The organism is Stenotrophomonas sp. (genome assembly GCF_032061965.1).
Taxonomy (GTDB): domain Bacteria; phylum Pseudomonadota; class Gammaproteobacteria; order Xanthomonadales; family Xanthomonadaceae; genus Stenotrophomonas.
Map to the genome: position 1 here is coordinate 1 of NZ_DAMBEF010000023.1, position 57,671 is coordinate 57,671.

Consider the following 57,671-nt stretch of genomic DNA (forward strand, 5'->3'; position numbering starts at 1 on the left):
GCAAGGTTGCGCTCTACCAACTGAGCTATTCCCGCTTGGGAGGCGAAATTCTACATGCATTCGCCACAGTGTCAACAGCCTTTCAGCTCTTTCCAGCCCCACTGCGCGCTGCTTTTTCGTCTTCGCGCAGGCTGGGCCAGGCGGCCCGCAGATACTGCAACGCAGAGACAAGCGTCAGCAACGCGGCAATGGCCAGCATCCAGTCACCAATATGAAAAACCGGTTCACCCATCCAGATCGCGGTAAACGGGGTATTGGGCGAAACCGAATACAGCAGGCACAACAGTGCCACCATCTGCGCGGTTGTTTTCACTTTGCCGATCATGGCCACCCGCACCTTCGCGCGCTGTCCGATTTCAGCCATCCATTCGCGCAACGCCGACACCGCGATTTCACGGCCGACAATCACTGCCGCCCAGAACGCCATCCACGGCGTCGGGTGCCCCTGCACGATCAGGAACAGCGCCACCGCCACCATCAGCTTGTCCGCCACCGGGTCCAGGAATGCGCCGAACGCCGAATGCTGTTGGTAGCGCCGCGCCACCCAGCCGTCGAGCCAGTCGGTGATCGCCGCCAGCCCGAAGATCGCCGCCGAGGCGAAGTTGGTCCAGGCATAGGGCAGATAGAACACCAGCACCAGCACCGGGATCATCAGGATCCGCAGCAAGGTCAGCCAGGTGGGGATGGTCAATTTCATTACAACATTACTCCGCTGCCGGATCGGGTACCGACAGACCATGAAGGTTAGCGTAGATACGCGCGGCCAGGGCGTCATTGATGCCTTCCACCCGGGCGATCTCGGCCTCTCCAGCAGCCTTGAGCCCCGCCATCCCACCGAAATGCTTGAGCAGGCTGGCGCGGCGGCGCGGGCCGATGCCGGCGATATCTTCCAGCTTGCTGGTCATCCGCGCCTTCTGGCGGCGGCCGCGGTGGCCGGTGATGGCAAAACGGTGGGCCTCGTCGCGCACCTGCTGAATGAACTGCAGCGCTGGCGAGGCCGCACCGGGACGGATTTCCCGTCCATCGGGCATCACCAGCGCCTCATGGCCGGCGCGGCGCTCCACGCCCTTGGCGACGCCGACCAGCATCACCCCTTCCACCCCGAGGTCGGCCAACGCGGCCTGCGCCTGCGCCAACTGGCCGGCACCACCGTCGATCAACAGCACGTCGGGCAGTACTCCGCCCTCCTCGACGGCACGGCGGAAACGGCGATCGATGGCCTGGTGCATGGCGGCGTAGTCATCGCCCGGCTCGATCCCGCTGATGTTGTAACGCCGGTACTGCGCCCGTACCGGGCCAGCGGCATCGAAGACTACGCAGGAGGCAACCGTCGCTTCGCCCATGGTGTGGCTGATGTCAAAACACTCCACGCGCTTGACCGGCTCGGCCAGGCCCAGCATCTCGCGCAAGGCCTCGCTGCGTGCCTGCTGCGCGCCACGACTGTCCATCTCGGCCACCAGGGTGACCTGCGCATTGCGGCTGGCCAATTCCACATAGCCGGCACGTTCGCCGCGCACGTTCCACTTCAGCGCGACCTTGCGCTCTGCGGACGCGCTCAACGCCGCCTCGATCATCGCCGCATCCGGGATCTCGCGATCAAGCAGGATTTCCGCCGGCGGCCCATGCTCGACGTAATACTGAGAGACGAACGCGGCCAACACCTCTTCCGCGCTGTCTTCGCCATTGGTCCGCGGGAAGAATGCGCGGGTGCCCAGGTTGCGGCCGTCGCGAAAGGCCAGCAGCAGCACGCAGGCGCTGGCGCCTTGCATGGCGCAGGCCAGCACATCCAGGTCCGCAGCGCGTCCGTCCACGTACTGCCGGTTCTGCATGCTGCGCAGCGACGCCACCAGATCACGCAGGCGCGCGGCACGCTCAAACTCCAAGGCATCGCTGGCCTGCTGCATGCCGTGCATCAGCTCATCGGCCAACTGGTCGCTCTTGCCTTCCAGGAACAGGGTTGCCTGGCGCACGGCCTCGTCGTAATCGCTCTGCGCCACCAGCTCCACGCAGGGCGCACTGCAACGCCCGATCTGGTACTGCAGGCACGGCCGCGAACGGTTGCGGAACACGCTGTCTTCGCAGCTGCGCAGCTTGAACAGCTTGTGCATCAGGTTGAGCGTTTCGCGCACCGCACCGACACCCGGGTAGGGGCCGTAATAGCGCCCGGGCACCGAGCGCGGACCACGATGCAGGGCGATGCGCGGCCACTGTTCGCGCGTCATCAATACCTGCGGATAGGTCTTGTCGTCGCGCAGAGAGACGTTGTAACGCGGCGTCAGCGACTTGATCAGCTGGTTTTCCAGCAGCAGCGCTTCGGCCTCGGTGCGGGTGATGGTGACGTCCATCCGCGCCACCTGCGACAGCATCATCATGATGCGCCGGCTTTTTGGTGACCCGTTGAAGTAACTGCCGACGCGCTTGCGCAGCGCACCGGCCTTGCCCACGTACAGCAGCGTGTCATCGGCCGCGTACATCCGGTAGACGCCGGGCGCGGTACTCAGTGCAGCAGCGAAGGCCTTGCCATCAAACGCGTTGGTAGCTGCGTCGGTCATCCGTCTATCGGCACTTCGCTCAAGTCGCCGCTGAGCGGATCAAACCGAAGCACGGCATGTGCATCGGCCTCGGCGATCCAGATGGCGCCAGCTGCCACGGCCAAGGCGGCCGGGCCGTGCAGTCGCCGCGGCAGGTTGACGGTGGACAGGTCGCCGCCACCCAGGCGCAGCGTACGCAGTGCGCCATTGCCGGCATCGGCGATCCACAGCAGCGGGGAGTCCGGGCCCATTGCCAGGGCCTGCGGATACTGCAACCGTGCGCGCAGGCGCGGACCATCAACATTGCCCGACTCCCAGGGCCCCTGCCCGACCAGCGTCTGCACAAGATCATTGCGCAGCTGCACCGAGCGGATCGCCGACCCAAGCGCGTCGCTGACGTACAAGGTGTGCTGGACCGCCACGACGCTGGACGGCTGGGCAAAAGCGGCCAGGTGGCCACTGCCATCACGCACCTCGACCACACCGGAGCCCGCGCGCCAACGCAGTTCCTTGGCGCCCAGGTCATAGCTCCAGATATGGTTGTCGCCTGCCATGGCGATGTAGATCTGGTTGTCAGCCACGGCGACCGCCAGCGGGTGGTTGAGCGCGCTATCCCAGGGCTGGGCCAATACGCCGGCACTGGGCGTAGCCGCTCGTCCATTGCCTGCCAGGGTGTCGACCTGGCCACTGGTCAGATTGATACGACGCAACGCATGGTTGCCGGTATCGGCCACGTACAGCACATCGCGGACCAGGGCCAGGCCCTGCGGACGATTGAACGCTGCCTCGCCGGTACCACCGTTGATCAAGTCCGCCGACCCCAGGCCGAACTGGCGCAGGATGCGGCCGGCATGGTTGCATTCCAGGATGCGGTGATGGCCGGTGTCGGCCACATACAGGCGCTCGGCGGTCGCCACCAGACCCGCTGGAAACTGCAGGGGCAGGCGCGGCTCGGCATTGATCTCGCGGGGCTCATCATCTTCCAACGGCCGCGGCACGCCCTCGCAGAGGCTGTTCAAGGCGCGGTCAAGATCGCCGGTGGCACCTACCAGACGCTCGCGCTCGGCGCCGTAGGCATCCAGCAATACCAAGGTCGGCCACGACTGCACGTCGAACTGCCGCCAGGCATCCCACTGCGCATCCAGCACGATGGGCGCTTTGACGCCGTGCCGGCGCAACAACTTGAGCGACTGCTGCGGCTCGCGCTCGAACTCGAAGCGTGGCACCTGCACCACCAGCAGCTGCAGGCGACTGGGATTGCGTGCCTGCCAGCGCGCAACTTCGGCCACGCGTTGCATGGACCAGATCGAGGCACCATTGACGAAAGCCAGCACCACCGGCCTGCCACGCATGTCCTGCAAGCTGGAAGGTGCGGCGTTGAGCCAGATACCGGACTTGGGCAGATCCACTATGCGCTTTTCATTCATGGCTGGATTATGCAGGACTGGCCGTTACGCGAAAGACGTTGCACGGTACCGCGAGCGGCCGCGTCCACCAATGCCCAACTCTGTTCAAAGTCACGGTCTTGGCCATAGTAGGGGTCAGGGATGGCCGTTTCCCCTGTCACGCCGGCCCAGGGCAGCCACAATACCGCTCGCTCCTGCAGGCCATCGGGCGCCAGCGCGCGCGCGTTGTCCAGGTTGGAGGCATCGGCGCAAAGGATATGGTCGAAGTCATGAAAATCCGCCGGGGTCAGCTGACGCCCGCGCAGACCGCTGATGTCCACGCCATGCCGACGCGCGCAGGCCACGGCCCGGCTGTCGGGCGGATCGCCGGCATGCCAGCCGGAGGTTCCCGCCGAATCGACCGTGATCCAGCTGTCCAGGCCCGCCTGCGCGACATGGGCACGCAAGGCCCCTTCGCCCATTGGCGAGCGGCAGATGTTGCCCAGGCAGACCACCAGCAATTTCATTGCTGCGCCCGCATCAGCGCGTCGGCCCGCTGCAGGTCTTCAGGGGTATCGATACCCGGCGGGAATATGGCTGGCGACAAGGCCACGGCAATGCGATGGCCCGCCTCCAGCACACGCAGTTGCTCCAGCGCCTCAACCTGCTCCAGGTTGCCTGGCGGCATTGCCGCGAACTGCTGCAGGAATCCGGCACGGTAGCCATAGATACCGATGTGCCGCAGCCATTGCCCGGGCGGCAGGCTGTCACGGCTGCGGGCGAACGCATCGCGGTGCCAGGCAATCGGCGCGCGGCTGAAGTACATCGCGTCACCGTGCACATTGCGCACCAGCTTGACGACGTTGGGGTCGAACAAGCTGGGGGCATCCTCCACCGGCGTGGCCAGGGTCGACATCGGCGCGCCGCTGGCAGCCAGCGTCGCTGCCACCGTCTGGATGCCCACCGCGGGGGCAAAGGGCTCATCGCCCTGCAGATTGACCACGATCACATCATCCGCCCACCCCGCCTGGCGTGCGCATTCGGCCAGCCGATCCGTACCGGAGGCATGCGCAGGATCGGTCATCGCCACGCGGATGCCTTCAAGGCCTGCCACCGCCGCGGCAATCCGCGCATCGTCGGTCGCCACCCATACCTCGCTTGCGCCGGCCTGCAGGGCCCGTCGGGCCACATGCAGCACCATCGGCTCGCCGGCAATCAAGGCCAGCGGCTTGCCCGGCAACCGGGTTGATGCGTAACGGGCCGGAATGGCCACCACGAAATCCGGGATGTCTGTCATGTCTACTCCTTGCGGCCGAATGCCCGGCCCATAAGCCCGTGACCCAACTGCACGCAGGTCTTCTTACGCGCGTCCCAGCTTGCCAAGACGATCCAGCAACGCGACCCAGAAGGCCGCCGGCAACTCGGCCTGCAATGGCACCGCGTAATGCCAGTCGGTGGCAAAAGCCTGGCATTTCACCGCGTCCTTTTCGGTCATCAGTACCGGCAACTGGCTGCCAAAGGACAGGTCGTCAGGCTGATAGCGGTGATGGTCGGCAAAAGCGTGTGGAACCACGCCGATATCGCGCGCGCGCAGCATCTGGAAGAACCGCTGCGGGTTGGCGATGCCTGCCACCGCATGCACACGCTGCCCGGCAAATGCCTGCAAAGGTCTGGCCCGCCCTCCCTTGAGCGGCGTGGCGCTATCGATCCGCAGCCGCATGGCCCATTCGCCGAAGCCGGTGGCGGGGGAATCGGGAGGTGCATCGCTGGCCTGGCCGAGATTGACCACGCGGAAGTCGCAGAGCCTGGCGCGCGCTATGGGCTCGCGCAATGGCCCGGCCGGCAGCAGACGTCCGTTGCCATAGCGGCGCGCGGCATCCACCACTTCTATCTCGATATCGCGCGCAAGGCGGTAGTGCTGCAGCCCGTCATCGCAGATGACGATGTCGCAGCCTGCTTCCAGCAGGGCCTTGGCGGCAGCCACGCGGTCCTTGTCCACCCGCACCGGGGCGCCGGTTTTCCAGGCAATCAGCACGGGCTCATCGCCGCCCAGTCCGGGCGCGAGATCAGCGGTTACCCAACGCGGCTTGTCGGCCTCGTCGCGGCCGTAGCCGCGACTGGCCACGCCCGGCTTCCAGCCCGCTTCGCGCAGCCGGTTGACCAGTTCGATCGTCAGCGGCGTCTTGCCGGTACCGCCAGCAGTGATGTTGCCCACCACGATGACCGGCACAGGCACCTGCCGCGCACGTAGCCAACCACGTCGGTACAGGCCGCGACGCAGGCCTGATACCAGACCATAGATCGGCGCCAACACGCGTGCGAACACCGGCACGGCGGCATCGCCGTACCAGTGGGCCGGCGTTTGCGGACCCTGCTTGCTCATCCGTCCTGCCTTTCGCGGAACTGCATGCTGTGGAGGTGTTCGTAGACGCCTCCCAATGCGAGCAACTCGTGATGGGTGCCACGCTCGACGATGCGGCCCTGGTCCATGACCAGCACCTGGTCGGCATGCTCAATGGTAGACAGGCGGTGCGCGATCACCAAGGTGGTGCGGTCAGGCATCAACTTCTGCAGGGCGTCCTGCACCAGCCGCTCGGATTCGTTGTCCAGCGCGGCCGTGGCCTCGTCAAGAATCAGGATCGGTGCATCCTTCAGCATCGCGCGGGCAATCGCCAAACGCTGGCGTTGACCGCCGGACAGGCGCCCACCCTTGGCCCCGACGGACTCATCGATGCCACGTTCCATCTGCTCGACAAACTCCGCCGCGTTGGCACCGGCAATGGCGCGCTGCAGTTCTTCCGGGCTGCGCCCCTGCAGTTCACCATAGGCCACATTCTGGGCAACGCTGCCATTGAACAGGGTCACCTGTTGCCCGACCAACGCAATCTGGCGGCGCAGGTCGGCCAGCGAATACTCCTGCAATGGATGACCATCCAACAGGATCAGGCCTGACTCCACTTCGTAGAAACGAGGGATCAGCTTGATCAAGGTGGATTTGCCACTACCCGACCGACCGACGATGGCCGTAACCGTGCCCGGCTTGGCCACGAAGCTGACATCCTGCAGTGCAGGCTTGGCTTGGCCCGCATAACGCGCCGTGACATTGCGGAACTCGAGCAAGCCAGTGGCGCGCTGCAAAGGCCGGGTGCCGTTGTCCGGCTCGTCTTCTGCATCGAGCACGGTGAACAGGCGCTGTGCCGAGGCGATGCCGCGCTGGGTCATGTTCTGCACATTGGTCAGCTGCTTCAGTGCCGGGATGATGGCCAGCATTGCCATCAGCAACGCCACGAAATCACCAACGGTCAAACGGCCAGCCGCCGCCTCATGACCCGCGATCAGCAACAAGGCTGCCAGACCAACCGCGCCGATCAGCTGCACCATGCTGGAGGAGATGCTGCGGGTGGATTCCACCTTCATCGCCAACCGCAGATTGGTGTTGGCCAGGCGCGTATATCGCTCAAGCTCGGTGGGCTGGGCACCGTAGACCTTGACCTCCTGCTGGCTGGACAAGGTCTGGTCGGCCGCCTGCAACAGCTCCGCGCCACTTTCCTGGATACGATGGCTGATGCTGCGATAGCGCTTGGCAACCCGGTTCATCACCCAGGCCAGCGGCGGCGCAAGTACAAAGATCGCCAAGGTCACCTGCCAGCTGTACCACAGCATCATCAACAGCGCGCCCAGGGCCTGCAGCGACTGCTGCAGCACCACTTTCATCGCGTCCACTGCCGCCTGCGCCACCTGATCGCAATCCGAGCCCAGGCGCACCAGCATTGATGGCACCGGCTCGGCGTCAAAGCGTTGGCCGGGCAGGTGCATGTACTTGTCCAGCACCTTGACGCGCAGATCGCGGGCGATGCTGCGCGCTGCCTTGCCCATGCCGATGTCGGTCAGGTAGCCGGCAATACCGCGCAACAGAAACAGGCCGATCACCGCCAAGGGCATCCACGGATTGATGTCTTCCGGGTTCACCAGGTTGTTGGTGATCGGGCTCATCAGGGCCAGAAAACCGCTGCCCGCACCCGCCTCAACCAGCATGCCCAGCACAGCCAATGCCAACAGGACACGATACGGCCTGGCAAAACCCAGCAGTCGCTTATAGACCTGCCATGCGCCGTCCTGACTCATTGCTTCACTTCCGGCGCGGTGGCAATGGCGATGCGCCGGAAGCCCAGCTGGCCCAGCGCGTCCTGGGCGGTGACCACCGCCTGGTACGGGGTGCGTGCGTCGGCGCGCAGCAGAACGGTCTGCTCACGATCCGCACCGGCGAGCTGGCCGATGGTCTGCTTCAACGACTCGATATCCGTACGCAGCACTTCCTGATCGTTGATGAAGTAACGGCCATCGGCGTTCACCAGCACGCTCAGCGAGCGCGGAGGCGCGGTGTTCTTCTGGTCGCTGGCGGTGGGCAGCTGTACCTGCAGGGTCGAACGCGCTTCAAACGTGGTCGTGACCACGAAGAAGATGATCAGCACCAGGATCACGTCGATCAGCGGCACCAGATCGATATGCGGCTCATCCTGCTGGCGGTTTTCGCGGATACGCATCGGCAATCAGGCCTTGGCCGTACGGCGGGTTTCGGCCGCCGGAGCCTTGTTGCCAGCCATCACCGCCGGGCGCCCATCCAGCGAATCCAGCAGCGCACTGGCCTCCTGCTCCATCTCGATCACATAGCCATCGATGCGGCCACGGAAATAGCGGTGGAACATCAGTGCGGGAATAGCCACGATCATGCCGGTAGCGGTGCAGACCAAAGCCTTGCCGATACCGCCTGCCAGCTGGGTCACATCGCCCACGCCGTGGTCCAGGATGCCCAGGAACATCTGGATCATGCCGACCACGGTCCCCAACAGGCCCAACAACGGACCGGCCGAAGCGATGGTGCCCAGTGCATTGAGATAGCGCCCCATGCGGTGCACCAGGTGACGACCGGTGTCTTCGATACGCTCGCGGATCTGCTCACGCGGACGGTTGCGTGCCTCCAAGGCCGCGGCCAACAGCGCGCCCAACGGCGAGTTGGCCCGCAGTGATTCTATGTGCGAGGCATCGAGCTTGCCGCGTGCGGCCCAGTTGCGCACTTCCTGGCCCAGCCCCGGGGGCAGCACTTCATTGCGCCGCAGGCTCCAGAAACGCTCAAGGACTATCGCCAAGGCCAGCACACCCAACAGCAACAACGGCACCATCGGCCAACCGCCGGCCTTGACCAATTCCCACACGTTTCAACCCTCCGGCTCAACGGCCGCCTGTTCAATGTCCGATAGGATAGCAGCCGCCCGCGCCCGCTCAGCGGCATCCCAGGCCCGCGCACGCCAGATTCTGAACTCGCGCAGCTGCAGGCCCGCCCGCCCCAACCATACTCTCACCGCACCGCTGTCCGCGCTGTTCAGCACCTCGGCCCCTGCCCCTTGCCAACGCCGCACGACCGCCGCGCGCGGATGCCCGAAGCGATTGCCATGCCCTGCCGATACCAAGGCCAGCCGGGCCGAGGTTGCAGCCACGAAGTCTGCGCTCGATGAGCCACCGCTGCCATGGTGCGCAACCACCACCACATCGGCCTGCAGTTGCGCGGGGAGCCGTTTGAGCAGGCTACCTTCGACCACCTCGCCGATATCACCGGCCAGCAAGGCGCTGCCGTGCGCCCCTTCGATGCGCAGCACGCAACTGGATTCGTTTCGCAGATAAGGGAAGTGCCGGCCTGGATGCAGGAACGTGAATCGCACGCCATCCCATTGCCAGGCTTGCCCGGCTTCGCAGGCCTGTGCCTGTGGCAATGGCGCGCCCGGCGGCGCCAGGGTGTGCTGGATCGGCACCACCGCTCGCACCGCCGCGGCCCCGCCTGCATGATCGTGATCTGCATGGCTGAGCACCATGACATCCAGCTGCCGCACCGCCAACGCCCGCAGTGCCGGAACCACCACCCGCTCACCCGCGTCAAAACCATCCTGCACGGCGGGCCCGGCATCATAGAGCAAGGTGTGGCTGCGGGTACGCACCAGAACCGCAAGACCCTGACCCACATCCAGCATTACCACTTCGAACTCGCCCTCCCCTGCGGCCTCGCGCCAGGGCCAAAGCAGTGGCAGCCACAGCAGCAGCGCCAAAAGCTTGCCCGGCACGCCAACGGGCAGCAGCATCCAGAACGCCCCCAGCAAGGCCAGGGGCATGGCCAGCCAGGCAGGCTCGGCAAGCCACCACATGGACAGATCTGCCGCCCCCAGCGACGCGAACAGCGGCCACAGCAGGTCAAAACACCAGGCTGCGCAATTCCAGGCCCAGGCGCCCGCACCGGTGCAGGCAGCTTCCAGTCCAGTACCCAGGATTGCCAAAGGCACCACCACAAGACTCCACCAGGGGATGGCAACCAGGTTGGCCGCCGGGCCTACCAGGGATGCCTGCCCAAACAGCAGCGCTGTCAATGGCAGCAAGCCGATCGTCGCCACCCGCTGCGCCGACAGGAACCCGCCCAGCCAGTGGCCGCGTTCGGGCAGGCACCAGGCCAGCCAAGCGACCCCGGCAAAGCTGAGCCAGAAACCCGCTGCCAATATGGACAACGGGTCCACCAGCAACACCAACAACGCGGCAAGCGACAGACAATCGAGAACGGCAAGTGGGCGCCGACCGAGGCGCGCGACCACCACCACCGCCACCATCAGCACGGTGCGAACCGTTGGCAGGCCGAAACCGGCGACGGCCGCATATACCGTCGCCCCCATCAACGCCCCCAAGGCCATCGCCTGTGGCCTGGGCAGACGCCGCGCCCAGCGTGGAAGCAGCCACCAGAGCGCGGCGACCAGCCACGCGGCCACCACCGCGACCATGCCGACATGGAACCCCGAGATGGCAATCAGATGGGTAAGCCCGGTGGCGCGCAGCACCTGCCAATCCCGCTCCTGCAGACCGCGCGTATCCCCCAGCGCCAGCGCTTGCACGTAGCGGGCCGATGGCGACGCCACTGCCTGCGCGATGCGCGACGCCATTGTCTCCCGCCATGCCCCCATTCCACGCGCACCCGCAAGCCGCTGCGGCGAAGGCTGGGCCCGCACCATGGCAACTGCAACGATGTCCTGCGCCAAGGCGTGGCGCTCGGCGTCAAAGCCGCCGGGATTGACCAACCCGCGCGGTGCACGCAACCGCAGCTGCAACCGCCAGCGCTCACCAGCGCGCAACTGCAGTCTGGGCCCCGCCTGCGTTGCGCCGAAGTCGTCGTACCAGTTGACCTGCAGCATGCGCCCACGCAATGCCTCGGGCATGTCGGCCGCCGCGTCCACGCGAAACTGGAAACGGGTTCGGCGCAACTCGTGTTGCGGAAGGCTGCTTACCACCCCGTCCAGCAGGAACTCACGCGACTCCATCACAGGCGGCAACTGCGCGGACAAGCCCCAGACCAAATGCAGCCCTGCCCAACCTGCGCCCACCAGCAGTGCTGCAAAACCCCGCAGCCTGCCAAGACATACCCAGCCCAACAGGCCCAGCAACAACAGGCCGGTACTGATCGACACTGGCAGCACCACCGCCCCCAAAAGTGCGATGCCGACGCCCGCCAACAGACCCGATGCCACCGCCTTGCCGAAGCAGGCCTGAGCTTGTGCTGGCAAGCAGCGATGCCAATCCCGGAGCTTGGCCATGGACATCCTGAAGAGAACTGTCAGGCCATGCTCAGGCCGGCACTGGCAAGGCGGCCATCACTGCACGCTGCAGGCCTGGGTCGGGAGATGCCGCCACTCCTCTTCCAACCCCTCTGCCGCGAGGGGAGCTTCAGCTGTGTCGTGCGGGGTGCCCAAGCGCTTGGCGCTTTGACTGCACTGGGGAAACAAGGGACTGCCTGGCCCGAAAGCCCATGCAACAGCGGACCGTAATGAGGCGGCCCTGTCCCGCCTGCGATGCCGCCCCCTCTCCCCAACCCCTCTCCCGCGAGGGGAGAGGGGCTTTAGCCGCGTGCACGCTGGTATCCAAGAGCCTGGCGCTGCAACTGCGCCAGGGAGGCCCGGGCCTGCCCAGCTCGGGCGACCTAACAACAACAGGCCGACACTGATTCACGCTCGGTCCCGACGACGATGCCGGCTGCCCCCTCTCCCCAACCCCTCTCCCGCGAGGGGAGAGGGGCTTGAGCCGTGGCGCTTTGGGTACCCAGGCGCGCTTGGTGCTGCGCCCGGGTTGGCGAAGCCAAGGGCTGCCTAGGCCGAATGCCCAAGCAACAGCGTGCCGGACGGAATCGGGCCCGGTCCCGCCGGCGGTGACGGCTGCCCCCTCTCCCCAACCCCTCTCCCGCGAGGGGAGAGGGGCTTGAGCTGTGATGCCGGCTGCCCCTTTCCCCAACCCCCTATCCCTCGACGAGAGGGGGGCTTGAGCGCTGCGCCTGGAACGGGATTTGGAAACCCTCGCCCGCGGCATGGAGCGCGGTCTGGCACGACCTGTACGGGACACGCGGTGAACCGAGAAACACAAAAAAGAAAAGCGGGCACAAGGCCCGCTTTTCTTCTCAGCGATACCACACCGCAAGCCTTATTCGGCCGGGGTGCCCTCGCCTTCTTCCACGGCCTTCATCGACAGGCGGATACGGCCCTGCTTGTCGACTTCCAGCACCTTGACCTTGACCACATCGCCTTCCTTCAGCACGTCGCCAACCTTCTCGACGCGGTCGCTGGAGATCTGCGACACGTGGACCAGACCATCCTTGCCCGGCAGGATCGTGACGAACGCACCGAAGTCCATGATCTTGGCGACCTTGCCTTCATAGATGCGGCCCGGCTCGACGTCCGAGGTGATCTGCTCGATGCGGGCCTTGGCGGCCTGGGCAGCGGCGTTGTTCACCGAAGCGATGGTGATGGTGCCATCGTCCTGGATGTCGATCTGGGTGCCGGTTTCCTTGGTGATGGCCTGGATGGTCGAGCCACCCTTGCCGATCACTTCGCGGATCTTGTCCGGGTGGATCTTGATGGTCAGCAGACGCGGCGCGTAGTCCGACAGCTCGGCACGCGGAGCGGTCAGGCCGTGAGCCATTTCGCCCAGGATGTGCAGACGGCCAGCCTTGGCCTGCTGCAGTGCCTGCTTCATGATCTCTTCGGTGATGCCTTCGATCTTGATATCCATCTGCAGGGCGGAGATGCCCTCGGCGGTACCAGCGACCTTGAAGTCCATGTCGCCCAGGTGATCTTCGTCACCCAGGATGTCGGACAGGACGACGAAGCGATCGCCTTCCTTGACCAGGCCCATGGCGATACCTGCCACCGGCGACTTGACCGGCACGCCGGCGTCCATCAGGGCCAGCGAGGAACCGCAGACCGAAGCCATCGACGAGGAGCCGTTGGACTCGGTGATTTCCGACACGACGCGAATGGTGTACGGGAAGGCTTCCAGCGACGGCATCACAGCCAGCACACCGCGCTTGGCCAGACGGCCGTGGCCGATTTCACGACGCTTCGGCGCACCGAAACGACCGCACTCACCGACCGAGTAGGGCGGGAAGTTGTAATGGAACAGGAAGTTTTCCTTGTACTCACCGGCAACGGCGTCAATGATCTGGCCGTCGCGTGCGGTGCCCAGCGTGATGGTCACGATGGCCTGGGTCTCGCCGCGGGTGAACAGGGCCGAGCCGTGGGTACGCGGCAGCACGCTGGTCTTGACCGCGATCGGGCGGACGGTATCCAGGGCGCGGCCGTCGATGCGGACCTTGGTGGCCAGCACCGAGTCACGCATGGTGTGGTATTCCAGCTCGCCGAATTCCTTCGACAGCTCGGCCGGGTTCCAGCCTTCAGCGGCAACGCGGCCAGCCAGGGCTTCAACCACGTCCTTCTTGATCGCCGAGATGGCGTCACGACGCTGCAGCTTGTCACGCACCTGGAAGGCTTCAGCCAGCTTGCCGCCGACATTTTCCTTCAGGGCGCCGATCAGCGCTTCGTTCTTGGCCGGGGCAACCCAGTCGCTCGGCTTGGTGCCGGCTTCAACGGTCAGCTCGTTGATGGCGTTGATGACCTTCTGCATTTCGCGGTGACCGAAGGTCACGGCGCCCAGCATCACGTCTTCAGACAGCAGTGCGGCTTCGGATTCAACCATCAGCACGGCATTGGCGGTACCAGCGACCACCAGCTCCAGCTGCGATTCCTTCAGCTCCGACACGGTCGGGTTGAGGATGTACTGGCCGTCCTTGTAACCGACCTTGGCAGCGCCGATCGGGCCCTTGAACGGGGTGCCGGCCAGCGACAGTGCAGCCGAAGCACCGATCAGGGCAGCGATGTCGCCGTCCACTTCCGGGTTCAGCGACATCACCGTGGCGATGATCTGCACTTCGTTCTTGTAGTCTTCCGGGAACAGCGGACGGATCGGACGATCGATCAGACGCGAGATCAGCGTCTCCTTCTCGGTCGCACGGCCTTCACGCTTGAAGAAGCCGCCCGGGATACGGCCACCGGCGTAGAACTTTTCCTGGTAATCAACGGTCAGCGGGAAGAAGTCCTGGCCTTCGCGCGCGCTCTTGGCGGCGACGGCAGTGACCAGCAACACGGTGTCGTCCATCTTGACGATGACTGCGCCGCCTGCCTGACGGGCGATTTCGCCGGTTTCAAGCGTGACGGTGTGTTTGCCGTACTGGAAGGTTTTGGTGATTTTTGCCACGGGGGATCCTTGAAATGCTTTCTTCGATTGGTCCGGCGCCAACCCATGTCGGCAGCGGCTGGCCGGGCGGTTCCGGCCGATCTACTACGATTTTGAAGCGCTTAAAACAAAGCCGCGGCGCATCGCTGCGCCGCGGCGGATATCGATTAGCGGCGCAGGCCGAGCTTTTCGATCAACGCTTTATAGCGTGCGACATCCTTGTTCTTCAGGTAGTCGAGCAGGCTACGGCGGCGGTTGACCATCTGCAGCAGACCACGGCGGCTGTGGTGATCCTTCTTGTGTTCCTTGAAGTGGCCGGTCAGCAGTTCAATGCGAGCGGTCAGCAGGGCAACCTGGACTTCCGGGGAACCGGTGTCGGCAGCGCCGCGCTTGTTTTCTTCAATGACTTTCTGGGTGTCGATCGACATGATGTTTTCTCTTCAGATGCGGGGCCGGCAGGAACGTCTCTGGACGCACCGCGTAGCTCGCCGATTAGGTAGGCTGGCCGCCGGAGCGGACAGGTGCCCCTTTCCGGGGCCGCAAAATTGTAACGTTCACAACCACCCGGGACAAGGCAGGAGTGGTCCGAAAGGTAGGGCCGCACCCTGCCCGTTCAGAGATTGAAGCGGCGCTGCGGTCCCAAGCGGCCGCCTTCTTCGACCTGGCCCAGGCCCAACGGCTGCCCGTTATCGCCGTAAACCACCACCAGGCCTACCGGCCACTCGGGGTTGCGCAGGCGCTGGCCGACGCAGAAGCGGGCTGCCTGCGCGGCATCCAGCTCAACCCGGGGGAACTGACTCAACCCCTGCTCGATGGGCAGCAGCCAGGCCAGCAAGGCCTGCTCGTCCCCGGATTCAGTGATTTCGCGCAGCTCATCCAGGCTGATCATCGTGGGCGCCATGAACGGCTCCACCCACAGCCGCCGCAACGCGGTGATATGGGCGCCGCATCCCAGCATTTCGCCAAGATCGCGGGCGATGCTGCGGATGTAGGTACCCGAGCCGCAGGTAACCCGCAACGACAACGACGCCTCACCACGGGCAAGCACCTGGATCGATTGCACCTGCACATCGCGCTCGGGGGCCTCGATGGCCTCGCCGCGGCGGGCCTTCGCATACAACGGCTCACCGCCCTGCTTGAGCGCGGAATAGATCGGCGCACGCTGACGGATGTTGCCCGTCAAACTGGCAAGCGCGACCTGCAACTGCGCATCCGTGAAATCCGGCACCGGGCGCTCACGCAATGTGCTGCCGTCCGCATCATCGGTATCGGTGGTGCTGCCCAGGCGGACTTCAGCATCGTAGGCCTTGGCCGAGCCCAGCAGCAGCCCGGCGATCTTGGTGGCCTCGCCGAAGCACAGCGGCAACAAGCCGGTCGCCAACGGATCCAGGCTGCCGGTATGGCCGCCCTTCTCGGCGCGGAACAGACGGCGAGCGACCTGCAGGGCCGTGTTGGAACTCATGCCGGCCGGCTTGTCGAGCAGGACAATGCCATCCAGGCGGCGGAATTGGATTCTGGGACGCATGCAACACCATGGGCAGTCCGGCGCGCGCTCGGCGCCCGGTGAGAACGGGAAAGCCGCCTGCACCATCCTGCGCAGGCCAGATATGACAACAGCCCTTGCGGGCTGCTGCTATCACTCTTCGTCGGCGTCGGCCTTGGGCGGCTGCGCGTCGGGAAGATCACGCAACAGCTTGTCGATGCGCTCACCGCGGTCGACCGAATCGTCGTAATGGAAATGCAACTCCGGCACGTGCCGCAGCTTCATTGCACGCGCCAACGCCATGCGCAGCTCAACCGACAACTCGCGCAGCCCCTTCACCGCCTCGGCCGAACGCTCCGGCATCAGCGCCGTCACGAAGATCTTGGCATGGGCCATGTCGCGGGTGACTTCCACGTCCGAAACGCTGACCGATGGCAGCCCGTATTCACGCACGGCGGCATGCACCAGCGTGCCCAGATCGCGGCGGATCTGCGCAGAAACACGGTCGGTACGATGGAAGGTCTTAGGCATCAGGCAAGTATCAGCAATAAAGGTTGAATTCAATGAAACCAAAACAGGGCTGTCGCTGCAGCCGCATTCACGACCGCAGCTCCGGGCCCAAACCCACCGGCAGAGGAACCGTTCGCCGGGAACCGCATCAACGAATCCCGAATCCCGATTCCCCAATCCCGGCCGTCAGAGCGTGCGCGGCACTTCGATACGCTCGAAGCACTCGATCTGGTCGCCGGCCTTGACGTCGTTGTAGGCCTTCACGCCGATACCGCACTCGGTACCGTTGCGAACTTCTTCGACGTTTTCCTTGAAGCGACGCAGCGATTCCAGCTCGCCCTCGAACACCACCACGCTGTCGCGCAGCACGCGGATCGGCTTGTTCCGCTTCACCACGCCTTCCACGATCATGCAGCCTGCGACCGCACCGAACTTGGAGCTGCGGAACACATCGCGGACCTCGGCGATACCGATGATCTCTTCGCGGATTTCCACGCCCAGCAGACCGGAAGCCACCTGCTTCACCTGGTCGATCACGTCATAGATGATCGAGAAGTAACGCAGGTCAACGCCGTTGGATTCAATGATGCGACGGGCCGAAGCATCCGCACGCACATTGAAGCCGATGACGGTAGCCTTGGAGGCCACGGCCGAGTTGGCGTCGGACTCGGTGATGCCGCCCACGCCGGAGTGGATCACATTGATGCGGATGTCGTCGTTGGACAGGCCAATCAGCGACTGGCTCAGAGCCTGCACCGAACCCTGGACGTCGGCCTTGATCAACAGGTTCAGCACCTGCTGGCCTTCGCCCTTGCCCATCTGCGCCATGATGTCTTCCATGCGGCTGCCCGCAGTGGCGACCAGGCGCGATTCGCGACGCTTGGTTTCACGGGTCTGCGCAACGTCCTTGGCCAGGCGCTCGTCCTCGACCACGACGAAGTCGTCGCCCGCTTCCGGCACACCGGAAAGACCCAGCACCTGCACCGGGATCGACGGGCCCGCTTCAGCCACCTGGCTGCCGGTTTCGTCGAACAGCGCACGCACGCGGCCGTACTGGATGCCGCACACCAGGTAGTCGCCCTTCTTCAGGACACCCTGCTGCACCAGCACCGTCGCGACCGGGCCACGGCCCTTGTCCAGCGAGGATTCGATGACCACGCCGCTGGCGCGGCCTTCGGCCACGGCCTTGAGCTCAAGCACTTCGGCCTGCAGCGAGATCGCGTCCAGCAGGTCGTCGATACCCAGGCCGGTCTTGGCCGAGATTTCCACCATCTGCACGTCACCGCCGAAGTCTTCGGCCACGACCTGCTCAGCAAGCAGCTCGTTCTTGACGCGCATCGGATCGGCCGATGCCTTGTCGATCTTGTTGATCGCCACCACGATCGGCGCGTTTGCGGCGCGAGCGTGCTGGATGGCTTCCTTGGTCTGCGGCATCACGCCATCGTCGGCGGCAACCACCACCACCACGATATCGGTCAACTGCGCACCGCGGGCACGCATCGAAGTGAACGCGGCGTGGCCCGGGGTATCGAGGAAGCTGATCACGCCCTTCGGCGTGGTCACATGGTAAGCACCGATGTGCTGGGTAATGCCGCCGGCTTCGCCGGTGGCGACCTTGGTGCGACGGATGTAATCCAGCAGCGAGGTCTTGCCGTGATCGACGTGACCCATGATGGTCACCACCGGCGCACGCGGCACCGCCACGCGCTCATCGGCATCGGTGATTGCCAGCAGCGCGTCTTCGGCGTCGTTGGCATTGGCACGCACGACCTTGTGGCCAAGTTCTTCGGTCACCAGCACCGCGGTGTCATGATCGATGGACTGGGTGATGGTCGCCATCACGCCCATCTTGAACAGCGCCTTGACCACCTCGCCGCCCTTCAGGGCGAGCTTCTGTGCCAGATCGGCCACGGTGATGGTGTCGCCGACGGCGACCTCACGCACAACCGGTGCGGTCGGACGTTCGAAGGCATGGCTGCCGCCACCGCTGCGCGATGCGTCATTGCCACGACGGCCCTGCGGTGCACGTGCACCCGGACGACCGCGCGAATTGCTGTTGTTGCTGTTGCCACGACGAGCGCGATCAGACGCCGACAGGTGCAGCTGGCCACCGAAACGGTTGCCATCGCCACCTTCGTTGCGCTTGCCGGGCTTGGCATTGGCGTTGTTGTTGTTGCCGCGATCTTCGCGCACCGGGGCGCGTGCCGGAGCAGCAGCTGCCGGAGCGTGACGCGCCGGGCGTGCCGGGGCCTCTGCTTCGGCAGCAACCGGGGCCGGCTTTGCAGCAGCGGCCTTGGCGGCTTCTTCAGCGGCAAGCTTCTCTGCCTCGACGCGAGCGCGTTCGGCTTCTTCAGCGGCCTTCTTGGCGGCGATGGTTTCATCGCGCGCACGGTCCTTCTCGGCCAGCATGCGCTGCTCTTCAAGATTGCGCTGACGCGATTCTTCAAGCTTACGCAGGATGTCCGCGCGCTCTTCGTCCGGCGTCATTGCAGCCTTGCCACCTTCCGGCTTGACGTAGGTGCGCTTCTGGCGCACCTCGACATTGACCGTGGTCTTGCTGCGGCCTGCACTGACCGTCACTTCCTGCAGCTTGCGACGGTTCAGGGTGATTTTCTTCGGCGCGGCCTCGACCTCGTCGACCGGCTGCTCTTCCTTGCCATGCGAACGACGGAGGAAGCCGAGCAGCTTCACTTTCTCGGTGCTGGTCACGACCTGGTCGGGACCGCTGAACTTCATCCCGGCCTGGGACAGCTGTTCAAGCAGTTTCTCGACTGGCGTATTGACCAGTTCAGCGAGCTTGCGGATGGTGGTTTGCTGCGACATTCGGATCCTATGATCTTGTTGGCGCCCCCTCGACACGGACGAAGGCAGCGCGGAGTCTACGCCCTGAGCGGCTCAGGGCACTGTTCATCGCTGGCTCATTCGCCACGCTCCAGGCGGGCGATCTCCTCGGCGCGGGCTGCCAGGACCAGCGCCGCGGCGCGCTCCAGATCCATGCCCTCGATGCCGAACTCCAGAACCTCATCGGCAGCCAGGTCCGACAGATCCTCACTCGTACGCACGCCATTGGCGGCCAGCGCATACGCAGTCGCTTCATCCATGCCCTTCAGTGCCAGCAGGTCCGCAGCCGGCACGCCATCGTCTGCACCCTCTTCCACGGCCAGCGCTTCATTGAGCAGCGCATCACGGGCACGGGCACGCAGTTCTTCGACGATGTCTTCGTCAAAGCCTTCCACCGCCAACAACTCGCCAACCGGAACGTAGGCGATTTCTTCGACGGTATTGAAGCCTTCGGACACCAGGATGCCGGCGATTTCCTCGTCCACTTCCAGCTTGTCCATGAACAGCTGACGGGCGACGCCCTGCTCGGCTTCCGACTTGGCGGTCACCTGGTCCTGGGTCATCACGTTCAGCTGCCAACCGGTCAAACGGCTGGCCAGGCGCACGTTCTGGCCGCCCTTGCCGATAGCCTGGGCCAGACGGTCTTCCGCCACGGCCAGGTCCATCGAATGCTTTTCTTCATCGACGATGATCGACTGCACTTCGGCCGGCGCCATCGCATTGATGACGAAGTTGGCCGGGTTGTCGTTCCACAGCACGATGTCCACGCGCTCGCCATTGAGCTCGTTGGACACGGCCTGCACGCGCGAACCGCGCATGCCGATGCAGGCGCCGATCGGATCGGTACGGGTGTCGTGGGCCAGCACGGCGATCTTGGCGCGGTCGCCCGGATCACGTGCACAGGCCTTGATCTCCACCAGGCCCTGGCCGACTTCCGGCACTTCCAGCTTGAACAGCTCGATCATGAACTCCGGCGCAGCGCGGCTGATGAACAGCTGCGGACCACGCGGCTCCGAACGCACTTCAGCCAGGTAGCCGCGCACGCGGTCGCCGGCGCGCAGCACGTCGCGCGGGATGCCCTTGTCCTTCGGAATGAAAGCTTCGGCGTTGCCACCCAGGTCGACGTAGATGTTGCCGCGCTCGGCGCGCTTGACCACGCCGGTGACCAGCTCACCCACACGATCCTTCCACGCATCGACAACCTGCTGGCGCTCGGCCTCGCGTACGCGCTGCACGATCACCTGCTTGGCAGCCTGTGCGGCGATGCGGCCGAAATCCGGGTTCTCGATCTGCTCTTCGATGTAATCGCCAATCTCGACGCCGTCGGCCTCGTCGATCGCGTCCATCATGCGGATCTGGCGATGCGGCGATTCCATCACCACGTCGTCAGCCACGACTTCCCAGCGACGGAAGGTTTCGTAGCTACCGTCCTTGTGGTTGATCGACACGCGCGCAAGCACGTCTTCTTCGGCATAACGCTTCTTCGCAGCAGACGCCAGCGCAGCTTCGATTGCGTCGAAGATCACTTCACGCGGCACGCCCTTCTCGTTGGCGACTGCGTCAACTACCAGCAAAAGTTCCTTGCTCATCGGCTCACTCCGCGCGCGGCTTTTTGGCCGCCGTTTCGTTATTGGAATTATTCTTGGGCTTGCCCTGCTTGGGGGCCGGACCCGTCGGTTTGGTCGGTGCCAGGCCCAATGCGGCCCAGTCCGGAATGATGCGTGCCTTGTCGATATTGTCGAACGACGCCACGAACGGCTTGTTGTCGACAATAAAGGTGACCGTGCCCTGCGCTGCATCAACCGCGGCAATCTCGCCCTGCAGGCGGCGGCGGTTTTCCTGCGGCAGTTTCAGGCCAACCTTGGCCGACTCGCCAATGGCCAGTTCAAACTGCTGCAACGTGAACAGCGGACGATCAACGCCCGGCGAAGACACTTCCAGCGTGTAGTTACCGCTGATCGGGTCTTCGACGTCGAGCTGCGCCGACACTTCGCGACTGACACGTTCGCAGTCGTCGATATTGACCATGCGCTCGGGCTGTTCGGCCAGCGGCACATCGATATAAAGGCGCAACGTTGCACCGCCCGGCGCCGGCAGATATTCGGCACCAAGCAACTCGAGCCCCAACGCTTGCACGGTGGGGCTCAGCAGATTCGCGATTTCAGTAGCCTTGTCGCTCACAGCCTGCCTTGAATATTTGAGGGGAACAGGTGCATTCACCCAGTCGGGCTTTCCGCACTTCGGAAACAACAAAGGGCCCAACTGGGCCCTTTGTCCTATGAACCCGGTGACCGGATTCCAGTTGCAGATACGGAAGCAGCCGTATCTACGAGCCCAACTTAGTTTGAACCATGTTTCGGTCAAACCAAAGATGGTAGCGGGGGCAGGATTTGAACCTGCGACCTTCGGGTTATGAGCCCGACGAGCTGCCAGACTGCTCCACCCCGCATCAGAAGCGGAATTATGAAGTAAGTAAGCGTGAATTGCAAGCTTTTTTACTTCATTGTTTCTCCGTTTCCGGAGAAACCCCAAAGAGAAACTCTCTTTGGCCGAACCACTTTCCGGTGGTTCCGACTGCGCCGTTGCCGGCGCCGTCGTCAACTCAGGAGACACATGTTACACACTTCTTGCAGATTTGTATCTAGTTTTACGACAAATGTGCAAAAGAATTGCGCATCCACTCCATGACTGGGCCCAAGCCAAGCGGCAGGAACAGCAGCAGGATGGAATTCACGCCCAACACGATCCCCAGGATACGGTCGTTGTTACGCGGCAGCGGCTCACCCACCGGCTCATCGAAGTACATGACCTTGATGACGCGCAGATAGTAGAAGCAACCGATCACCGCGCAGATCACACCCACCAGCGCCAGCCACAACAGGCCGCCGTTGATGGCCGCGCCCAGTACCGACAACTTGGTCCAGAAACCCAGGAACGGCGGGATGCCGGCCAGCGACGCCATGATGCACAGGACCAGGCCTGCCATCCACGGGCTGCGTGCGTTCAAGCCCTTGAAGTCTTCGATGTTCTCGGCTTCGAAGCCGGCACGGGACAGCGCAATGATCGCGCCGAACGATGCGGTCGACATGATCGCGTAGGCGATGGCATAGAACATGGCGGCCGAATAGCCCTCCTCGCCCCCACCGGCGATACCCATCAGCAGGAAGCCGATGTGTGACACGGTGGAATATGCCAGCATGCGCTTGAGGTTGGTCTGTGCAATGGCCATCAGGTTACCGATGACCAGCGACAGCGCAGCCAGACCGGCCAGCACGTACTGCAACTCGGTCGACAGCGGGCCAACGCCCATTTCCAGCAGGCGGTACGCCATGCCGAAAGCCGCCAGCTTCGGTGCCGAACTGATGAACAGCGCGATCGGCGCCGGGGCACCCTGGTACACGTCGGGCAGCCACATGTGGAACGGCGCGGCACCCAGCTTGAAGGCCACGCCGGCGACCATGAACACGGCACCGGTCAACAGCAGCAGGCGCTCATCGCTATGCGCGGCGGCATCGCGGATCACGTCCAGGTGCAGCGAGCCGGTGGCGCCGTAAACCAGCGACATGCCATACAGCAGCAGGCCCGAGGCCAGCGAACCAAGCACGATGTACTTCATGCCCGCTTCTGCGGCCAGCTTGTTCTCGCGGTTACTGGCAACCAGCGCGTAGGAACACAGCGCCAGCAGTTCCAGGCCCAGATAGACCATCAGCAGGCTGCCAGCCGACACCAGGATCATCATGCCCGCCGTGGCGAACAGGATCAGCACCGGGATTTCACCCTGGAACAGGTTGCGTTCGCGCAGGTAGCTCCAGCCGTAGACCAGGCTCAGGCCGCTGACCAGAACGATCACCGTCTTCATGATGTCGGCCGCGTTGTCGCGGACGAACATGCCGTGGAACACCTCGCCCTGCCCGCCCACGCCGGCAAGCAGCATCACGAAGGCGACGGCAAGGACGGCCACCGACAGGAAGTGGGTCCAGACCTTGTGGCGGTTGCTGATGAACAGATCAAGGATCAGCAGGGCGAAGGCACCGCCAATCACTACCAGTTCGGGCAGCAACGGCAGCAGGTCGGTTGTGGTCAACGGCAAAGGCGTCGGCGTTGTCATCATCAAATCCTGGAATCAATACTCTCGACGGGCCGCTTACAGCAGCTTGCTCGAAGCGATCTGCATCGCCAGATGGGCGATGGACGGCTCCATCAGGTCGGTCAGCGGCTTGGGATAGAAGCCCAGCACCAGCGTACCGATGGCAAACACGCTCATTACCAGCCACTCACGGCCGTTGATGTCCTTCAACTCAGCGACGTGGGCATTGCCCACCTCACCGAAGAACACGCGCTTGTACAGCCACAGCGAATAGGCGGCGCTGATGATCAGCGTGGTCGCTGCACCCGCTGCAACCAGCGGGTTCCACTGGAACGCAGCCAGCACGATCATGAACTCACCGACAAAGCCGCTGGTGCCCGGCAGGCCCGAGTTGGCCATGAAGAACAGCAGTGCAAAGGCAGCAAACCACGGCATCACGTTGACCACGCCGCCGTAATCGGCGATGCGGCGGCTATGCATGCGGTCGTACAGCACGCCGACGCAGGAGAACATCGCACCGGACACGAAGCCGTGCGAGATCATCTGCACCATCGCACCCTGCAGACCCAGACGCGCAGCATCAGCGTTGCCGGCTTCGCGCACCAGCCACAGTGCGGTGAAGGTACCCAGGGTCACAAAGCCCATGTGCGCGACTGACGAATAAGCAATCAGCTTCTTCATGTCGTCCTGCACCATGGCCACCAGGCCCACATAGATCACGGCCACCAGCGACAGGGCGATGATCAGCCACGCCCACTCGCTGCTCGCGTCAGGCACGATCGGCAGGTTGAAGCGCAGGAAGCCATAGCCACCGATCTTCAGCGCGATGGCCGCCAGGATCACCGAACCAGCGGTCGGCGCCTCGACGTGCGCGTCCGGCAACCAGGTGTGGACCGGGAACATCGGCACCTTGACCGCGAAGGCGATCAGGAATGCGAAGAAGATCCAGGTCTGCTCCTTGGCCGACAGCTGCAGCTGGTACAGGTCGGCCAGCTGGAAGCTGCCGCCCTTCAGGTACAGGTAGATCAGCGCCACCAGCATCAGCACCGAGCCGAGGAAGGTGTACAGGAAGAACTTCATGGCCGCGTAGATGCGACGCGGGCCGCCCCAGACACCGATGATCAGGAACATCGGGATCAGCATGGCTTCAAAGAACACGTAGAACAGCATCGCGTCGGTCGCGGCAAAGATGCCGACCGTCACGCCTTCCAGAACCAGGAAGGCAGCCACGTACTGGTTCACGCGCTTGTCCACCACGCCCCAGGCGCCGACCAGGGCCAGCACGCCGATCAGCGTGGTCAACAGCACCAGCGCGATGGCGATACCGTCGACGGCAAGGTTGTAGCCGATGCCGAAGGCCGGGATCCAGGGGTGCTGCTCGACGAACTGCATCACGTCGGCGGCGCCGCGGTCGTAACCGCTGAGCAGACCGAGGCTGAGCAGGAAGGTGAGCAGTGCCACCGCCATCGATGCCCATCGGGCGATCTGGGCGTTGCGCACAGCAAGGATCAACGCACCGCCGAGGATCGGCAGCCAGATGAGGATACTAAGTAGGGGCCAGTTCGACACGTCTTCTATTCCGTACAGGTCAACGCCAGAAATGCATCAGCAGGCCCAACAGGGCAATCAGGCCGATGATCATCACGAAAGCGTAGTGGTAGAGGAAACCGGTTTGGGTGCGGCGCAGCAGGTTGGCAGCCAGGTCGACCAGACGCGCCGAACCATTGACCATCACCCCATCAACGACCGTGCTATCCACCGCACGGGCGGCCTTGCCGAGCTGCACACCGCCGCCGGCAAAGCCGTCGATCCAGAGCTTGTCGAAGCCGTACTTGTTTTCCAGCAGCGAAACCACCGGTGCCAGCGTCTTGCGGGACTTGCCTGCAAGTTCCGGCTTCCAGATGTAGAACACCCAGGCCAGTGCGAAGCCGGCAACGGTCAGCCAGAACGCCGGCATCATCATGCCGTGCAGCGCATAGGCAACCGAACCGTGCCAGAACTCCTTGCCCACAGCGGCGATGGTGTCACGTGCCGGGTCATAGAAGTCGACGATGCCGGTGAAGAACGACATGGTCTGGCCGGGGATGCCGCCAGCGGCGTGGTGACCATCCCAACCGGTACCGAACAGCATCGGGCCGATGGTGAAGAAACCGATCAGCACCGACGGGATCGCCAGCAGGATCAGCGGCAGGGTCACCACCCACGGCGACTCATGCGGTTCGTGCGCACCATGACCGTGGTGATCATCGTGGCCGTGGCCGTGATCAGCGTGGTGATCATCATGCGCGTCGCGGAAGCGTTCCTTGCCGAAGAAGGTCAGGAACAGCAGGCGGAAGCTGTAGAAACTGGTGACGATGACGCCGCCCAGCACAGCCCAGTAGCCGTAGGTCGCGATCCAGCTCGAAGATTCGTGCGCGTGGTGCGCGGCGGCTTCGATGATGGTGTCCTTCGAATAGAAACCCGCGAAGAACGGCGTACCCACCAGAGCCAACGTACCGATCCACATGGTGATGTGGGTGATCGGCATGTATTTGCGCAGGCCGCCCATCTTCATCATGTTCTGCTCATGGTGCATGCCCATGATCACCGAACCGGCACCCAGGAACAGCAGCGCCTTGAAGAAGGCGTGGGTCATCAGGTGGAACACGGCACCCGAGTAGGCCGACACACCCAGCGCAACGGTCATGTAGCCCAGCTGCGACAGCGTCGAATAGGCAACCACGCGCTTGATGTCGCTCTGCACGATGCCGATCAGGCCGGTGAAGAACGCGGTGGTGGCACCGATGAACAGGATGAAGTCCAGCGCGGTCTGCGACAGCTCGAACAGCGGCGACATGCGGGTCACCATGAAGATGCCGGCGGTGACCATGGTCGCGGCGTGGATCAGTGCCGAGATCGGGGTCGGGCCTTCCATCGAGTCCGGCAGCCAGACGTGCAGCGGCACCTGGGCCGACTTGCCCATCGCGCCGATGAACAGGCAGATGCAGATGACGGTAGCCACGCTCCACTGCTGGTCGCCGATCAGCTGCACGGCAGCGTGGCCGGTCAGGTCAGTGCCCAGCACGGCGCCGGCATTGGCAAACACGGTTGCGTAATCCAGCGTGCCGAAGGCCCACAGGATGCCGCCGATACCCAGCAAGAAGCCGAAGTCACCCACACGATTGACCAGGAAGGCCTTCATGTTGGCGAAGATCGCGGTCGGACGCTTGAAGTAGAAGCCGATCAGCAGGTACGACACCAGGCCCACCGCTTCCCAGCCGAAGAACAGCTGCAGGAAGTTGTTGCTCATCACCAGGGTGAGCATCGAGAAGGTGAACAGCGAGATGTAGCTGAAGAAGCGCTGGTAACCGTCGTCCTCGGCCATGTAGCCGATCGAGTAGATGTGGACCAGCAGCGACACGAACGTCACCACCACCATCATCATCGCGGTCATGCGGTCGATCATGAAACCGACGTGCGCGGAGTACTGGCCGACTTCAAAGAAGGTGTACACGTTCTCGTTGTACGGCTGCGCCCCACCCCACAGCAGCTGCCAGAAAGCGTAGGCCGACAGGCCGCAGCTGATGGCAACGCCGAGGATGGTGATGTACTGGGCGCCCTTGCGCCCCACCTGACGACCGAACAGGCCGGCGATGATGCTGCCGAACAGTGGTGCTAGCACCACTGCAATCAACAGACTCTTGGAGAGAGTGATTTCCATCTTCGGATCAGCCCTTCAGCGAATCGACTTCGCCCACGTTGATGGTGTGGCGAGTACGGAACAAGGTCACCAGGATCGCGAGGCCGATTGCAGCTTCTGCCGCGGCCACGGTCAGGATGAAGAAAACGAACAGCTGACCGGCGGTGTCGCCGAGCTCACGCGAGAAGGCGATGAAGTTGATGTTCACCGACAGCAGCATCAGTTCGATCGACATCAGCAGGACGATGATGTTCTTCCGGTTGAGGAAGATGCCGGCAACGCTGATGCAGAACATCACCGCGCCCAGCGCGAGCATATGGCCCAGGGAAATCATGGCTTGGCCTCCTCGCCACCTTCGTTCTTCACTTCCACCTGCACCACCGGCTTTTCGGCGGCCATCTTGACGATGCGCAGGCGGTCCTTTGCCTTGACCATGGTCTGCTCGGTCGGGTTCTGCGTCTTCAGGCCCTCGCGGCGGCGCAGGGTCAGCATCACTGCTGCCACCACGGCCACGGTCAGGATCACGGCGGCGAACTCGAACGGCAGCAGGTACTCGGTGAACAGGCTGCGTGCCAGCCAGGTGATGTTGGAAGTGTCAGCAGCAACCGCAGCGGCATTGTCCACCGGGAACGGCGCGGTGCGTGCCTTGATGCCGATCAGGGTCAGCATCTGCACCAGCATCACCACCGCGACCACCAGGCCGACCGGCAGGTAACGCACCCAGCCTTCACGCAGGTTGGTGGTGTCGATGTCCAGCATCATCACCACGAACAGGAACAACACCATCACCGCGCCGACGTAGACCAGCACCAGGGTGACACCCAGGAACTCCGCCCCCACCAGCAGCCAAACGCAGGCTACCGAGAAGAACGTCAGGATCAGGCACAGCACGGCATACACCGGGTTGCGCACGCTGATCACCGACCCCGCCGAGATACCGGCGATGATGGAGAAGAACCAGAAAGCAATATTTACCCAATCCATCTCAAGACCTCAGCGGAAGGCGGCGTCGGCGGCGCGGCGCTCGGCGATTTCGGCTTCAAGCCGGTCGCCAAGTGCCAGCAGCTGCGGCTTGGTGATGATGTTCTCGCCACGCTTCTCGAAGTGGTACTCGAGAATGTGGGTCTCGACGATCGAGTCCACCGGGCAGCTTTCTTCGCAGAAGCCGCAGAAGATGCACTTGAACAGGTCGATTTCGTAACGCGTGGTACGGCGGGTGCCGTCTTCGCGCTTGTCCGAGTCGATGGTGATGGCCAGTGCCGGGCACACCGCTTCGCACAGTTTGCAGGCGATGCAGCGCTCTTCACCGTTGGGATAGCGGCGCAAAGCGTGCAGGCCACGGAAACGCGGCGACTGCGGGAACTTCTCCATCGGGTACATCACGGTGTACTTGGGCTTGAACGTGTATTTCAACGTCAGCCACAAGCCGCCGAGCAACTCCAGGAGCAGCAGGCTTTTGAAATAGTGGGTGATCTTATTCATGAATCAAACGCCCTTCTGGATCACGCCGTAGAACACCATCAGTGCCGTCACCGCGATCCAGAAAATGGTCAGCGGGATGAACACCTTCCAGCCCAGACGCATGATCTGGTCATAGCGGAAGCGCGGGAAGCTGGCACGGAACCAGATATATGCGCTGGCGAAGAACAGCACCTTCAGCAACAGCCACGGCCAACCGCCGGTCCAGATCCAGTTGATCCACGGCGATACGTCTGCCGTGATCCAGCCCTGGAGCGGGCTCAGCCAGCCACCGAGGAAGAAGATCGAGATCAGGAAGCTGACCAGGATCATGTTGGCGTATTCGGCCAGGAAGAACAGTGCGAACGCACCGCCGGAGTACTCAACCATGTGGCCGGCAACGATTTCCGACTCACCTTCCACCACGTCGAACGGCGCGCGGTTGGTTTCGGCAACGCCGGATACCCAGTACACGACGAACAGCGGGAACAGCGGCAGCAGGAACCAGTCGAACAGACCGGCGTTGCCCTTCTGCGCCAGCACGATGTCGGTCAGGTTCAAGCTGCCGGCGGCGATCATCACGCCGACCAGGGCAAAGCCCATCGCGATTTCGTAACTGACCACCTGCGCGGCCGAACGCATCGCACCGAGGAAGGCGTACTTGGAGTTGGATGCCCAACCGGCCAGGATCACGCCGTACACGCCCAGCGAGGTCATCGCCAGCAGGTACAGCAGGCCAACGTTGGCGTTGGACAAGACAAGCTTGTAGTCGAACGGAACCACCGCCCACGCCGCGAACGACGGTGCCAGCACGATCAACGGGGCGATGACATACATCGCCTTGTGCGCACTGGCCGGTGCAATGATTTCCTTGAACAGCAGCTTGGTGACGTCGGCGAAGGCCTGCAGCAGGCCACCCAGACCGACATACATCGGCCCGTGGCGCACGTGCATCCAGCCGATCAGCTTGCGCTCCCACAGCACGTAGAAGGCAACCGAAATGATCACCGGCATGGCGATCAACAGGATCTTGATCACCGTCCACAGGACGATGCCGATGTCACCCAGTGCCATGAACCACTGGTACAGCGGGTCGATCGCGTTTAACAGCAACTCGTTCATGCAGCCACCACCGTTACACGAGCGGCACCCAGCGGCGCGGTCGCGCCGTGGCCCGATTCAATCCACACCGTACCTGCAGCGACGCGGGCGTCGACCACAACCGACAGGGTTGCGCGGCCGGCGTCGGTGCCGACCTTGGCCATCTGGCCTTCGGTCAGCTGCAGACGCGCGGCGTCATCGGCGTTGAGCACGATGCGCGGATCATTGTTGAGCGGATGCGACTGCAGCGCCTGGGCACGACGCACGACGGCGTCGGTACGGTAGATCGCCGGGGTCGAAGCCACTTCAAAGCCCTCGCCTGCCGGCTGCGGCTGCGCCGAAGCGGCAACCTTGACCGACACCGGCTGCACGCCAGCGCGCAGGCCTGCCAGATCGGTGAAACCGAAACCAGCCAACTGCATGTCGCCACCGAGGGCACGCAGCACGCGCCAGCCCTCGCGGGCCTCGCCTTGCAGCTTGCCGCCGGCGCGGGCAACCTGGTCGCGGCCGTCCAGATTGGTCAGCGTGCCGTCGATTTCCGGCAGCGCGCCAATCGGCAGGATCACGTCGGCCACGTCGCGGGTCGAGGTGCAGGCGAAATGGCTGAATGCCACCACCTTGGCACCGGCCAGCGCCTTGCGGGCGGCAGCGGTATCGGCGAAGTCCAGGCCAGGCTCGATGCCGTACAGGGCATAGGCCTTGCGCGGCTGGGCCAGCATCGCATTGACGTCCTTGCCGGCCGGCAACACGCCAACGCGGGCCAGGCCCAGTGCGTTGGCGCCCTGCGGGATACGGCACAGCTTGGCGCCGGTAGCGGCGGCAAACGCGCTGGCAGCCGAACGGATCGCAGCGGCCTGCGGGTGATTCTCAGCAATCGAACCGACGATGATGACGGTGTTGCTGCCGCCCTTCACTGCCTCGACCAGCTGGGCGTTGCCCAGTGCTTCGACAAAGCGCGACGGTGCAACGATCTGCTTGCCGGCGAGCTTGAACGCAAAATCAAAGTCCACCGGGTTGATCGCGTGGATCTTGGCACCGTTGGTGGTCTGCGCCTTGCGCAGGCGAGCGTGCAGCAGCGGCAGCTCGTGGCGGATATTGCTACCCAGCACGACGATCTGATCAGCGTGTTCAATCTCGGCCAGCGACATGCCGAAGGCTTCGGCAACCGGGGCGTCGGAGAAATCGCGGTTGTTGATGCGGTGGTCGATGTTGTTCGAACCCAGGCCAGCGGCCAGGCGCGCCAGCAAGGCGCCCTCCTCGTTCGACGTCGCCGGGTGCACCAGCACGCCGAGGTCGTCGCCACGGTTGGCTTCGAAGATTTCGCGGGCCGCGGCCAGACCTTCGGCCCAGCTCACTTCCTTCCACTCGCCATTGACCTTCTGCAACGGCTTGACCGCGCGGTCGGCCGAATACAGGCCCTGATGCGAATAACGATCGCGGTCGGACAACCAGCACTCGTTGACCAGTTCGTTGTCACGCGGCACGGCGCGCAGCACTTCGCCGCGGCGCACGTGCAGGAACAGGTTCGAGCCCATCGCGTCGTGGTAACCCAGCGACTCGCGTGCGGTCAGTTCCCACGGGCGGGCCTTGAACTGGAACACCTTGTTGGTCAGCGCGCCCACCGGGCACACGTCGATGACGTTGCCGGACAGTTCGGTGGTCAACGGCTTGCCGTCGTAGGTGCCGATCTGCAGGTTTTCACCGCGCGACATGCCACCCAGTTCGTAGGTACCGGCGACTTCTGCGGTGAAGCGCACGCAACGCGTGCACTGGATGCAGCGGGTCATCTCGGTGGCGACCAGCGGGCCCATGTCCTCGTCGGCCACAACGCGCTTGCGCTCGTTGAAGCGGCTGACCGAACGGCCGTAACCCAGCGATACGTCCTGCAGCTCGCACTCGCCGCCCTGGTCGCAGATCGGGCAGTCCAGCGGGTGGTTGATGAGCAGGAACTCCATCACCGAACGCTGGTACTTCAGTGCCTTTTCGTTGCGGGTCTGGATCTTCATGCCATCCATGACCGGGGTCGCGCACGCCGGCGACGGCTTGGGCGACTTTTCAACGTCGACCAGGCACATGCGGCAGTTTGCGGCGATCGGCAGCTTCTCGTGGTAGCAGAAGCGCGGAATCGGAATGCCAGCCTTGTCGGCGGCCTGGATGATCATCGAACCCTTGGGTACGACCAGGGTCTGACCATCGATATCGATGGTCACATGATCCGGCGGTACGTTGGGATTTACCGGTTGCGCGCTCATGCGGCAGCAGCCTCCACCTTCTTGCCGTCAACCATCGAATGACCGTTGACGATGTAGTACTCGAATTCGTCCCAGAACTGGCGCAGGAAGCCTTGGATCGGCCACGCTGCCGCCTCACCGAACGCACAGATGGTGTGACCTTCGATCTGGCCGGCCACCGTCTTCAGCTGATGCAGGTCTTCCATCGTGGCCTGGCCGGCGACGATGCGCTCCAGCACGCGATGCATCCAACCGGTACCTTCGCGGCACGGGGTGCACTGGCCACAGGATTCCTTGTGGAAGAACTGGCTGATGCGGCAGGCGAACTTCACGCAGCAGACGCTGTCATCCAGCACCACGATGGCACCCGAGCCCAGGCCCGAGCCCAGTGCGCGGATGGTGTCGTAGTCCATCGGCAAGCCCTTGAGCTGCTCGGCGGTCAGCACCGGCATGGACACGCCACCCGGGATCGCGGCCTTCAGCTTGCGACCCGGGCGCAGGCCACCTGCCATCTCCAGCAGATCGTCAAAGGTGGTGCCCAGCGGAACTTCAAAGTTGCCACCCTTGGCCACGCAGCCGGACACCGAGAAACACTTCGGGCCACCGTTGTTGGTCAGGCTCAGGCCCTTGAACCACTCAGCACCGTTGCGGATGATCGCCGGCACCGACCCATAGGTCTCGGTGTTGTTGATCGTCGACGGCTTGCCGTACAGGCCGAAATTGGCCGGGAACGGCGGCTTGTAACGCGGCTGGCCCTTCTTGCCTTCCAGCGACTCCATCAGCGCGGTTTCTTCACCGCAGATGTAAGCGCCGGCGCCAAGCGCGCAGTACAGATCGATATCAACGCCGCTGCCCATCACGTTCTTGCCCAGCCAACCATGCTTGTAGGCATCGGCCAGGGCCTGTTCGAAATGCTCGAAAGGCTCGTGGTGGAACTCGCCGCGCAGGTAGTTGTAGCCCACGGTCGAACCGGTGGCGTAGCAGGCGATTGCCATGCCTTCGACAACCGAATGCGGGTTGTAGCGCAGGATGTCGCGATCCTTGCAGGTGCCCGGTTCGGATTCGTCCGAGTTGCAGAGGATGTACTTCTGCACATCGCCCTTGGGCATGAAGGACCACTTCAAGCCGGTCGGGAAACCCGCACCGCCGCGGCCGCGCAGGCCGGACTGCTTGACCATCTCGATGACGTCGGCCGGCGCGATCTTCTCTTCGATGATCTTGCGCAGCGCGGCGTAGCCACCGGTCTTCAGATAGCTTTCGTACGACCACGGGGTGTCGTAATGCAGCGTGGTATAGACCACGTTGTGCGGAAGCGGCGCCGGTCCGACCGGGCCCTTGGATTCGTGGTGTGCCATGCCTTACTCCAGCCCGTCCAGCAGCGCGTCGACCTGGTCCAGCGTCAGGCGCTCATGGTAATGACCGTTGATGACCATCATCGGTGCGCCCGCGCAACCGGCCAGGCACTCTTCCTCTTTCTTGAGGTAGACGCGGCCGTCGGCGGTCGATTCACCGTGCTTGATGCCCAGCTTCTTCTCGCAATGGCGGACGATGTCGTCGGCGCCGTTGAGCCAGCAGCTGATGTTGGTGCAGATGGCGACGTTATTGCGGCCAACCTTCTCGGTCTCGAACATCGAGTAGAAGGTCGCCACCTCGTACGCCCACACGAACGGCAGATCCAGGTACTTGGCCACGCCGGCGATCAGCTCGTCGGTCAGCCAGCCCTGGTTCTGCTCCTGCGCAGCATGCAGACCCTGCAGCACCGCCGAACGCTTGCGCTCCGGCGGGAACTTGGTCAGCCAGTGATCGATGTGAGCGCGCGTCTTGTCGCTCAACACCACCATCGGGTCGACGTCGCGCGCCGCCTCGTAATTACCCGTCGCCTTCATCGGCCGACCTCAACGAATACCAAATTCTGGAAAACCGAAGCCTGCAGCAGCAGGGCCGCGCAGGCATCGGGCGTTGTGCAGCTACCGGGCATTACCGGTCAACCTCACCGAACACGAGATCGTAGGTACCGATCATCGCCACCACGTCGGCCAGCATGTGGCCGCGCACGATCGAGTCGATCGAGGACAGGTGGGCAAAGCCCGGTGCGCGCAGGTGCACGCGGAACGGCTTGTTGGCGCCATCGGAAACCAGGTAGCAGCCGAACTCGCCCTTGGGCGCTTCAACCGCGGCATAGGTTTCGCCGGCCGGTACGCAGTAGCCTTCACTGAACAGCTTGAAGTGATGGATCAGCGCTTCCATGTCGTCCTTCATCTCGGCGCGAGCCGGCGGGGCGACCTTGAAGTTCTTGACCATCACCGGGCCCGGATTGGCCTTCAGCCAAGCCACGCACTGCTTGATGATGCGGTTGGATTCACGCATTTCGGCAACGCGGACCAGGTAGCGGTCGTAGCAGTCGCCATTGGTGCCCAGCGGCAGATCGAAATCGACCGCGTCGTACTTGGCATACGGCTGCTTCTTGCGCAGATCCCAGGCGATACCCGAGCCGCGCAGCATCACGCCGGTCATGCCCCAGGCCAGCGCGTGCTCCGGGGTGATCACGCCGATACCGACCGTACGCTGCTTCCAGATACGGTTGTCGGTCAGCAGGGTTTCGTATTCGTCGACGCGGCTGGGGAACTCATTGGTGAAGTTCTCCAGGAAGTCCAGCAGCGAGCCTTCACGCGAGGCGTTCAGGCGCTTGAGGGCATTGCCCTTGTGCCAGCGCGACTCCTTGTACTTCGGCATCGTGCTGGGCAGGTCGCGGTAGACGCCGCCCGGACGGTAATACGCCGCGTGCATGCGTGCGCCGGAGACTGCTTCATAGCAATCCATCAGCTCTTCGCGTTCACGGAAGGCGTACAGCATCACCGCCATCGCGCCCAGATCGAGCGCATTGGAACCCAGCCACATCAAGTGGTTCAGGATGCGGGTGACTTCGTCGAACATGGTGCGGATGTACTGCGCACGTTCCGGCACTTCGATACCCATCAGGGTCTCGATCGAGCGCACGTACGCGTGCTCGTTGCACATCATCGAGCAGTAATCCAGGCGATCCATGTAGCCGACCGACTGATTGAACGGCTTGGATTCGGCCAGCTTTTCAGTCGCGCGATGCAGCAGACCAATATGCGGATCGGCGCGGACGATGGTTTCACCGTCCATTTCCAGGATCAGGCGCAGCACACCATGCGCGGCCGGATGCTGCGGGCCGAAGTTCATGGTGTAGTTGCGGATCTCCTGCCGGGCTTCGGCCGGATTGCTCGCAAAGGCCTGCGAAGCCTGGTGGAATTCTTTCTTTACGTCCGCACTCACTTGCTTGCCTCCGTCTGCGCGCGCTCGCCTTCAGCGGTCTGGAAACGGGCATCGTCGCGGATGACACGCGGCACGCCGACGCGCGGCTCGACCGAAGTCACCGGCTCGTACACCACGCGCTTCTTTTCTTCGTCGTAACGCACTTCGACGTTGCCGATCAGCGGGAAATCCTTGCGGAACGGATGGCCCACGAAACCGTAGTCGGTCAGGATGCGACGCAGGTCCGGGTGGCCTTCGAAGATCACGCCGTACAGGTCGAACGCTTCACGCTCGAACCAGTTCAGGCCCGGATGGATATCGGTCAGCGAGGCGACCACCGGCAGCGTTTCGCTCGGGGCGAAGCAGCGGATGCGCAGCAACTGGTTGTGCTGGTAGGAACGCAGCTGGCAGACCACGGCAAAACGCTGCTTGGGCAGCGCATCCGGCTGTGCGCCGTCGGCGGTTTCGTGGCTGGGGAACTCACCCCAGGCGAAACGGCCAGCGCCCTTGCCTTCCACGCCACGGCTGAAGCCGTGCGAGGAAACGTCCGAGGTATCCCACTCGTCGCTGCCATAGCCAAGGTAGTCGACGCCACACAGATCGGTAGCGTGCTCGAAGCCGAACTCGTCGCGCAACGCCAAGGCAGTTGCGTGCCAATCAGCGACAGCTACTTCCAGCGTAACTTCGCCGCGCGGTTCGACCACCACGACCTGCGCGCCGGCAAAGCGCGCGCGGAGTCGTTCGATGAGAGAAGGTGCTTGCTGGGCCATGGGGGCTGGCGTGCTCTTGATTGTAAAAAGGGATCAGCGCGCGATGGTCTGGGTACGCCAGATCTTCTTCTGCAGCTGCAAAATGCCGTACACCAGCGCTTCGGCGGTCGGCGGGCAGCCCGGGACATAGACGTCCACCGGCACCACGCGATCACAGCCGCGCACCACGGAATACGAATAGTGGTAGTAGCCGCCGCCATTGGCGCAGCTACCCATCGAGATGACCCACTTCGGGTCCGGCATCTGGTCGTAGACCTTGCGCAGCGCCGGGGCCATCTTGTTGACCAGGGTACCCGCCACGATCATCACGTCGGACTGACGCGGCGACGGGCGGAACACCACGCCGTAACGGTCAAGATCCAGGCGCGCCGCACCGGCGTGCATCATCTCGACCGCGCAGCAGGCCAGACCGAAGGTCATCGGCCACATCGAGCCGGTACGTGCCCAATTCAGCAGCGCGTCAACGCTGGTGGTCACATAGCCCTTCTCGAGCAGGGGGTTATCGCCTTCAGGCCGCAGAATGTCGTCAACCCGCCCTTCCGGGACGGGGTTGTTCATCAGGCCGTCGAGAGTTTGGATCACTCCCATTCCAGCGCTCCCTTCTTCCACACGTAGATAAAGCCGAGGAACAGCATGCCCACGAACAGGCCCATGGTGACCAGCGAACGAGCGCCGAGCTCCATGAACACCTGGGTCCAAGGCACGATGAAGATGATTTCCAGGTCAAAGACGATGAACTGGATGGCGATCAGGTAGTAGCGCACGTCGAACTTCATGCGCGCATTTTCGAACGCCTCGAAGCCGCACTCGTAGGCCGAGAGTTTCTCGTTATCCGGGGAACGGGGAGCGAGGAACCGGCCGATCAACATCAGCGCAACGCCGATGCCAGTGGCGACGATCAGAAATAGCAGAGACGGCAAATATTCGGCCAGCACAGCGATTCTCTCTTGCCTCTGCCCGGGACACCTGCAGGTGCCAAGGCATGGGGGATTGACGGGAGTTGCCACGACGGGCGCTGCCGCAACCCGTGTACCCGCATAAAACAATGGTGCCCAAGAGGGGACTCGAACCCCTACGACTCTCGTCGCTACCACCTCAAGGTAGTGCGTCTACCAATTCCGCCACCTGGGCCTACGTCAGCACTGCTGATTCAGCAGTGCGCCGCGTATTGTAACCGTCTTCAGTCTTTCTGGGAGCCCTCAGCGGGCTTTTCTTCACTCTGGACGGGAATATTTTCTGCCGGGGCAGCTGCCTGCGGCACTTCACCGACGGCCGGAGCCGCCGGAGCCGCCGGAAGCGGCTGCAACTCACCTGCCGGAGCGGTGGCCGGAGCCGCCGCCGGGGCCTCGACCTGGGACATCACGCCCAGGCCCTGATTGGTCGGGCGCGAACCATGGCTGGCATACCAGGCCATGAACAGACTGATGCCGAAGAACACGATGGCCAGCCACTTGGTGCTCTTGGACAGGAAGTTGGAGGCACCGCGCGCACCGAACACCGTACCCGAGGCACCCGCGCCAAAGCCGGAACCGGCTGCGGCACCAGAGCCACGCTGCATCAGGATCAGCGCGATCATCGCGATCGCCACCAGCACATAGACCACATTGAGGATCAACATCAGCATTTGAAATCCGTCCCGGACAATTACCCGTTAGCGACCGGCTGCTGCCCTCGCGATGGCCAGGAAATCCTCTGCCACCAACGATGCGCCGCCTACCAGCCCGCCATCCACGTCAGGCTGCGAAAACAGCTCTGCGGCATTGTCGGGCTTCACGCTGCCGCCATAGAGGAGCGGCAACGAATCGGCAATTCTAGCATCGGCCTTGGCTACTACGCCACGAATGAACGCATGCACGGCCTGCGCCTGCTCCGGACTGGCGGTCCGGCCAGTACCAATCGCCCACACTGGCTCATACGCCACCACGGCCTTGGCGAAGGCCTGCACCCCGGCAAGCTCCAGCACCGGCGCCAGCTGCGCGGCTATCACCTGCTCGGTCTGGCCAGCCTCGCGCTGCTCCAGCGTCTCACCTACGCACAAGACCGGGACCAGGCCAGCATGACTGGCCGCGACGAACTTGCGCGCCACCAGCTCGCTGCTTTCATGGTGATACTGGCGACGCTCGGAATGCCCGACCAGGCCATGGGTTGCACCCACGTCGACCAACATCGCGGCCGACACCTCACCGGTATAGGCACCCTTTTCATTGCTGCTCACGTCCTGGGCACCGAAGAGCAGCGAGGTGCCCTCGAAATCCTCGACCAGATCACCCAGGTACGGCAGGGGCGGCAGCACCAGCACATCCACGCCCTCCAGCGGCAGGCCAGCAGCCACCCTGCCCACCAGGTCGGTGGCGAAACCACGGCTGCCGTGCAGCTTCCAGTTACCAGCTACGATCTTGCGGCGCATGCAGGCATAACTCCCCGATAAAAAGTAATGGCAAAGGATAGCCGATATGCAGACATTGCCAGGACAAGGCACGGACAAGCCGGGACAAAACGCAAAAACGCCGTCGTAGCCCGGGGCCACGACGGCGTCTGCATGGCAGCCGGCACTACCGGCCCACCCCACTTACTTCAGCTTGATTTCGCGCAGGCGCTCTTCAAGGAAGCCATGGGCGGTGATCGCCTCCGGATAACGGCTCGGATTCTCCGCCGTGATGCAGGAAGGCAACACGTCGATCAGGAAGTCCGGGTTCGGATGCAGGAAGAACGGCACCGAATAGCGCGGCTTGCGAGCCAGCTCACCCGGGGGATTGACCACGCGGTGGATGGTGGACGGATACACGTGGTTGGTCAGGCGCTGCAGCATGTCGCCAATATTGACCACGATGGTGTCAGCGTCGGAAGTGAACGGCACCCACTCACCTTCATGCGACTGCACTTCCAGGCCAGCAGCGCTGGCGCCCACCAACAGGGTGATGAAGTTGATGTCGCCATGGGCACCGGCGCGCACATTCGGGATATCGTCGGTGGTGATCGGCGGGTAATGGATCGGGCGCAGGATCGAGTTGCCGTTGTTGGTCTTGTCGGCAAAAAACTCCTGCGGCAGGCCGATGTGCAGGGCCAGGGCCGACAGCACGCGCGAGCCCAGCTGGTCCAGCTTCTGGTACAGGCCGTACCCATGCTCCTTGAAGCCCGGCACCTCGGTCGGCCACAGGTTCGGCGGCATCACCTCGCGGTACTTGGAGTCGTCCGGGATTTCCCGGCCGATATGCCAGAACTCCTTCAGATCGAAGTGCTTGGAGCCCTTGGCGGTTTCCACGCCAAACGGGGTGTAGCCGCGGGCGCCGCCGCCACCCGCCACGTGGTACTGCTTCTTCACCTCATCCGGCAGTGCGAAGAACGCCTTGAAGACGTCATACGCGGCATCGATGTCGGCCTGGGGGATGCCATGGTTGCGAATGCCCGCGAAACCCCACTCACGATAAGCGGCGCCCAGCTCGGCCACGAAGGCCTCGCGGTCGCTATCGAAACGGGTGATGTCGAGGGTGGGAATACGGGAACTCATTCAACTACTCCAGAGAAGGGAACGGGGTGCCGGTCATTGGAACCGACACCCCGGGTTCAACACTATGATCCAGCTCAAACCTGTGCGGCAGCAGAACGGACCGCGTCGGCCAGCGCCTCGAGGGTGGCGGCCATCAGGCCAGCCTCATCCGCCTCGACCGTGACCCGCACCACCGGCTCGGTGCCGGAGGGACGCAGGAACGCCCTGCCCCGGCCCGCCACGGCGGCCTGCGCAGCGGCCAGTGCAGCCTGCACGGGCGCACTTTTGACCACTTCGCGCGCACCGCTTTCAAGGCGCACGTTGATGGTCTTCTGCGGCACCATCGCCAAGCCCTCGCCCGCCTGACGCAGGTTCTGGCCGGCCTGACCCAGCACCTCCAGCACCTGCAGCGCACTGACGATCGCATCACCGGTAGTGGCGCGGTCCAGGCACAGGATGTGACCGGAGGCCTCACCGCCCAGCACGCCACCACCTTCGACCAGCGCCTGGTGCACGTATCGGTCACCGACATTGGCACGCACGAAGGGGATACCCAAGCGGCCCAGCGCCTGCTCCAGCCCGAAATTGGTCATCAAGGTACCGACCACCGGGCCGCGCAGGCGACCGCTGGCCTGCCACGCCTTGGCAAGGATATACAGCAGGCCATCACCATCCACCGCGGCGCCGGTGTCATCCACCATCAGCACGCGATCACCGTCGCCGTCGAAGGCGATGCCCATATGGGCGCCAACCTCGACCACCTTGCGCGCAAGGTTGTCGATATGGGTGGAACCCACGCCGTCATTGATGTTGACCCCATTGGGCTCGGCACCAATGGCGATGACCTCGGCGCCCAACTCGCGGAACAGCAGCGGCGCAATGTGGTACGTGGCGCCATGCGCGCAATCGAGAACGACCTTGAGCCCGCGCAGATAGAAATGGCGCGGCACACTGGCCTTGCAGAATTCGATGTAACGGCCCACCGCGTCGCGCGCGCGCATGGCCTTGCCCAACTGCTCGGATTCGACCGTGGCGAAGGACTGGTCCATTGCCGCTTCCAGCGCTTCTTCGGTGGCATCGTCGAGCTTCTCGCCTTCGGCGGAGAAGAACTTGATGCCATTGTCATGGTGCGGATTGTGCGAGGCACTGATCACGATGCCAGCGTCGGCGCCCAGGGTATGGGCCAGGAAGGCCACCGCCGGGGTCGGCATGGGACCCAGCAGCTGGACATTGGCACCGGCCGCCACCAGCCCGGCCTCCAGCGCCGACTCGAACATGTAGCCGGAAATGCGGGTGTCCTTGCCGATCACAACGGTCGGCTGCCCGCCACCGCTGCGCTCCACCAGCACCCGGCCCAGTGCATTACCCACGCGCAACACGAAGTCTGCGGAAATAACGCCTTTGCCGACCCGGCCGCGGATGCCGTCGGTCCCGAAATACTTGCGGTTGCTCATTACGCTGCCACGTCCTTGTCAGCCTGGGGTTGATTCATCAGCATCGCCAACAGGTCGGCCAGGCGATCACGCATTTCGCGGCGATCGCAGATCTGGTCGATGGCGCCATGCTCAAGCAGGAACTCCGAACGCTGGAAGCCTTCCGGCAGTTTTTCGCGCACGGTCTGCTCGATCACGCGCGGGCCGGCGAAGCCGATCAGCGCATGCGGCTCGGCGATGTTGATATCGCCCAGCATCGCGAACGAGGCCGACACGCCACCGGTGGTCGGATGGGTCAGCACCGAGATGTAAGGCAGGCCGGCTTCGCGCAGCTTGGCCAGCGCCGCCGAGGTCTTGGCCATCTGCATCAGCGAGAACAGGCCTTCCTGCATGCGCGCACCGCCGGAGGCGGAGAAACACACGTAAGGCGAACCGATCTCCAGCGCGGTTTCGGCTGCCAGCGAGAAACGCTCACCGACCACCGAGCCCATCGAGCCCCCCATGAAGGCGAAATCGAAGGACGAAGCGACCAGCGGGCGGCCCTTGAGCAGGCCCCGCATGGCGATCAATGCGTCGTACTCGCCGGTGTTCTTCTGGCTGGCCTTGATGCGCTCGCCGTACTTTTTCTGGTCCTTGAACTTCAGCACGTCGGTCGGCCCAAGGCGGGCAGCGATCTCGGTCGTGCTGTCAACGTCGAACAGCGATGCCAGGCGCGCACGCGCACGGATCGCCATGTGGTGGCCGCACTTCGGGCAGACCTCCAGGTTTTCTTCAAGCTCCGGGCGGTACAGGGCCGCGCCGCAGCTCGTGCATTTTTCCCACAGCCCCTCGGGGACGCTGCGTTTTTTGGAGGGCGTGTTGTCGGTACGGATGCCGGACGGCATCAACTTGCTGAGCCAACTCATGCGGGATGACAGTTCCGTTCAGGGCGGCCCAAAGGCCGCGACAGGGGCAACAGTCTAGCTCACCCCTGCGACCAAGGCGCAGCGCCGAATCTGGCGCAATCCCTACTGCCGCGTATGTTTGAGCCCGGCAGCCCTGTCGTGCCGAGCCCTGTCGTGCCGAGCCATGCTCTGCACGGGCCTTGCGGGTAACGCCCCTTGCCGAGCATGGCTCGGCATTACAAAGGCGATCTATCGGTAATGCCCCCTGCCGAGCATGGCTCGGCACTACCGCTTTAGCCCTTCTCCGCCTGCGGGGTGAAAGAGGGGCGTTCAGGAACCACCGGCTCCTGCCCCTGTTGAACACCCTTGCGCCAGCGCAAGGGCCGGGGCGCGGAGCGGGGGTGGGGTGAGGACAGCCTTGGCCGGTAACGCCGCTGCCGAGCATGGCTCGGCACTACAGGACGCCCGCTCAGCGACCCAAAGCTTCGCGCAGCGGCTTGAGGAAGGTCGCGGCGGCAGTTGCCGGGTCAGCCGTCTCAGCCAAAGCTGAGACCAACGCACTTCCCACCACTACGCCATCGGCATCAACCGCCATCGCTGTCGCGCTGGCCGCATCCTTGATGCCGAAACCTGCCACCACCGGCGCACTGGAACGGCTGCGCAACAGGCGCAGACGCTCCCCTGCCGCCGTGCTGTCCAGCCGCTCCGACGCCCCGGTCACGCCAGCGAAGCTGACGTAGTACAGATAGCCTTGGGCCGCATTGCAGAGGCTGTCCAGGCGCGCCTCGCTGCTGGTCGGCGAGGCAAGCAGGATCAAGGCCAGCCCCGCCGCGCTGAGTGCGGCTCGGGGCTCATCGGCTTCTTCCGGCGGCAGGTCAACCAACAGGATGCCGTCCACGCCCGCAGCCACGGCCTCTTCGGCGTAACGCTGATAGCCCCGGATCTCAACTGGATTGAGATAGCCCATCAGCACCACCGGGGTGGCGTTGTCTGTGCGACGGAACTCCGCCACCGTGTCGAGCACGTATTGCCGCCCTGCCCCACGCGCCAATGCATGCTCGGAGCTGCGTTGGATGGTCGGGCCGTCCGCCATCGGATCGGAGAACGGCACACCCAGTTCGATCACATCCGCACCGGCGGCCACCAGCGCATGCATCACCGGCACCGTCGCCTCCAACGAGGGATCGCCTGCGGTGATGAAAGGAATCAGCGCCTTGCGCCCGGAAGCGCGCAGACGGGCGAAACAATCGTCAATTCGGGTCACAGCCATCTCAGGCACATCCTTCAATCAGTTCAACCGCCTCGGGCTGGCCCCAATAGATCGAGGTGACCAGTCCATTCAAAGTTTCCAGGCGCAGGGCCAGTTTGTTGGCCTTGTCGGTCCAGGTCAGGTAGTCCCCATCCGGGGCCGAATACGCATGCGGGCGGGTGACCACACCGGCTGGCAGGCGTTGTTTCGCCTGCGCCACCGTCATGCCCACCCACAGGCCATACGGCAGTGCGGCGGCACCGGCTGGCGGCGCGCTGACCTCCACGCCGGGGTCGTCGGTGGCATCCACCTCGAAACGGGCAATGCGGTCCGCAATCACCATCATCGACATGCCGTCGGGCAGCGTGCCCTTGTCGTAGTACTCGCAATCGCCTTCCATCGCCTCACGCATGCCCGCCGAGACGAAGGCCTTGTCTCCCGCTGCCTTGCCGAAGGGTGCGCCGATGCGCAGTTCGCCCACCCGGGCAAGTTCCACCGGCGAGGTGGCTGCCGGCGTGGCCGCCGTAGCCGCCGCCGCAGGCGTGCTTGCGGCTGCCGGGGCAGCGGGTGCCGATACCTGCGGTGGCGCCGGTGACGGAGTGCAGCCCGCCATCGCCGCAGCCAACCCCGCCAGCAAGGGCGCACCCAGCAAGCGCACCCTCACAGCACCAGACCCTCGCGTGCGGCGATGGTGTGCACGTCCTTGTCACCCCGACCGGACAGGTTGCACAGTACCAACGCGTCCTTGGGCAGCTCGCGGGCCAGCTTGATCGCCTGGGCCACGGCGTGACTGGATTCCAGTGCCGGCAGAATGCCTTCGGTCAGGGTCAGCCGGTGGAACGCTGCCAAGGCTTCTTCGTCGGTGATGCCGACGTACTGGGCGCGGCCGCTGTCGGATAGGAACGCATGCTCCGGGCCGACGCCGGGGTAATCCAGGCCGGCGGAGATGGAATGGGTCTCGATGATCTGGCCATCGTCATCGCACAGCACATAGGTGCGATTACCGTGCAGCACACCCGGGCGGCCGGCCGAGATGGATGCCGCATGGCGGCCGGTGTGGATGCCATCGCCCGCCGCCTCTGCGCCGTAGATCTTCACGCTGCTGTCGTTGAGGAAAGCGTGGAACAGGCCAATGGCGTTGGAGCCGCCCCCCACGCAGGCGGTGATGGCGTCGGGCAGGCGGCCATAGTCCTCCAGCATCTGCGCACGCGCCTCGCGGCCGACGATGGCGTTGAAATCGCGCACCATGCGCGGGTACGGGTCCGGGCCGGCAACGGTGCCGATGATGTAGAAGGTGTCGCGCACATTGGTCACCCAGTCGCGCATGGCTTCGTTCAATGCGTCCTTCAGGGTGGCCGAGCCGCTATGCACCGGCACCACGGTGGCCCCGAGCAGCTTCATCCGATAGACGTTGATCTTCTGTCGCTCGATGTCGGTGGCGCCCATGTAGACCACGCACTCCAGGCCCAAGCGCGCGGCAACGGTGGCCGAGGCGACGCCGTGCTGGCCGGCGCCGGTTTCGGCAATGATCCGGGTCTTGCCCATGCGCGCGGCCAGCATCGCCTGGCCGATAGTGTTGTTCACCTTGTGCGCGCCGGTGTGGTTCAGGTCCTCGCGCTTGAGCAGGATCTGCGCACCGCCCACTTCGCGGCTCAGGCGCTCGGCGTGGTAAATCGGGCTGGGCCGGCCAACGTAGTGCTTCAGGTCCTTGTCGTAGGCCGCAATGAAGGCCGGATCGACACGGGCCTGGTCATAGGCGGCCGCCAGTTCCTGCAGGGGGCCCACCAGGGTTTCGGCCACAAAGCTGCCGCCATAGCGACCAAAGTGCCCGTGGGCGTCCGGATAGGCATGGAAATCGGCAATCGGCGTAGCAGTCATGGCAGTCACAGAAGGGGGAACAGGCATGCAATCTAACGCAGGCCTGCATGCTTGAATATCGATTATTGCTCGACCATGTGTTAGAAAAACTCACATGAAAGACCCCGCCACCCTGCCCTCCCTCAACGCGCTGCGCGCGTTTGAAGCCGCCGCGCGCCTGCGCAGCGTCAGCCTGGCCGCGGCTGAGCTGCACGTCACCCACGGCGCCATCAGCCGCCAGTTGCGCTTGCTGGAACAAGAGTTGGGGATCGCTCTGTTCGAACGCGAAGGCCGCGGCATCCGCCCCAACAGCGCCGGCCAGCGACTGCTGGAAGCCTGCTCAGGGGCATTCGCGCAGCTGCGCGATTGCGTGACCGGCTTGCGCCGGCCCGTGCGCAACGAAGCCTTTGTACTGGGGTGCCCGGGAAGCGTGCTTGCTCGCTGGGTCATCCCCCGCCTGCAGGATCTGCAACGCGACCTGCCCGGCCTGACCCTGCACCTGGCCGCGCAGGAAGGCGATTTCACCCCGCGCCTGGATGGACTGGACGCTGCCCTGCTGCTCGGGCAGGCCCCTTGGCCGGCGGGTTGGCAGGTACATACCTTGGCTACCGAACGGATAGGCCCGGTGTTCAGCCCGTCGATCAAGGGCGCACACCTGCTGGCGCACCAGCCTGCCGATGCATTGCTGGCACATGAGCTGCTGCACACACGATCGCGCCCGCAGGCATGGCCCACCTGGGCTGCGCTCAACGGCATCGATGTGACGGCGCTGCGCTATGGCACCGGCTTCGAGCATCTGTACTACCAGCTTGAAGCGGCAGTTGCCGGGCTGGGCATCGCCATTGCTCCGGAACCCTTGGTCGCCGAAGACCTGGTCAACGGCCGCCTGATCGCACCATGGGGCTTTGTCGATACCGAGGGCGCCTGGGCGCTGTGCACTGCGGGTGATCAGCAGGATCCGCGTGTGGCTGCATTGGCGGATTGGCTGCGCAAGCAGCTTGCGTAAACCTTTACAGGCTTTGTTTTGCTGGAGCGGCGTGAGCCGCGAAGCTCGCACAGCTTGAAAGGCCCAAGAGCTTACCCCTCCCCAACCCTCCCCTTGCCTTCGGCAAAGGGAGGGAGCTAAAGCGCTGGATCCTGCTGCATCTGCTGCATCTGCAGCTTCGCGGCTTACGCCGCTCCCACACTGCCCTGCGTCGGCAGCGCCAAACGCTGCTGCACATCCTCACGCAGGCGCGCCAGTTCCACCTCCGCCTGCTGGCGCTGCTGCATGCCTTCGCGGTGGATGGTGCGCACCTCTTCCACCGTTGCAATAAGTTGCTCGTGCACATGGCGCAGCGTGGCCACATCGATGACGGCACGTTGGTTGGCCTTGGCGGTTTCCACCGAGGTCTGCCGCATCAGGTCTGCATTGCGCCGCATCAACTCGTTGGTCGCGTCATCGATCGCGTTGGACAGGTCAACTGCGTTCTTCTGCTCGCCCAGCGACAGCTGGATGGCGAACTGGCGCTTCCAGGACGGAATGGTGATATCGCGCACCGCGTTGAACTTCTCGATCAACTGGATGGCGTTGGCCTGGATCAGGCGGATCATCGGCAATGATTGATCGGCCGCATGCTGCATGACCGTCAAATCGCCCACGCGCTTGTCGAGCAGGCGGATGGCGTTGTCGATCTCGCCACGACGGATGCGCGATTGCGGGTCTTCCAGACCCAGCAATGCGTGCAACTCGTTGTTGAGCTCGGCCAGGCGCTGCTTGCCGGCGGCAATGTGCAGGCCCAGGCTTTGCCGTTCATCACGGACGATGACATGCATGCGGTCAAACTCACCCACGCGCTGGCCCATCTGCGCCTGTTGGGTGCCGACATCACGCATCAGCTGTTCGATCTGCTGGTTGGTGTCGCTGAATTTCTGCACCAGCTCGCCCTTGGAGGCGCGCATGCGATCGATCAGGCCGCCGATCACCGGCACCTTGGAGCGTTGCTGCAGGCTGTCCAGTTTCAGCGAGCGCGCTATGCGAACCACCTCGCCCAGCTTGTCGCCGGAGGCATCCAGGTCGCGGTTGCGTACGTGATCCAGCAGCTGGCTGGAGAACGCGGCGCTCTTGCCCGCCGCTTCGCGACCGAACACATGCAGGTTGCCGGGACTGATGTCGTCCAGGGTCCGCACGATCTGCGCGATCTGCGGGCGGTCGGTTTCGGTCAGGCCCAGTGCAACCAGGGTTGTAGCGTCCACATCCGCAGAAGGGCCGGCCGGCAGCGGCAGGTTGTCGTCGGTCATCAGCTGTTCTCCTTGAACAAGTGGCGCGGGCAAGCGCGCGCAGTCAGGTGCGGGTGGGTGTCAGCGCAGTCTAGCCTGCATGGCTGTCACCTCGTCGAGAATACGGGCTTGGGCATCGGCCGCCTGGGCCAACGTGCCAGACATCTGTGCAGCGCGTTCGGCAAGGGCCTGCTGACGCCACAACGGCAGCAACACGTCACGGATGCGCTGGTAGCGCTCAATCAGCTCCGCGCCTTGCGCATGCAGCAGGCGCAGTTGCTCGGCTTCGGTCTGGCGCAGCCTTGCCAGCCCGCGCAGGTGCAGCAACCGCCGCTGCAATGCAGCCTGCGCCACGCTGTCGACCGGCGCAGTGGCGGACTCACCGGCAACGGCCCAATCGTCGATTGCGGCCACCGCCAACTCGACCGATGCGACCTGCCGAAGATAGTGGGCAAGCTCCTGCCGTAGTGCCTGGACCTGGCCGTCGGCGCGCAACAGGCAGACGTCCAACTGCCCGGCCAACTGCTCGGCCTGCACCTGCGCCTCGACGTCGCGCCCCAGCAGGCGGCCCAGCAAGCCCACCGACCGCCGGATCTGGCGTCCATCCCGGGCCTGCATTGCCAGCCGGATATTGTCCATTTCCAGCACCAGCGCAGACGCGGCCCCGGCCACTACCGGGGGCCCGATCAGCCGTTCTACCGCCACCAGCAATTCACTGCCATAGCCGGCGACCGCCAGCGGATCATCGGCCGCCAAGGCCGGCTGCGGCGGTACCGGCAGCAGCGGCTCAGGCATCGTCCGCGCTGTCCTTGCCCCGGCTGCCCTGCTGGCCGGGGACAACAATGCTGCCGCCGTAGAAGTGACGCATCAGCGCCTCGTCAAGCGCCTTTTCTTCCGGGGTGCGGGCGCGACGTACGCGCGGCGCCGGCTTGCCGACTGCGCTGCCCTCCTTCGACAACCACTCCTGCAGCTGCGCCGCCAACCCAGACAGTGCATCGCCAACCTGCCCCTGCCGTTGCTGGGCCGCAACCAGAGCCTGCAGCAGAGGAGTCAAATCCTGCTGCGCCGGCGCTGCCGCCGGTGTCGGCGCGACCACCGGTGCTGCTGCGGGCTGCACCACGGCTGCAGGGCGCTCGGCAACGGCCTGCAACAAGGCCATGATCTGCTCCCACGGCGCCTCGGCCTGGGCAGCAACTGGCGCGGCCTGCGGCGTGTCCTCCGTACGCAGGCCCTGCAGGCCGCTGGCGATATCGGCCAACTGCGCCACCACCCGCGCGCCGGTGTCGGCGTCATCACCGCCCATGGCCTTGTCGCGCATGAAATCGCGCTTGATCTGTTCCCAGCGTGCCTGCTGCTGCGCATCCATCACACCCCGCAGCTCACCCAGCTTGAGCAGGTTTTCTTCCGAGCCGCTGGTCAACAACTGCGATTCGCCCAGATAGTGATCGGAGATCAGCTGCTGCAGCTCGGCAGCGTTCATCACCGGCGAGATCTTCTCCGACAGCTTGTTCATGTTGCGGTAGCTGCCCTGCAGGCGGAACGGCGGTTCGACGCGGTATTTGTCGGCCTGTGCGGCGCTGGCGATGTATTGCTGGTTGACCCGGTAAACCACCTCACGCACCTGCATAAGGCGCTCAAGGGTGGCAACGATCTCGTTGATCTCGGCACCGCTATACGCGTGGCTCAGCGCGTTGGTGGAGACTTCCTTGCCATTGGCCTTGTCGACCAGCAGGTACAGGTCGGCCAGGTCACGCGTGGCCATCGGCGCCAACACCTGGCTGGAGGTCAGGCTGTTCTCGATATAGCTGAGCTTGAAGGCTTCTTCCATGCCACCCAGCACGTCACCGAGATTGTAGATGTCGGCGCGGTTGGCCAGCATGTCCGGCACCTTGAACACTTCGCCGGATTCCGTGTACGGGTTACCCGCCATCACCACGCAGAACTTCTTGCCGCGCAGGTCATAGGTCTTGGTGCGGCCCTTCCAGACGCCTTCGATGCGGCGGGTGCCATCGCACAGCGAAATGAATTTCTGCAGGAATTCCGGATGGGTGTGCTGGATGTCGTCGACATACAGCATGGTGTTGTTGCCCATCTCCAACGCCAGGTTGAGCTTGTGCAGCTCCTGCCGCGAGGTGGCGTCGGGCGCCTGTTCCGGATCCAGCGAGCGCACTTCGTGGCCCAGCGCCGGACCATTGATCTTCATGAAGACCAGGCCCAGACGGTTGGCCACGTATTCCATCAACGTGGTCTTGCCGTAGCCGGGCGGGCTGATCATCATCAGCAGGCCCATCAGGTCGCTGCGCTTGTTCTCGCCCACCGTGCCCATCTGCTTGGCAAGGTTGTCACCGATGATGGGCAGGTAGACATCATTGATCAGCTTGTTGCGGACGAACGAACTCAATGGCCGCGCCTGGAACTCGCTCAAGCGCAGCGCGTCGCGTTCGCGTGCGCTGATGCGTTGGCGCAGCGCCTGGTAGCGCTCGAAGCCCGGCTGGAACTGGCGGCGATGCGACTGCCAGCGCTGCAGGAAATCATCCACTGCCAATTGCAGGTGACCTTGCGCAACCCGCGGGTGCTCGCCCAGCAAGCCGGCAACATCCGCGATCAGCGTCACCTCGCGCACCTGGCTGCGCAAGCCGCGTTCACCCAACAGCATCGCAGCCGCTTCCGGCGCATAGCCGGCCATGGCCGCGAACTTCGGCTGCCCGCACATGGCCTGCAGCCATTGCACGGCCTGCGCCCATTGCAGCGCCAGACGCTTGGAAAGGCGCTGCAGGCTACGGTCGAAGGCATCGGCCTGGCCTGCTGCCTGCAATTGTTCACGCAGCCCGGCCAACAGCTGCCGTGCGTAGCCGCTGAAGGCGAAGGTCGGCTCACCATTGCCCAATTCGGCCAGCAGGTATTCCGCTGCCAAGGCCGGCACGCCACTGTCGAAGGGCAGTGCGTGCTCTTCCTGGAAAGCGGCCAATGCCAACGCGATCTCGGCACGCAGGGCTTCCAGCCCGTCGCGCACGTTGAACAACCGCGCGATGGCGAACGCACCTGCGGCGCGCTCGACCCATTGGCTGACGTCCTCGCGCTTGCCCTCGCGTGACCAGAACAACAGCGCCAAGGCACGCGGACCCGCCGCATGCACCAGCGAACCGGCGGCCTGGTACAGCGGCAGCACCGCCTGCAGGATCAAGGCGGCATCATGGTCGTGGATGCCTTTCTCGTAACCCTCGCGATAACGCGGCGCGGCAAAGTCACGCACGCGCTTGCCCAAGGCTTCCGGTTGCGCCGCCTCGCGCAACAGCACATCCAGCGACAGATCGTCACAGCTGTTGATCGCTGCATCCAGGATCAGTCCGGCCAGGTACTCACCGCGGTACAGCGTCGGCGATTCCGAATCCAAGGTTACCGGCCAGTAGTCGCGCAGTGCCTCCAGTTCGGGATCGGCGATCGCTTCGTAGTAATCCGTGCCGGTGAGGTGCACCGCCAAACCTTCCCCGCGCGGCAGGATGGTCAGGTCCAGCGGTTGGGTATTGACGCTGAAACGGTGCCGTCCCAGGCGGATGACATTACCGCCGCCTTCGAACAGATCGCTGCGATCGCGCAGGGCACGCACTGCCTGGTCGCGCACGCCCTTGAGCCGCGCTTCCACGTCATCGGCCTTGACGCTGTCCTTGTACTCGCGCAGGCGGTCAGCCAGCTCGCGCAACTTCAGGATCAGCGGGTCACCGGCAAAGAACGCATTGAGCTCGTCCACCGTGGTGAAGCGCTCGGTGCGCTTGGCCAGGCCATCAAGGATGCGGTTGGCCGCGTCCAGCACCGATTGTGCCTTGCGCTGGCGCGCATCCAGTAGCGTCTGCTTGTGCGACTCGAAAGTGTCCAGCAACTCCTCGCGCTTGCTGAGGATGTCGCCGAGGAACTGCTCGTGTTCGCCAAACTGGCTCTCCAGCTCTTCCAGTTGCACCATCAGACGCGACAATTGCTCGTCGGCACGCTCGGGATCGGTCGCCAGGCCCAGGGCGCTGGTGATGGCCTGACTGAACAAGGAAAACTGCGCGCCAAACTGGGCCACGGCTTCAGCCGAGCCCAGCGAGCGGCGGCGCTGGTCCGCGCGTGCACGGGTCTGGTTGAGCTTGGCGTAGATGCCGGAGATGGCTTCCACCACGCGCGTGCGCTGTGCAGCATCGTCAACCTTCAGGCTTGCCATCAACTCCGAAAGCATGTCGAGTTCAGCCGACATCTGCTGCATCTGCGCGATCTGCTCGGACAGCTGCTTTGCGGTCTGCGCCGCCTGGGCGACCGTATCCAGTTCCTGCAGGCGCTCGCTGAAGGGCGCCAACGCCTTGTCCCCTCCCAGGAACTCACCTGCGGCTGCGCCAACGCGGTCGTGCGCTTCCTGCAGGGAGCTATTCATCGCGTCGATGGCGGCCACATCGACGTAGCGGAAATCCCGCACCGTCAACAGGCGACCGCGTAGCTTGCCGATCTCGCCAAGGCTTTCAACGAACTCGCCAATCTTCGACCAGTTCTGCGGCTGCAGCCGGCCCAGCAGCGACTTGTGCTGGGTGGTGACCTCGGTCATCGCCTGCGCGGACTGCTTGCGGATGCTCTCGACCTTCTCGTACTCGTCCAGCATCGACTCGCCGGTAGCACTGATCTCCCGCAGCAGCGTGGCTGCGCCATCGCAGTTGGCGTCATCCAGCCAGTGATGCGCGTCGAACAGGCGGCGGGCGTTGTGGGTCAGCAACTCGTAGCGTGCCAACGAGACTTCACGGCTATCTATTTCGCGCCCAAGGTCCAGCAGGTTGGAAATACCGCGCACCAGCTCGGCATTGCCGATACGCGCCATGAAACTGGTACCCGCCGGTCGGTGCGCGGCAAATTCATCACTGCTGAACGGGGTCTGCCAGACCTGCATCGGATGGATGCGGGTCGGTTCTTCGTTCTCTGCGTTGAACAGCACCATGCGGCCATCGCGCAGGAAGGCATAGCCCAAACCGAACACCGGGTTCTGCAAGGCACGCTGGATGCTGTTGTAGACAAACAGCGCGGACTTGCCTGCTTCGCGCTCGTAGAAGATGTACAGCATGTCCTCGCCATTCGGCGAACGGATCGAGCGCTTGTAGCGCATCCCCTGCATCGAGGCATCAAACGCCTTGTGCTCGCCACTCTGCAGGTAATAGCCACCGGGGAAGATGATGCCGTGGTCATCAGGCAGCTGTACGCAGGCCTGCACGATGGCATCGTTGCGCACTACCTTGCCGGTCAAGGTGTTGTAGATCAGGCCGCGCCAGGTGTCCTCCCGGTAGGGCTGTACCTTGAGCAGGATCAGCGAGCCCACCTGCGCAAAATCGATGGTGGCGTCGTCCAGCGATTGGGTGCTGTCCTCGACCGGCTCACTGTAAACGCCCTGCCCGGTCTCGGTATTGTTCTCCACCTTGATGGTGAGGTCACCACCGGTGGTCTCGACGAAAATGGTGTCGAGGATGTTCAGGTGCGGGAAGCGCCCGGTAACCATCATGTCGCGACTGGCACGCGTCCACTCGAAATCGAACGGCGGCGGCAGGGCGATATCGCGCTCGCCGCGTGCGTCGATGTATGTCAGCTCGCCGGTGGGTGCCATCGCCCAGCGGAACACACGCACGTCGCTGCTGCGCTCGCCGATCTGGAATGCCGCCAGCAACTTGCCATCGCGCACGATCAGCTGCAGCAGGCGCGCGTGCTTGTAATACGCGTAAAGCTCGGAAAAGTCGTGGACGAAGCCCGGCTGCGCCAGGAAGCTTGTTTTCAGGTCCACCGGGGTAACGTCGTAGCCCTCGGCGCCCTCGACCATGCGGTAGAGGCCAAATACATCCTCCACCCGTGTCTGCGTCTTCAAACCGATGAACACGTTGTAGCCGAACAACAGCAGGTCATCGCCAACCTGGACGATGTCGCGGCCTACGCAGTTGTTCTCGGTGCGGATGCGGAACCGCCCGATCACTTCCATCCGGCTGTCGCCGAACTCCTGCAGGCGCCGCTGGTTCATGGCCTCGACAACCTGGCGCAGGCGCGTGCCCTGGTCGCTCAGCCGCTTGCGCAGCACCTCGTAGGCGCCGCCCTGCGCGACCGCCTGGTCGGCGATGGAGGCAGCGCTCTGCGCGCTTGCACTGTCGTTCGTATCAGCCATCGATTTTTCCCTGCCATGGCGCGCACCCAGCCAGCGGCGGGGCGGGCACCATCATCCACGCGAGCCGTCGGCACATGGCGCCGCGGCCCCGGTTGCACACCCGCACGCCCACGCGTGCGGGTGCATGCACACTCAGCCGGCGTCCGTCGCCGGCGCGGTGTCGTCGGCGATCCGCTTGGCCGGCTTGCCGCGTGCGGCCATGTCCACGCCCAGGTAGCGCTGCATCAAGTCCTGCACGATCGGGCTCTTGTCGGTCAGGCCCTCGATCGAGCGGCCCAGCGACATTGCCTTGACCAGGTTCTCGAACATGCCACCGTCGCCACCGACCATGTCGATATCGGCATTGCGCAGGGCACTGGCGATGACTTCGGCGTTCTCCTTGGAGATTTCCTTGCCGGCATCGAGCGTGGCCAGGGCCTGCTTCAAACCGGTATCCAGGGTCATGCGGAACTCTTCGTGGCCGCGCGCGGTGTCGCCCAGCGAATCGATCGCCTGGAACTTGCGGGTCAGGCCGTCGGCCTCGGCAAACAGCTTCTTCTCGATCACCGAGGCTTCCGCCACGCCCAGGGTTTCGGTCGCAGTGGCCTTGGCACGGCCCATCTGCTCCTCGCCCTGCGCACGCGCCGCCAGCTGCTCGGCCAATACCTTGGCCTCGGCGGTGCCCTGCTTCAGGTTGGCGTCGGCCATCGCATCGACCACGCGTGCTTCGGCGATACCGACCTTTTCGATTGCCAGTGCGCCGGCTTCCTTGACCTGTGCATCGGCCAGACCGGGTGCTGCGCGCTCGGCCCGGATACCTTCGGCCAGCGCCTTCTTCGCTTCGGCCTGCTTGCCGGCCGCATCGAACTCGGCCTGTGCCAGGGTGGTGATCTCCACCGCCTTGTGCTTGGCTGCCGCTTCGGCGGCTTCGGCTTCCTTGACCTGCTTGAGCATCGCCTCCTGCGCCTCGGCCTCGGCTTCGAGGATGGCGACCTGCTTCAGGCGGTCGGCCTCGGACACCTGCCGCACTTCCTTGATGCGCTCTTCTTCCTGCGCCACGGTCTTGTCGATGGAGATGCGTTCGCGGGTGATGTTGGCCACGTCCATCTTGCCCTGCTCGACCACCTTGTCGCGCTCCACGCCCTGCAACTGCACTTCGCGATCGGTGGTGACCTGCTCCAGCTGGCGTGCGCGGGCAACGCGCTCGACTTCGATGGCGACGGCGCGCTGGCGATTCTGCTCGGCCACTTCCACTTCGCGCAGACGGTTCTGGTCGCGGATGTCGATCAGCTGCTGCGCTTCGATACGTGCGTTCTCGGACAGCTGGCGCTGTTCTTCCTGCACTTTGAGGGTTTCGGCTTCTTCGCGCGCGCGGATGGTGTCCACCTCGCGCTTCTGTCGCGCCTCGGCTTCGGCCTGCTGGCGTTCCAGCGCAAGCGTTGCTTCCTTGGCCTCCACATTCTTCTTGGTGATGGCCAGGCGCTCGTTCTGCGCCAACTCGTTGGTAATCACGTTCTGCGCGGCGGTCAGCTCGGTGATCTTGCGGATGCCTTCGGCATCAAGAATATTGCTGGGGTCCAGCAGGTTCTTCGGGGTCTGTTCGAGATAGTCGATCGCAACGTCCTCCAGCGCGTAGCCGTTGAGGTCGTTGCCGATCACCGCGATGATCTCGTCGCGGAACTCCTGGCGCTTTTCGAACAGCTGGGTGAAGTCGAACTTCTTGCCCACCGTCTTCAGCGCTTCGGAGAACTTGGCATTGAACAGCTCGTCCACTGCATTCTTGTCCGAGGCCCGATCTGCGCCGATGGCCTTGGCCACCCGCAGCACGTCGGCCTGGGTTTCGTTGACGCGCAGGTAGAACGCGACGGTGATATCGGCGCGCATGTTGTCGCGGCAGATCAGGCCTTCCTTGCCACGACGATCCACCTGCAGGGTGATCAGGCTGATCTTCATCAGCTCGGCGCGGTACAGCACCGGCACGATCAGTGCGCCGGTGAAATGCACCTTGGGCTGCGAGCTCATGTCATTGACGATGAGCGCGGTGCCTTGGTCCACCTTCTTGTAGAAGGCCTTGAACAGACCGGCAAGGCCCAGCAGAAATACGATCAGTATGCCCACGCCTATGACAAGCGGTGCCAGCGAAGCCAAATCCATCAGTTGATCTCCTTGTCGCGTGAAAGCTCGGAATGTGAAGCGTCCAATGCCGGCAGTTCGGCGTCGCCGACCACCAGGTAGTGATTGAGTTGCGGCAGGTATTGCACCAGGCGCACGCGTTCGCCGCGCAGGTGCCGCGCCCCCGGGCGCGCCCGCACCTGCAGGATCAGCCCGGCGCCGCCGTCGTCCACGCTGGCATAGCCCTGCGTGTCGGTGACGTCCGGCGAGGTCACCTGGCCGGTTTTACCAAGGATGGATTCCTGCGCGACTGGACGCAGCAGCATGAACAGGCGCCGGATCGGGCGCAGTACCCAAGAGGAAACAACGGCACCCGGGATCAACGCCGCAATGGCGACACCGGTGCCGATCCCCCAGCGCAGCAGCGGCGGCAAGGCCTGCAGGAAAAACAACTGGACCAGATAGGTAATGCTCCAACCGAAGAACGCCAGCAGAAGCACCACAAGCATGGTGGGCGCGCCGCCCAGACCGATCCGTGCAAACATGCCGGCCAGGCCGCTGGCACCATCGTCACCGCTGTGAAAGTCGAAACCGTCACCGCTGCCAATACCGCCGTCATCGACGATACCGGTGGCGGCAAGCATCCAGTAGATGACCGCAAAGCACAGCACCACGCTGTACGGCAGCGTCGGATACGACAGCGCGACTTGCAGAAATTCCGCCATGCACTCCTTTCCCTGTGATCCCCGGCGGACTGCGGTTGCTGCCGCGCGGCTGCGTTCCGCGCAACCGACCATCCACCCTAGTCCGCATCATAAGGGATCAACCCAGCGGGCGGGTGTCAAATTACCGACGGAGCACGCCGGCACGGGAAAATGGGATCAAACCGCCGGTTCAGCCTCGACCGCAGCATCGGCACGGCGTACTTCCTCGACGAACTGGCGCATCTTGTAGCCGTCCTTCAGGCCCGGCGAGGACTCAATGCCGCTGGATACGTCCACCCCCCAAGGCTGGGTGGCAATGATGGCGTCATGCACGTTGTCCGGCTTGATCCCACCGGCCAGCAGATAGGGACGATGCACGCCGGGGGGAATCTGTGACCAGTCGAATGCCACGCCGGTGCCGCCGCTGCCGCCGGCAACATGGCTGTCAAAGAGGAAGCCAGCCGCGTGCGGATACATCTGCTGCAGCCCACGTGCAGTGACATCGGTGCGCCCCCCCATCGCAATGGCTTTCAGGTAGGGCATGTTGAAGCTGCGGCAGAACGCGTCGTCCTCGTCGCCATGGAACTGCAGCAGGGTTGGCCGCACCGCGCGCAGCACTTCGCGCACTTCTTCGCGGTTGTTGTGCTGGAACAGGGCGACCACGTCGACCATGGGCGGGATCGCCTGGCGCATGGCGCGGGCCTCGGACGGCGCCACGCGACGCACGCTGCCCTTGGCGAAGATGAAGCCGATGGCATCCACCCCCAGTTCGCTGGCCAGCCGGATATCACCGGCACGGGTCATGCCACAGAACTTGATGCGGGTACGGAACAAGGTACGGCTCACAGGGTCACCTCCGCGGGCAGTTGCCAATCGTCAGCATACAGGGGACCGACAAAGACCAGGCCCTGCGGCGGCGCCGTCGGGCCGGCCTGGTTACGGTCACGCATGGCCAGCACATCGCCGATCCATTGTTCGGGCTTCTCACCGGCGCCAACCATCATCAGTGAACCGACGATGTTGCGCACCATGTGATGCAGGAACGCATTGGCTTGCACCTCCACTTCGACCACCTCGCCGTGGCGGCTGACAGTAATCGCCTGCAGCTCGCGGCGCGCATGCAGGGCCTGGCATTGGGCACTGCGGAATGAACTGAAGTCGTTCTCGCCCAGCAGCGCCTGCGCGGCACGGTGCATGGCATCGGCATCCAGCGCTCGCCGCTCCCAACTCAGCGTCTGCCGATACAAGGCCGGCCGGACCTGGCGATTGAGAATGCGATAACGATAGCGGCGGGCGCGAGCCGAGAAGCGCGCGTGGAAGTCTTCGGCGACCGGCACGCACCAGCGCACGCAGACCGAGGGCGGCAAGCGCGTGGTCGTGCCCAGCACCCAGCCACGCGGCGTGCGGGCGACATCGCTGTCAAAGTGCACTACCTGGCATTCGCCGTGCACGCCGGCGTCGGTACGTCCGGCACAGACAACGCTGATCGGCGCATCTGCGACTGACGACAGGGCATCCTGCAAGGTGGCCTGGACGCTGGCGCAGCCAGTCTCACCCAGTTGCTGCCAGCCCTTGAAGTCGCTGCCGTCGTATTCCACGCCCAGC

At 64.1% G+C, this 57,671-nt stretch carries 46 protein-coding genes, 2 tRNA genes and 1 pseudogene (1 of these 49 running past the window's edge); 1 reads left to right on the plus strand and 48 read right to left on the minus strand.

Going from position 1 to position 57,671, the window contains the following annotated elements:
• Positions 1–82: 82 nt before the first annotated feature.
• The 41 genes and pseudogenes from pgsA to trpB form a co-directional block, all read right to left on the minus strand.
• Positions 83–697, minus strand: a complete 615-nt coding sequence (gene pgsA, locus RT460_RS12660) for a CDP-diacylglycerol--glycerol-3-phosphate 3-phosphatidyltransferase (RefSeq protein WP_313319323.1) — start codon at positions 695–697, stop codon at positions 83–85.
• A gap of 7 nt (positions 698–704) precedes the next feature.
• The gene (gene uvrC / locus RT460_RS12665) at positions 705–2,552 is read right to left on the minus strand and encodes an excinuclease ABC subunit UvrC (RefSeq protein WP_313319324.1); all 1,848 of its coding nucleotides are present in this window, start codon (positions 2,550–2,552) and stop codon (positions 705–707) included.
• Positions 2,549–3,958, minus strand: a complete 1,410-nt coding sequence (locus tag RT460_RS12670) for a hypothetical protein (protein WP_313319325.1) — start codon at positions 3,956–3,958, stop codon at positions 2,549–2,551. Before RT460_RS12670 ends, uvrC begins: the two co-directional genes overlap by 4 nt.
• Positions 3,955–4,443, minus strand: coding sequence for a low molecular weight protein-tyrosine-phosphatase (locus tag RT460_RS12675; RefSeq protein WP_313319326.1), 489 nt, complete (start codon positions 4,441–4,443; stop codon positions 3,955–3,957). Before RT460_RS12675 ends, RT460_RS12670 begins: the two co-directional genes overlap by 4 nt.
• Complete coding sequence (kdsB, locus tag RT460_RS12680; RefSeq protein WP_313319365.1) at positions 4,440–5,204, minus strand: 3-deoxy-manno-octulosonate cytidylyltransferase; 765 nt, start codon at positions 5,202–5,204, stop codon at positions 4,440–4,442. The genes RT460_RS12675 and kdsB overlap by 4 nt, the downstream gene beginning before the upstream one ends.
• Before the next feature lie 72 nt (positions 5,205–5,276).
• A complete protein-coding gene (gene lpxK / locus RT460_RS12685) occupies positions 5,277–6,299 on the minus strand; it encodes a tetraacyldisaccharide 4'-kinase (protein ID WP_313319327.1) in 1,023 nt (340 codons plus the stop codon).
• On the minus strand, positions 6,296–8,041 hold the full coding sequence (gene msbA / locus RT460_RS12690; RefSeq protein WP_313319328.1) for a lipid A export permease/ATP-binding protein MsbA: 1,746 nt from the start codon (positions 8,039–8,041) through the stop codon (positions 6,296–6,298). The genes lpxK and msbA overlap by 4 nt, the downstream gene beginning before the upstream one ends.
• A complete protein-coding gene (locus RT460_RS12695) occupies positions 8,038–8,460 on the minus strand; it encodes a biopolymer transporter ExbD (protein WP_313319329.1) in 423 nt (140 codons plus the stop codon). The genes msbA and RT460_RS12695 overlap by 4 nt, the downstream gene beginning before the upstream one ends.
• Before the next feature lie 6 nt (positions 8,461–8,466).
• Positions 8,467–9,129, minus strand: a complete 663-nt coding sequence (locus tag RT460_RS12700; protein ID WP_313319330.1) for a MotA/TolQ/ExbB proton channel family protein — start codon at positions 9,127–9,129, stop codon at positions 8,467–8,469.
• Positions 9,047–11,538 (minus strand): annotated as a pseudogene (locus RT460_RS12705) (DNA internalization-related competence protein ComEC/Rec2). The gene RT460_RS12700 and the pseudogene RT460_RS12705 overlap by 83 nt, the downstream one beginning before the upstream one ends.
• A gap of 877 nt (positions 11,539–12,415) precedes the next feature.
• A complete protein-coding gene (gene pnp / locus RT460_RS12710) occupies positions 12,416–14,524 on the minus strand; it encodes a polyribonucleotide nucleotidyltransferase (RefSeq protein WP_313319331.1) in 2,109 nt (702 codons plus the stop codon).
• 146 nt (positions 14,525–14,670) lie between these two features.
• Positions 14,671–14,931 (minus strand): 30S ribosomal protein S15, encoded by a 261-nt coding sequence (gene rpsO / locus RT460_RS12715; RefSeq protein WP_057626688.1) that lies wholly within the window; start codon positions 14,929–14,931, stop codon positions 14,671–14,673.
• 185 nt (positions 14,932–15,116) lie between these two features.
• Positions 15,117–16,028, minus strand: a complete 912-nt coding sequence (truB, locus tag RT460_RS12720) for a tRNA pseudouridine(55) synthase TruB (protein WP_313319332.1) — start codon at positions 16,026–16,028, stop codon at positions 15,117–15,119.
• 111 nt (positions 16,029–16,139) lie between these two features.
• Positions 16,140–16,517: a 30S ribosome-binding factor RbfA gene (gene rbfA / locus RT460_RS12725; protein ID WP_313319333.1), complete on the minus strand. Its 378-nt coding sequence runs from the start codon at positions 16,515–16,517 to the stop codon at positions 16,140–16,142.
• Between the two features lie 165 nt (positions 16,518–16,682).
• On the minus strand, positions 16,683–19,319 hold the full coding sequence (gene infB / locus RT460_RS12730) for a translation initiation factor IF-2 (RefSeq protein ID WP_313319334.1): 2,637 nt from the start codon (positions 19,317–19,319) through the stop codon (positions 16,683–16,685).
• 95 nt (positions 19,320–19,414) lie between these two features.
• Positions 19,415–20,926 carry a transcription termination factor NusA gene (gene nusA / locus RT460_RS12735; protein WP_313319335.1) on the minus strand — a complete coding sequence of 504 codons (1,512 nt, stop codon included), beginning with the start codon at positions 20,924–20,926 and terminating at the stop codon, positions 19,415–19,417.
• 4 nt (positions 20,927–20,930) lie between these two features.
• Entirely contained in the window at positions 20,931–21,518 is a 588-nt protein-coding gene (gene rimP, locus RT460_RS12740; protein ID WP_313319336.1) for a ribosome maturation factor RimP, read from the minus strand.
• Between the two features lie 191 nt (positions 21,519–21,709).
• Positions 21,710–21,786: transfer RNA gene (locus tag RT460_RS12745), tRNA-Met, on the minus strand.
• Positions 21,787–21,984: 198 nt separating this feature from the next.
• A complete protein-coding gene (nuoN, locus tag RT460_RS12750; RefSeq protein ID WP_313319337.1) occupies positions 21,985–23,445 on the minus strand; it encodes an NADH-quinone oxidoreductase subunit NuoN in 1,461 nt (486 codons plus the stop codon).
• A gap of 36 nt (positions 23,446–23,481) precedes the next feature.
• Positions 23,482–24,993, minus strand: coding sequence for an NADH-quinone oxidoreductase subunit M (locus tag RT460_RS12755; RefSeq protein WP_313319338.1), 1,512 nt, complete (start codon positions 24,991–24,993; stop codon positions 23,482–23,484).
• Between the two features lie 19 nt (positions 24,994–25,012).
• Positions 25,013–27,124: an NADH-quinone oxidoreductase subunit L gene (nuoL, locus tag RT460_RS12760; protein WP_313319339.1), complete on the minus strand. Its 2,112-nt coding sequence runs from the start codon at positions 27,122–27,124 to the stop codon at positions 25,013–25,015.
• 7 nt (positions 27,125–27,131) lie between these two features.
• Positions 27,132–27,437 (minus strand): NADH-quinone oxidoreductase subunit NuoK, encoded by a 306-nt coding sequence (nuoK, locus tag RT460_RS12765; protein ID WP_054656949.1) that lies wholly within the window; start codon positions 27,435–27,437, stop codon positions 27,132–27,134.
• Positions 27,434–28,087, minus strand: coding sequence for an NADH-quinone oxidoreductase subunit J (locus RT460_RS12770; protein ID WP_313319340.1), 654 nt, complete (start codon positions 28,085–28,087; stop codon positions 27,434–27,436). The genes nuoK and RT460_RS12770 overlap by 4 nt, the downstream gene beginning before the upstream one ends.
• Positions 28,088–28,096: 9 nt before the next feature.
• The gene (nuoI, locus tag RT460_RS12775; RefSeq protein WP_313319341.1) at positions 28,097–28,585 is read right to left on the minus strand and encodes an NADH-quinone oxidoreductase subunit NuoI; all 489 of its coding nucleotides are present in this window, start codon (positions 28,583–28,585) and stop codon (positions 28,097–28,099) included.
• 3 nt (positions 28,586–28,588) lie between these two features.
• Positions 28,589–29,683, minus strand: a complete 1,095-nt coding sequence (gene nuoH, locus RT460_RS12780) for an NADH-quinone oxidoreductase subunit NuoH (RefSeq protein ID WP_313319342.1) — start codon at positions 29,681–29,683, stop codon at positions 28,589–28,591.
• Positions 29,680–31,914 carry an NADH-quinone oxidoreductase subunit NuoG gene (gene nuoG, locus RT460_RS12785; RefSeq protein ID WP_313319343.1) on the minus strand — a complete coding sequence of 745 codons (2,235 nt, stop codon included), beginning with the start codon at positions 31,912–31,914 and terminating at the stop codon, positions 29,680–29,682. Before nuoG ends, nuoH begins: the two co-directional genes overlap by 4 nt.
• Positions 31,911–33,248, minus strand: a complete 1,338-nt coding sequence (gene nuoF, locus RT460_RS12790) for an NADH-quinone oxidoreductase subunit NuoF (RefSeq protein WP_313319344.1) — start codon at positions 33,246–33,248, stop codon at positions 31,911–31,913. The genes nuoG and nuoF overlap by 4 nt, the downstream gene beginning before the upstream one ends.
• 3 nt (positions 33,249–33,251) lie before the next feature.
• Positions 33,252–33,779, minus strand: coding sequence for an NADH-quinone oxidoreductase subunit NuoE (gene nuoE / locus RT460_RS12795; protein ID WP_313319345.1), 528 nt, complete (start codon positions 33,777–33,779; stop codon positions 33,252–33,254).
• A gap of 91 nt (positions 33,780–33,870) precedes the next feature.
• Positions 33,871–35,100 (minus strand): NADH-quinone oxidoreductase subunit D, encoded by a 1,230-nt coding sequence (locus RT460_RS12800; protein ID WP_313319366.1) that lies wholly within the window; start codon positions 35,098–35,100, stop codon positions 33,871–33,873.
• Between the two features lie 89 nt (positions 35,101–35,189).
• Positions 35,190–35,942: an NADH-quinone oxidoreductase subunit C gene (locus RT460_RS12805; protein WP_313319346.1), complete on the minus strand. Its 753-nt coding sequence runs from the start codon at positions 35,940–35,942 to the stop codon at positions 35,190–35,192.
• 33 nt (positions 35,943–35,975) lie between these two features.
• Positions 35,976–36,530, minus strand: coding sequence for an NADH-quinone oxidoreductase subunit B (locus RT460_RS12810; protein ID WP_293708854.1), 555 nt, complete (start codon positions 36,528–36,530; stop codon positions 35,976–35,978).
• On the minus strand, positions 36,521–36,877 hold the full coding sequence (locus RT460_RS12815; protein ID WP_232147756.1) for an NADH-quinone oxidoreductase subunit A: 357 nt from the start codon (positions 36,875–36,877) through the stop codon (positions 36,521–36,523). Before RT460_RS12815 ends, RT460_RS12810 begins: the two co-directional genes overlap by 10 nt.
• A 111-nt stretch (positions 36,878–36,988) precedes the next feature.
• Positions 36,989–37,073 (minus strand) — tRNA-Leu (locus tag RT460_RS12820).
• Between the two features lie 49 nt (positions 37,074–37,122).
• Positions 37,123–37,566 (minus strand): preprotein translocase subunit SecG, encoded by a 444-nt coding sequence (gene secG / locus RT460_RS12825; protein WP_313319347.1) that lies wholly within the window; start codon positions 37,564–37,566, stop codon positions 37,123–37,125.
• A 27-nt stretch (positions 37,567–37,593) separates the two neighbouring features.
• Positions 37,594–38,349 (minus strand): triose-phosphate isomerase, encoded by a 756-nt coding sequence (gene tpiA / locus RT460_RS12830; RefSeq protein WP_313319348.1) that lies wholly within the window; start codon positions 38,347–38,349, stop codon positions 37,594–37,596.
• 162 nt (positions 38,350–38,511) lie between these two features.
• The gene (locus RT460_RS12835) at positions 38,512–39,450 is read right to left on the minus strand and encodes a 2-oxoglutarate and iron-dependent oxygenase domain-containing protein (RefSeq protein ID WP_313319349.1); all 939 of its coding nucleotides are present in this window, start codon (positions 39,448–39,450) and stop codon (positions 38,512–38,514) included.
• Between the two features lie 74 nt (positions 39,451–39,524).
• Positions 39,525–40,883 carry a phosphoglucosamine mutase gene (gene glmM, locus RT460_RS12840; RefSeq protein ID WP_313319350.1) on the minus strand — a complete coding sequence of 453 codons (1,359 nt, stop codon included), beginning with the start codon at positions 40,881–40,883 and terminating at the stop codon, positions 39,525–39,527.
• Positions 40,883–41,767, minus strand: coding sequence for an acetyl-CoA carboxylase, carboxyltransferase subunit beta (gene accD, locus RT460_RS12845; RefSeq protein ID WP_313319351.1), 885 nt, complete (start codon positions 41,765–41,767; stop codon positions 40,883–40,885). Before accD ends, glmM begins: the two co-directional genes overlap by 1 nt.
• A gap of 448 nt (positions 41,768–42,215) precedes the next feature.
• Positions 42,216–43,010: a tryptophan synthase subunit alpha gene (gene trpA / locus RT460_RS12850; protein ID WP_313319367.1), complete on the minus strand. Its 795-nt coding sequence runs from the start codon at positions 43,008–43,010 to the stop codon at positions 42,216–42,218.
• A gap of 7 nt (positions 43,011–43,017) precedes the next feature.
• Positions 43,018–43,653, minus strand: coding sequence for a hypothetical protein (locus RT460_RS12855; RefSeq protein ID WP_313319352.1), 636 nt, complete (start codon positions 43,651–43,653; stop codon positions 43,018–43,020).
• A gap of 2 nt (positions 43,654–43,655) precedes the next feature.
• A complete protein-coding gene (gene trpB, locus RT460_RS12860) occupies positions 43,656–44,873 on the minus strand; it encodes a tryptophan synthase subunit beta (RefSeq protein ID WP_313319353.1) in 1,218 nt (405 codons plus the stop codon).
• A gap of 94 nt (positions 44,874–44,967) precedes the next feature.
• Between trpB and RT460_RS12865 the strand changes: the two genes are divergently transcribed.
• Positions 44,968–45,858 carry a LysR family transcriptional regulator gene (locus RT460_RS12865; protein ID WP_313319354.1) on the plus strand — a complete coding sequence of 297 codons (891 nt, stop codon included), beginning with the start codon at positions 44,968–44,970 and terminating at the stop codon, positions 45,856–45,858.
• A 164-nt stretch (positions 45,859–46,022) separates the two neighbouring features.
• Here RT460_RS12865 and RT460_RS12870 read toward each other — a convergent pair whose 3' ends face one another.
• From RT460_RS12870 to truA, 7 genes are all read right to left on the minus strand, one after another.
• Positions 46,023–47,132: a toxic anion resistance protein gene (locus RT460_RS12870; protein ID WP_313319355.1), complete on the minus strand. Its 1,110-nt coding sequence runs from the start codon at positions 47,130–47,132 to the stop codon at positions 46,023–46,025.
• Positions 47,133–47,192: 60 nt separating this feature from the next.
• Entirely contained in the window at positions 47,193–47,906 is a 714-nt protein-coding gene (locus RT460_RS12875) for a hypothetical protein (protein WP_313319356.1), read from the minus strand.
• Positions 47,899–53,271, minus strand: coding sequence for a DNA repair ATPase (locus RT460_RS12880; protein ID WP_313319357.1), 5,373 nt, complete (start codon positions 53,269–53,271; stop codon positions 47,899–47,901). Before RT460_RS12880 ends, RT460_RS12875 begins: the two co-directional genes overlap by 8 nt.
• A gap of 132 nt (positions 53,272–53,403) precedes the next feature.
• Positions 53,404–55,404: a hypothetical protein gene (locus tag RT460_RS12885; RefSeq protein ID WP_313319358.1), complete on the minus strand. Its 2,001-nt coding sequence runs from the start codon at positions 55,402–55,404 to the stop codon at positions 53,404–53,406.
• Positions 55,404–56,087, minus strand: coding sequence for a hypothetical protein (locus RT460_RS12890; protein ID WP_313319359.1), 684 nt, complete (start codon positions 56,085–56,087; stop codon positions 55,404–55,406). Before RT460_RS12890 ends, RT460_RS12885 begins: the two co-directional genes overlap by 1 nt.
• Before the next feature lie 156 nt (positions 56,088–56,243).
• The gene (locus RT460_RS12895) at positions 56,244–56,912 is read right to left on the minus strand and encodes a phosphoribosylanthranilate isomerase (RefSeq protein ID WP_313319360.1); all 669 of its coding nucleotides are present in this window, start codon (positions 56,910–56,912) and stop codon (positions 56,244–56,246) included.
• Positions 56,909–57,671 carry the 3' portion of a tRNA pseudouridine(38-40) synthase TruA gene (gene truA, locus RT460_RS12900; RefSeq protein WP_313319361.1) on the minus strand. It continues 11 nt past the right edge of the window, so the window shows 763 of its 774 coding nt (coding positions 12–774); the start codon falls outside the window, past its right edge; it ends in the stop codon at positions 56,909–56,911. Before truA ends, RT460_RS12895 begins: the two co-directional genes overlap by 4 nt.

Coding starts and splice junctions, on each gene's coding strand:
- pgsA (WP_313319323.1), bottom strand. CDS start 697: ATGAAATTGACCATCCCCACCTGGCTGACCTTGCTGCGGATCCTGATG.
- uvrC (WP_313319324.1), bottom strand. CDS start 2,552: ATGACCGACGCAGCTACCAACGCGTTTGATGGCAAGGCCTTCGCTGCT.
- RT460_RS12670 (WP_313319325.1), bottom strand. CDS start 3,958: ATGAATGAAAAGCGCATAGTGGATCTGCCCAAGTCCGGTATCTGGCTC.
- RT460_RS12675 (WP_313319326.1), bottom strand. CDS start 4,443: ATGAAATTGCTGGTGGTCTGCCTGGGCAACATCTGCCGCTCGCCAATG.
- lpxK (WP_313319327.1), bottom strand. CDS start 6,299: ATGAGCAAGCAGGGTCCGCAAACGCCGGCCCACTGGTACGGCGATGCC.
- msbA (WP_313319328.1), bottom strand. CDS start 8,041: ATGAGTCAGGACGGCGCATGGCAGGTCTATAAGCGACTGCTGGGTTTT.
- RT460_RS12695 (WP_313319329.1), bottom strand. CDS start 8,460: ATGCGTATCCGCGAAAACCGCCAGCAGGATGAGCCGCATATCGATCTG.
- rpsO (WP_057626688.1), bottom strand. CDS start 14,931: ATGTCGATCGACACCCAGAAAGTCATTGAAGAAAACAAGCGCGGCGCT.
- truB (WP_313319332.1), bottom strand. CDS start 16,028: ATGCGTCCCAGAATCCAATTCCGCCGCCTGGATGGCATTGTCCTGCTC.
- rbfA (WP_313319333.1), bottom strand. CDS start 16,517: ATGCCTAAGACCTTCCATCGTACCGACCGTGTTTCTGCGCAGATCCGC.
- infB (WP_313319334.1), bottom strand. CDS start 19,319: ATGTCGCAGCAAACCACCATCCGCAAGCTCGCTGAACTGGTCAATACG.
- nusA (WP_313319335.1), bottom strand. CDS start 20,926: ATGAGCAAGGAACTTTTGCTGGTAGTTGACGCAGTCGCCAACGAGAAG.
- nuoN (WP_313319337.1), bottom strand. CDS start 23,445: ATGACAACGCCGACGCCTTTGCCGTTGACCACAACCGACCTGCTGCCG.
- nuoL (WP_313319339.1), bottom strand. CDS start 27,124: ATGGAAATCACTCTCTCCAAGAGTCTGTTGATTGCAGTGGTGCTAGCA.
- nuoK (WP_054656949.1), bottom strand. CDS start 27,437: ATGATTTCCCTGGGCCATATGCTCGCGCTGGGCGCGGTGATGTTCTGC.
- RT460_RS12770 (WP_313319340.1), bottom strand. CDS start 28,087: ATGGATTGGGTAAATATTGCTTTCTGGTTCTTCTCCATCATCGCCGGT.
- nuoI (WP_313319341.1), bottom strand. CDS start 28,585: ATGAATAAGATCACCCACTATTTCAAAAGCCTGCTGCTCCTGGAGTTG.
- nuoH (WP_313319342.1), bottom strand. CDS start 29,683: ATGAACGAGTTGCTGTTAAACGCGATCGACCCGCTGTACCAGTGGTTC.
- nuoG (WP_313319343.1), bottom strand. CDS start 31,914: ATGAGCGCGCAACCGGTAAATCCCAACGTACCGCCGGATCATGTGACC.
- nuoF (WP_313319344.1), bottom strand. CDS start 33,248: ATGGCACACCACGAATCCAAGGGCCCGGTCGGACCGGCGCCGCTTCCG.
- nuoE (WP_313319345.1), bottom strand. CDS start 33,779: ATGAAGGCGACGGGTAATTACGAGGCGGCGCGCGACGTCGACCCGATG.
- RT460_RS12800 (WP_313319366.1), bottom strand. CDS start 35,100: ATGAACTTCGGCCCGCAGCATCCGGCCGCGCATGGTGTGCTGCGCCTG.
- RT460_RS12805 (WP_313319346.1), bottom strand. CDS start 35,942: ATGGCCCAGCAAGCACCTTCTCTCATCGAACGACTCCGCGCGCGCTTT.
- RT460_RS12810 (WP_293708854.1), bottom strand. CDS start 36,530: ATGGGAGTGATCCAAACTCTCGACGGCCTGATGAACAACCCCGTCCCG.
- secG (WP_313319347.1), bottom strand. CDS start 37,566: ATGCTGATGTTGATCCTCAATGTGGTCTATGTGCTGGTGGCGATCGCG.
- tpiA (WP_313319348.1), bottom strand. CDS start 38,349: ATGCGCCGCAAGATCGTAGCTGGTAACTGGAAGCTGCACGGCAGCCGT.
- RT460_RS12835 (WP_313319349.1), bottom strand. CDS start 39,450: ATGAGTTCCCGTATTCCCACCCTCGACATCACCCGTTTCGATAGCGAC.
- glmM (WP_313319350.1), bottom strand. CDS start 40,883: ATGAGCAACCGCAAGTATTTCGGGACCGACGGCATCCGCGGCCGGGTC.
- accD (WP_313319351.1), bottom strand. CDS start 41,767: ATGAGTTGGCTCAGCAAGTTGATGCCGTCCGGCATCCGTACCGACAAC.
- trpB (WP_313319353.1), bottom strand. CDS start 44,873: ATGACTGCTACGCCGATTGCCGATTTCCATGCCTATCCGGACGCCCAC.
- RT460_RS12865 (WP_313319354.1), top strand. CDS start 44,968: ATGAAAGACCCCGCCACCCTGCCCTCCCTCAACGCGCTGCGCGCGTTT.
- RT460_RS12870 (WP_313319355.1), bottom strand. CDS start 47,132: ATGACCGACGACAACCTGCCGCTGCCGGCCGGCCCTTCTGCGGATGTG.
- RT460_RS12875 (WP_313319356.1), bottom strand. CDS start 47,906: ATGCCTGAGCCGCTGCTGCCGGTACCGCCGCAGCCGGCCTTGGCGGCC.
- RT460_RS12880 (WP_313319357.1), bottom strand. CDS start 53,271: ATGGCTGATACGAACGACAGTGCAAGCGCGCAGAGCGCTGCCTCCATC.
- RT460_RS12885 (WP_313319358.1), bottom strand. CDS start 55,404: ATGGATTTGGCTTCGCTGGCACCGCTTGTCATAGGCGTGGGCATACTG.
- RT460_RS12890 (WP_313319359.1), bottom strand. CDS start 56,087: ATGGCGGAATTTCTGCAAGTCGCGCTGTCGTATCCGACGCTGCCGTAC.